Raw genomic sequence first — 56,146 nt, 5'->3', positions numbered from 1 at the left:
GACCGGATCGCATCGCCGCCGGGCACCTCGCCCAGCCCCTCGCGGCCCTCGCTGTCGGTGACGATCACGAGGTTGCGCGTGAAGTACGGCGCGTGCGCGCCGCTGAGGTTGAGCAGCATCGAGTCGTGGCCCGCGACGGGGACGACCTCGACCTGCGCGATCGTGACGCTCATTCGGGGCCCCCGCAGAGTTGTTCGGGGGAGCGCAGCGGAGGAGAAGAACTCTGTGGGGTGAATCTCATGGCAGCCGGAGGTCGCCGTCGACCAGGCGCACCAGGCCCCACGGGTTGTCGTCGCGGACGGCCTCGGGCAGCACCGAGTCCGGGACGTCCTGGTAGGCCACCGGGCGCTGGAACCGCTCGATCGCCAGGCTGCCGACCGAGGTGGTGCGGGAGTCGGACGTCGCGGGGAACGGGCCGCCGTGGACCATGGCGTGGCCCACCTCGACGCCGGTCGGCCAGCCGTTGAAGAGGATCCGGCCGACCTTGAGCTCGAGCACCGGCAGCAGCGCACGGGCGGCCTCGGCGTCGGTGTCGGTCGCGTGCACGGTGGCCGTGAGCTGGCCCTCGAGCCGCTCCAGGTGGGGCAGCAGGTCGGCGGCGTCGTCGAAGCGGACGACCACGCCGGAGTAGCCGAACACCTCGTCGATGACCGGCCCGGCGAGCGTCGTGGCCTCCACGAGCTGGGGCGCCGGCGCGTCGGTGCCGGCGTCGTCACCCTGGGCGACGACGCGCACGCCGCCGGCGCTGCGCAGCGCGTCGGTGCCGGAGCGGTAGGCCTCGGCGATGCCGGGGGTGAGCATGACCGTGCCGCTGGCCTGGGCGACCGCCTCGCCGGCGGCCGTCAGGAACGCGTCGCCGTCGGGGCCGGCCGGCAGGAAGAGCAGGCCGGGGTTGGTGCAGAACTGGCCGGCACCCAGCGTGAGCGATCCGACGTACGCCGCCGCGAGCTCGGTGACGTCGCCGCCCAGCGCGCCGGGGAGGACCACCACGGGGTTGATCGAGGACATCTCGGCGTAGACCGGGATCGGCTCGGGACGGGCGGCCGCAGCGGCGACCAGCGCGAGCCCCCCGCCGCGCGAGCCCGTGAAGCCCACGGCCTTGATGCGCGGGTCGGTGACCAGCGCCTCGCCCAGCTCGTAGCCGGGGCCTAGCAGGAAGGAGAACGTGCCCGCAGGCAGACCGCAGGACGCGACCGCGCGGCCGACGGCCTGCGCGACGAGGTAGCCGGCGCGCGGGTGGGCCGGGTGGCCCTTCACCACGACGGGGCAGCCGGCGGCGAGTGCGGAGGCGGTGTCGCCACCGGCGGTGGAGAAGGCGAGCGGGAAGTTGCTGGCACCGAAGACCGCCACCGGGCCCAGCGGGACCTGGCGCTGACGGATGTCGGCGCGCGGCAGGGGAGCGCGCTCGGGCAGGGCGGGGTCGATGCGCACGCCGAGGTGGTCGCCGCGACGGGCCACACCCGCGAAGAGGCGGAGCTGGCCGGTGGTGCGCCCGACCTCGCCCGTGATGCGTCCCACCGGGAGGTGGCTCTCGGCGACGGCCGCCTCGATGATCGCGTCCTTGTCGGCCTCGATCTCGGCCGCGACCGTCTCGAGGAAGGCGGCGCGCTGCTCGGGGGTGGTGGCGCGGTAGCCGGCGAACGCCTCGGCGGCGGCCGTGGTGGCGGCGGCGACGTCGGGCTGGTCGGCGTCGACGCCGGCGATGATCGAGCGGGGCTCAGTCATGTCGTCCTCTCGGGAGGTCGTGCGGTGGGCGATCAGGAGATGCGGGCGATCAGCTCGCCGAGCTCGGCGACCTCGTCCTCGCGCAGGTCCACGAGCGGCGGGCGGACCGGGCCGGCCGGGCGGCCGATGGCCGTGAGCCCGCCCTTGACGATCGAGACGGCGTAGCCGGCGGTGCGGTCGCGGATGTCGAGGTAGGGCAGCACGAAGTCGTTGAGACGACGGTAGACCTCGTCGCGGTCCTGGGCGCGCACGGCGTCGTAGAACTCGATGGCCCAGGCGGGCGCGAAGTTGAAGAGCGCTGAGGAGTAGGTGCTCACGCCGAGCTGCAGCAGCGGCAGCGCGAAGGTCTCCGCGGTGGGCAGGCCGCCGACGTAGATCAGCCGGTCGCCGACGCGGGCGTAGGTGCGGGTCATCTGCTCGATGCTGCCCACGCCGTCCTTGAAGCCGATCAGGGTCGGGTTGCGGTCGGCGATCGCCGCGACGGACACGTCGTTGAGGACCGCGTTGGCCCGGCTGTAGACGACGACGCCGAGACCGGTGGCCGCGCAGACCCGGCTGACGTGCTCGACCAGGCCGGCCTGGCTGGCCTCGGTGAGGTACGGCGGCATCAGCAGCAGGCCGTCGGCGCCCGCGGCCTCCGCGGCCTTCGCCTGGGCGATCGCGTTGAGCGTGCTGCCCGTGGCGGGCGCGAGCACCGGCACGGAGCCGTTGACCTCGGCCACGGCCGCGCGGACCACGCGGTCGGTCTCCTCGAACGTCAGCGAGAAGCCCTCGCCGGTCCCGCCCGCGGCGAACAGGCCCGCGACCGGGTGCTCGGAGAGCCAGGCCACGTGCTTGCGGTAGCCGCCCTCGTCGAGCTCGAGGTCGTCGGTGAAGTGCGTGACCGGGAAGGAGAGGAGGCCGCTCTTGAGCTGGGCGGCCAGGTCGGTGGGGCTGTAGTCGGTCACAGAGGTTCCTTCGTCGCGGGGGGAGTGACGACCACCACGCTAGGAAGTCCGACGATGCCTGTCCAAGCCCGTTTTTGCATTCAGCGATGCCCGGAGGGCATCCACGTCGGGCGGCTCACGGCGCCGCCGGGTCGATGGCGTCCAGCACCCGTCGTACGACGGGGGAGACGCCGCGCCGCGACCAGATCGCGTGCAGCTCGACGGGGCGCTCGGGGTCGGCGTCGAGACGGGTGTCGCCGCCGCCGCTCGCGAGCTCGCGGAACACCACGCCCTCGACGTGCAGCGAGGCGGCCGAGGCCGGTGCGAACGCCAGACCTCGCTCGGCGGCGGCGAGCAGGATCGCGGTCAGGACCTGGTGGACACGCTGCTCGATGCGCGGGTGGGCGTTGGCGAGGAAGCGCACGGCCAGCTCGGCGAAGTAGCGCGACTGCTCGGGGTGGTAGCCGATGACCGCCTCACCGTCGAAGTCCTGCGGGGTGAGCGGCCGGTCGAGACCGGCCAGGGGATGGGCCTCGGGCAGGACGGCCATCAGGGGCTCGCGCACCACGACGCGCGACGAGAGCAGGGTGGTGTCGAACGGCGGCCGGGCCAGTCCGATGTCGAGCTCGCCCCGGCGGATGCCGTCGACCTGCGCCAGGGTGACCCGCTCGGAGAGGCGCACCTCGACGTCGGGCAGCTCGGCGGTCAGCCGGCGCAGGAGCGGTCCGAGCACGGCGATCGCGGAGACCGCGGTGAAGCCGAGCCGCACGACGCCGGCGGCGCCCGCGTCGACGCGGCGGGCCAGGTCGCCCGAGCTCTCGACGAGGTTCAGCATCCGGTAGGCCTCGATGAGGAACGCCGCGCCGGCGCCGGTCAGCGCGACGCGGCGGTTGTCGCGCTCGAGCAGCTTGGCGCCCACCGCCTTCTCGAGTCGCTGGATCTGGCGCGACAGGGGAGGCTGGGTCATCTGCAGCCGTTCGGCGGCCCGTCCGAAGTGCAGCTCCTCCGCGACGGCCACGAACACGCGGACCTGGTCGAGGGTCATCACGATACCGAGACTAGATCACTCCATGCCCAAACGGGCTTGGACGGGCATCGTTGATCGTCCTTAGTGTCAGTCGTCACAAGGACCACGACCAGAGCTCGACTCCCCAAGGAGCCACATCATGCGCAAGTCCACCACCACCTGCCTGGCGGCCCTCGCCGGCGTCGCGAGCCTGGCACTGACCGCGTGCGGCGGTGTCTCGAACACGGCCGGCGGCGGCAGCGACTCCGGTGACTACCCGCAGGGTGCGGTCGAGATGCCGGTCGGCGCGTCCGCCGGCGGGTCCTCCGACCTGATCAGCCGCCAGATCTCCGAGGGTCTCTCCGACGAGCTCGGCGGCTCCTTCCCCGTGATCAACCGCGAGGGCGCCAACGGCGCGCTCGCCGCCGCCGAGGTCGCCAAGGCCAAGGCCGACGGCTCCACGATCTCGGTGCAGAACGCCTCGCTCTTCGCGATCACGCCCCTCGCCGTCAGCGAGGACGAGGTCACCAGCATCGACGACTTCGAGGTCGTCCAGGGCGTGTCCCGCGACGACTACGTCCTCGTCGCCAGCAAGGGCAGCGGCTTCAAGGCGATCGACGACTTCGCGAACGCCGACGGCAAGATCACCTACGGCACGACCGGTGTCGGCACCGGCGCCCAACTCGCCTGCGCGCTGACGTTCAAGGTCGACGACACCCCCGCCGAGGCGATCCCGTTCGACGGCGGTGCCCCCGCGCTGACCGCCCTGCTCGGCGACCAGGTGGACACCGCCTGCCTGCAGGTCGGTGAGGCCATCGAGAACATCGAGGCCGGCAAGATCGTGCCGCTGTCGGTCTTCGGCCCCGAGCGCGTGGAGTTCCTGCCCGACGTGCCCACCGCCCAGGAGCAGGGCCTCGACGTCGAGGTGGCCCAGTACCGCTTCATGACGGTGCCGAAGGGCACCCCGCAGGACGTGCAGGACGCGATCGCCGAGGCGATGCAGGCGACGTTCGAGAAGGAGGAGTACCAGGCCTTCAACAAGCAGAACAACCTGACGCCCCTGGAGATCTCCGGCGACGAGGTCCTCGCCATGCTGGAGGAGGACAAGCAGCGCTACGCCGACCTGGTCGAGGAGTACGACATCGACCTGGGCGACGCCAGCTGACGTCCCGCCCCACCCTGCCCGAGCAAGCCCAGAGCGAGTCCAGAGACGAGGGACCATGAGCGAGCGCGACACCCGCACCGGCGAGCCGGACATCCTGGCCGAGCTCCAGGCCGAGGTCGCCCAGGACCTGGCCGACGAGCGGCCCCCGGTCGGCGGCCCGGCCTACCAGGTGGTGGCGGCCCTCGTGGTCCTCGCGTTCGGCGTCGGCGCGGCCGTGCTCGCCCACGGCTACGGGCTCGGGTCGCTCCGGCGGCCCGGCCCCGGGCTGTGGCCGTTCGTGGTCTCGATCCTGGTCGCCGTGCTCGGTGTGGTCCTGCTCGTCATCGGGCGTCGCCTCGACGACGCCGAGAAGTTCACCAGGGCCAGCTTCCTGGTGCTGGCCGGCGGGGCGACGTTCGTCGGGCTCGGCATCCTGATGCCCACCATCGGCTTCGAGATCCCGGCCGTGCTGCTCGGCATCGTCTGGCTCCGCTTCCTCGGCGGTGAGACGTGGCGCAGCACGATCGTCGTGTCCATCGCCACGACCGCCGCGTTCTACCTGCTCTTCCTGTACGCCCTGAAGATCCCGCTTCCCCACCTGTTCTGACCCGAGAGGAGACCCCGATGGACTGGAACGCCTTCCTCGACGGCTTCGCGGTCGTGACCGAACCGACCAACCTGCTCTACTGCCTGATCGGCGTCCTGATCGGCATGCTCATCGGCGTGCTGCCGGGCCTGGGCCCGGCCGCCACGATGGCGATCCTGCTGCCCATCGCCTACAACGCCGGCGACCCGGTCTCGGCGATCATCATGCTCGCCGGCATCTACTACGGCGCCCAGTACGGCGGCACCATCACCTCGGTCCTGCTCCGCATCCCCGGTGAGGCCAGCTCGGTGGTGACCGTCTTCGACGGCTTCGCGCTCGCCAAGCAGGGCAAGGCCGGCACCGCGCTCGGCATCGCCGCCATCGGCTCCTTCGTCGGTGCCACGATCTCGATCATCGGCCTGACCTTCCTCGGCCCGGTCATCGCCGGCTACGCCCTCGACTTCGGTGACCCCGAGTACGCCGCCCTCGCGCTGCTCGGCGTCCTGCTGGTCGCCACGGTCGGCAACGGCCACATGGTCAAGGCCCTCGTCGCCGCGGCGGTCGGGCTGCTGCTCGCCACCGTCGGCGCCGACAGCTTCACCAGCGCCAACCGCTTCACGTTCGACACCCTGCAGCTCCAGGGCGGGATCGACTTCGTCGTCGTCGCCATGGGCCTCTTCGGCGTCGGCGAGATCCTCTACAACCTCGAGGAGCGGCACGGCAAGATCCACGTGCCCGCCGCGATCGCCAACATCTGGCCCTCGCGCAAGGACCTCAAGGAGGCCGGACCCGCCATCGGCCGCGGCTCGGTCATCGGGTTCTTCCTCGGCGTGCTGCCCGGCGGCGGCGCGGTCATGGCCTCCCTGGCGGCGTACGCCGCCGAGAAGCGCGTCGCCAAGGACCCCTCGCGCTTCGGGCGCGGCGCCATCGAGGGCGTCGCCGGCCCCGAGTCGGCCAACAACGCCGCGGCCACCTCGTCCTTCATCCCGCTGCTCACGATCGGCATCCCGGCCAACGCCTCGATGGCGATGCTGTTCGCCGCGCTGCTCGTCGTCGGCGTCACGCCCGGGCCCCAGCTGATCGACGAGAACCCCGAGCTGTTCTGGGGCGTCATCAACTCGATGTACATCGGCAACCTGATCCTGCTGGTGCTGAGCATCCCGCTCGTCGGCATCTTCGTGAAGATCCTGCGGGTGCGGCCCGCGATCCTGGCCCCCATCACCGCGCTCATCACGATCCTGGGCGTCTACACGATCAACAACTCGGTCTTCGACATCTTCCTCATGATCGGCTTCGGCATCCTGGGCTACCTGATGAAGAAGACCGGCTTCGAGCCCGGGCCGCTGGTGCTGGCCTTCGTCCTCGGGTCGCTGATGGAGTCGAGCTTCCGCCGCTCCATGCTGATCTTCGACGGCGACCCGACGGGCTTCGTCACCCGACCGATCTCCGGGACGATCCTGGCCTTCCTCCTGCTCGTGCTGCTGCTGCCCCTGCTCAGGAGGGTCCTGCGGCGCCGCGTCACCGAGACCATCGAACCCGACCACCACGACGAGAAAGCTGAGCTGCGATGACCGTCCTCATCGGCTACGTGCCCACCCCCGTCGGGGAGGCGGCCCTCGAGGCCGGCCTCGCCGAGGCCGCCGTCCACGGCGACGACGTGGTGATCCTCAACAGCCCGCGCCGCGGCTCCACCGTCGACGCCGACCTGGTCGACCACGAGACCGACGAGGCGCTCGTCGCCCGCGCTGCGGCCGCCGGCGTGACCGCGCGGGTCGACCACGCCGAGCACGGCTCGGACGTGGTCGCGACCTTCGAGTCCGTCGTCGCCGAGACTGGCGCCCGCCTGATCGTGATCGGCATGCGCCGCCGCAGCCCTGTGGGCAAGCTGGTGCTCGGCAGCGACGCCCAGCGGATCCTGCTCGAGGCCAGCGTCCCGGTGCTGTCGGTCAAGCCCTCCGCATGAGCGCTTCGCGCATCAGCCGGGTCGTCGTGACCCCGGTCGCCTTCGGCGACCCGCCGTTGCTCAACGTCGTCGGCGTGCACCAGCCGTGGGCGCTGCGCGCCATCGTCGAGGTCCACACGGACTCCGGCCTGCTCGGGCTGGGGGAGACCTACGCCGACGAGACGCACCTGGCCCGGCTCGAGGCGGTCGCCGGCGTGCTGCCCGGCCACGACCCCTACGACCTGCACGGCCTGCGCCGGCTGGTCGCCGAGGTGCTCGGCCGCGAGACCGGCGGGGCCGGGGCGTCCTTCGGCGGGATGCTGGACGTCTCCTCGGCGCTCGCCACCGTCTACTCGCCTTTCGAGGTCGCCTGCCTGGACCTGCAGGGTCGCGAGGTCGGCCGCCCGGTGAGCGACCTGCTCGGCGGCGCGGTCCGCGAGCGGGTGCCGTTCAGCGGCTACCTCTTCTACAAGTGGGCCGGCCACCCCGGCCTCCCCGAAGACGCCTGGGGGGAGGCGCTGGACCCCGACGGCATCGTCGCGCAGGCCGCACGCATGGTCGAGGGCTGGGGCTTCGGCTCGCTCAAGCTCAAGGGCGGGGTGTTCCACCCCGACGAGGAGTGCGCGGCCGTCGAGGCCCTGCGGGCGGCGTACCCCGACCTGCCGCTGCGCCTGGACCCCAACGGCGCCTGGACCCCCGAGACGTCCGTCCGGGTCGCCGAGCGGCTGGGCGGCGTCGTGGAGTACCTCGAGGACCCCACCCCCGGCATCGACGGCATGTCGTACGTCGCGGCGCGCACCGACGTGCCGCTCGCGACCAACATGTGCGTGATCGCCTTCGAGCACCTGCCGCCCGCCGTGGAGGCCGACGCCGTGCAGATCGTGCTGTCCGACCACCACCTGTGGGGCGGGTTGCGCGCCTCCACCCTGCTCGCCGGCATGACCGACACGTTCGGCATGGGCCTCTCCATGCACAGCAACTCCCACCTCGGCGTCTCGCTGGCGGCGATGGTGCACCTGGCCGCGGCCACGCCCAACCTCACCTACGCCTGCGACACCCACTACCCGTGGAAGACCCAGGACCTGGTGACGCCCGGGGTGCTGGACTTCGAGGGCGGGTCGGTGGCGGTGCCGACGGGTCCCGGCCTCGGCGTCGAGCTGGACCGCGACCTGCTCGGCGTGCTGCACGAGCAGTACCTCACGTGCGGGGTGCGCCGCCGCGAGGACACCGTCTACATGCGCTCGATCGACCCGTCGTTCACCCCCAACACCGCGCGCTGGTGACCTCAGGCTGAGCGGCTGCCGCCCGACATCAGTCGCCGGCGGGTGTTGCCGAGGTGGACGCGCATGGCCGCCCGCGCGGTGTCGGCGTCCCCGGCCAGGACGGCGGCGCCGACGTTGTCGTGCTCGCGCCGGACCCGCTCCACGTGGGCGGCGTCGGTGTGCGAGAACTCGTCGGGCAGGCGCGTGCGCGGCAGCATGATCATCATCGGGCCGAGCGAGTCGAGCAGGTCGAGGTAGAAGCGGTTGCCCGTGGCCGCGGCGACCGCGCGGTGGAAGGCGAAGTCGGCCTCGACCGCCTCGCCCGGCTCCGCGGCGGAGAAGGCCTCGAGGGCCGCCCGGACCTGCTCGGCGCCCTCGGGGGTGAGGTGGGTGGCGGCGAGGTAGGCCGCCTCGCACTCGATGCCGAGGCGGAAGTCGAGCATGGCGAGCACGTCGTGCTGGGTGCGGATGGCCGAGGCCTCGACGCGGAACGTCGTCGGCTCCGGCACCGCGAGCACGAACGAGCCTCGCCCCTGGAAGGTCTCGACGAGCCCCTCGGCGCGCAGCCGGGTCACCGCCTCGCGGACCACGGTCCGCGAGACGGCGTACTCGTCGATGAGGTCGGCCTCGGAGGGCAGCTTCTCCCCGGGGGCGAGCGTGCCGTCGAGGATCCGGGACTTCAGACCCACGACGACCCGCTGGGCGAGCGTGGTGGTCACGCGCCGAACGTAACCGTGTCCTCGGTGTGGGAGCGCATCGACTCGCTCAGCGTGAAGCCGAGACCCGGACGGTCCGGGACGAACATCTGCCCGTCGCGGATGTCGATGCGCTCGTCGAAGAGCGGGTTGAGCCACTCGAAGTGCTCGACCCAGGGCTCGGTCGGGTAGGCGGCGGCGAGGTGGAGGTGGATCTCCATCGCGTAGTGCGGCGCGAGCGCCAGGCCCGCGTGGGAGGCGAGCGTGGCGAAGCGCAGGAACGGCGTGATGCCGCCGATGCGCGGGGCGTCGGGCTGGACGATGCCGCGGTAGCCGGCGTCGATCAGGGCCATGTGCTCCGGAACCGACGTCAGCATCTCGCCGGTGGCGATGGGGGTGTCGAAGGTGCGCGACAGGTCGGCGTGACCGACGGCGTCCCAGGCGTCGAGGGGCTCCTCGATCCAGACCAGGTCGAACTGCTCGAGCTCGCGGCACATCCGGCGGGCGCGGGCGCGGTCCCACTGCTGGTTGGCGTCGACCATCAGCGGCGTGTCGCCGAGGTGCTCGCGGATCGCGGCGACGCGGCGCAGGTCCTCCTTCCAGTCGGGCTGGCCGACCTTGATCTTGATCCCGCCGATGCCGGCCTCCAGCGAGGCGGTCGACTTCTGCTTGATCTCCTCGACGGAGGCCTGCAGGAAGCCGCCGGAGGTGTTGTAGACGCGGCAGGAGTCGCGGTGCGCGCCCAGCAGCTTGGCCAGCGGGAGGTCGGCGCGGCGGGCCTTGAGGTCCCACAGCGCGACGTCGAGCGCGGCCACGGCCTGGGTCGCCACGCCGCTGCGGCCCACCGAGGCGCCGGCCCACATCAGCGACTCGTAGACCTTGGCGATGTCGGAGGGGTCCTGGCCGATCGCGACCTCGGCGACCTCGGCGAGGTGGCGGTACTGCGCCGGTCCGCCGGCGCGCTTGGAGTAGCTGAAGCCCATGCCCTCGTGGCCCTGCTCGGTCTGGACCTCGACGAAGAGCAGGACGGTCTCGGTCAGCGGCTTCTGGCGCCCGGTGAGCACCTTGGCGTCGCTCACGGGGGAGGGGAGCGGCAGGACGACGTGGGAGAGCTTGAGGGAGCGGATGCGGTCGGCGGGCATGGGGTGGTCTCCTCGGAGGACGTACTTGTATGATGAGTTATGAAGTTATCGTACGAGTAGCGAGGAGTCCAGGTGCGCACCACCTCCGTTCCGTCCCGCCGTCGCGTGCCGCGATGGGGAGACGTCGAGCCCTTCCTCCGGACCCGACCGGTGCGGCTGGGCGCGGCGGGGCGGATCGCCCGGTCGCTGAGCGTTGACGACCTCGAGCGCCTCGCGCGGCGGCGGGTGCCCGGGGCCGTGTGGGACTACGTGCACGGCGGCTCCGACGGCGAGCTGGCGATGACCCGCAACCGGCAGGCCTTCGAGCGCGTCGAGCTGCGGCCCACCGTGTTCGGCCAGGTCGCCGAGCCCGATGTCAGCACCACGATCCTCGGGCGGCCCGCCGCGGCCCCGATCGTGCTGGCCCCCACCGGCTACACCCGGCTCAGCCACCACACCGGCGAGCGGGCGGTCGCGGCCGCAGCGGCGGAGGCGGGCCTGCCCTACACGTTGTCGACGTACGCCACCACCTCGATCACCGACACCGCACGGGCCGCTCCCGGAGGCCGCAACTGGTTCCAGCTCTACCTGATGAAGGACCGGGCCGTCAGCCTCGCGCACCTCGCCGAGGCGCGGGAGCAGGGCTACGAGGCGCTGATGCTGACGGTGGACACGGCCGTGACCGGGATGAAGCGCCAGGACAAGCGCAACGGCTTCGCGATCCCGCCGCAGCTGACCGCGCGCACGCTGGCCGGCCTGGCGCGACACCCCGGCTGGGTGGCCCACATCCTCAGCACGGAGCCGCTGCGCTTCGCGACCTTCCCCGAGGGCTCGACCTACGGGCGCTGGGGGATGTCCAACCAGCTCCGCGAGCAGGCCATCCGGCCCCACGACATCACCGTGCTCAAGGAGCAGTGGGGCGGGCCGGTCGTGGTCAAGGGCGTGCTCTCGGTCGACGACGCGCGGCAGGCGGTGGCCGCCGGCGCGGACGCCGTCGTGCTGTCCAACCACGGCGGGCGCCAGCTCGACCGCGCGCCCGTGCCGCTGGAGCTGCTGCCGTATGTCGTCGACGCGGTCGGCGACCTCGCCGAGGTCTACCTCGACTCGGGGGTCCGCTCCGGCGGCGACGTCGTGGCGGCCCTCGGGCTGGGCGCGCGCGGCGTGCTGGTCGGGCGGGCCTACCTCTACGGGCTGATGCTCGGCGGCCAGGCCGGCGTCACGGCCACCCTGGACCTCCTCGTGGACGAGCTGCAGCGGGCGATGTGCCTGCTCGGCACGCCGGACGTCGCGAGCATCGGGCCCCAGCACGTGCGGCTGCGACCGTCGTGACGGGCCCGACATGGGCCTGCTGACCGGCTTCAGCACGATCCTCGTGGTCATCCTGTGCGGGGTGGGGCTGGCGCACGCGCGCGTGCTGGACGCGCGCTCCCAGCGCACGCTCGGCGAGATCGCGTTCTTCGTGGCGAGCCCCGCGCTGATGGTGACGACGATCAGCGAGGTGGAGTTCGCCGGCGCCGCGGTCAACCTCACCGCCTCCGCCGCGTCGCTGGCGGCCGCGTTCGGCGTCTACGTCCTGCTGGCGCGCCGGTGGCGGCAGGGGGTGGGCGCGACCGTGGTCGGTGCGCTCGCGTCGTCGTACGTCAACGCCGGCAACCTCGGCATCGCCATCGCGGCGTACGTCGTCGGCGACATCACGGTCGTCGTCCCGACCCTGCTGGTGCAGATGCTCGTCGTGCAGCCGCTGGCGCTCGCGGTGCTGGACCGTCGCGCGGGCCGGGGGACCGGCGTCCTCGCGATCGTGCGGCGGCTGGTCACCAACCCCCTGACCATCGCCGCGTCGGTCGGTGTCGTGCTGGCGGCGACCGGGTGGCGGCTGCCGCTCGTGGTCGACCAGCCGGTGCGCCTGGTGGCCGGCGCGGCCATCCCGCTCATGCTCATCTCCTACGGCGCGGCGCTGCGGCTCAGCCCCCTGCCGGGGCGCACCGGCCACACCCGCGAGGTCGTGGCCGTGTCGCTGCTCAAGCTCGCCTTCATGCCGGTGGTGGCCTGGGCCGTCGGCACCGGCCTCGGGCTCGACGGCACCGCCCTGCTGGGCGTCGTGCTCACCGCCGCGCTGCCCACGGCCCAGAACATCTTCCTGCACGCGACGCGCTACGACGTCGGCACCGACCTTGCTCGCGAGAGCATCCTGGTGACGACCGTGTGCAGCCTCCCGGTGGCGCTGCTCGTCGCCGTCCTGCTCGGCTGACCGTCCCCAAGGACCTCCCATGACGACTGCCCCCTCCTCCGACCTGCTCGACCGCCTGCGCGGGCTCCTCGGGCTGCGCGGCGTGCTGACCGAGCCGGGCGACGTCGCGCCGTACGTCTCGGACTGGACCGGCGTCTTCGTCGGTACCGCCGCCGCCGTGCTGCGCCCGGCGGACACCGCGCAGGTGGCGGCGGCCGTCGGGGCGTGCGCCGCCGCCGGCGTCGCCGTCGTGCCGCAGGGCGGCAACACCGGCCTGGCCGGCGGCTCGGTCCCCGACGGCTCCGGCGACCAGGTGGTGCTGGTGCTGGACCGGATGCGCCGCGTCCGCGAGGTGGACCCGGTGGCCGACACGATCACCGTCGAGGCCGGGGTGGTGCTGCACACGGTGCAGCAGGAGGCGGCCGCCGTGGGGCGGCTGTTCCCGCTGTCGCTCGGCTCCGAGGGCTCCTGCACGGTCGGCGGCACCGTCTCCACCAACGCCGGCGGCACCGCGGTGCTGCGCTACGGGATGATGCGCGACCTGGTCCTCGGGCTCGAGGTCGTGCTCCCCGACGGGCGGGTCTGGGACGGGCTGCGGCCGCTGCGCAAGGACAACACCGGCTACGACCTCAAGCAGCTCTTCATCGGCGCCGAGGGCACGCTGGGCATCGTGACCGCGGCCGTGCTGAGGATGCTGCCCGACACCCCGCGCCGCGCGACCGCGCTGCTGGCGCTGCCGTCGGTCGACGCAGCGGTGGCGCTGCTGCCGCTGCTGCGCGAGCACGGCGGTGGCGAGCTGACCGCCTGGGAGCTGCTGAGCCGCCAGGCGCTCGAGCTCGTGACGACGCACCTGCCGGGTGCGCGCGACCCGTTCGAGGGGCCGCACCCGTGGTACGGCCTGGTCGAGCTCGCCGGGACCTCCAACAGCGTGGAGCAGCGGCTGGAGGAGGCGCTCGCCGCGGCGGTCGAGCTGGACCTGGTCGTCGACGCGGTGGTCGCCGGCAGCCCGGCGCAGCGCGCCGCCCTGTGGGCGCTGCGCGAGGGCGTCTCGGAGGTGCAGAAGGCCGAGGGGGCCTCGCTCAAGCACGACGTCACCCTCCCGATCGCCGCCCTGCCGGGCTTCGTGGACCGGGTCGGGCCCGAGCTCGTGGCGCTCCTGCCGGGCGTGCGGCTGGTGACCTACGGCCACGTCGGCGACGGCAACCTGCACTACAACCTCAGCGGTCCCGTCGGGGACGACCTCGCCCTGCGCGCCGCCGCGCCCGCGCTCACCCGCGCCGTCTACGACGCCGTCGCCGCGCTCGGGGGGAGCATCAGCGCGGAGCACGGGCTGGGCGCGCTCAAGCGCGACGCCGCCGCCGGCTACAAGTCGGAGGTGGAGGTCGACCTGATGCACGCGCTCAAGGACGCCCTCGACCCGCGAGGGCTGCTGAACCCGGGCAAGGTGCTGCCCGAGCGTCCCGGCGGCGGGTGAGCCACGCCGGCGCCCACCAGTTCGCGCGGCCCATCAGCGTCATGACGGCCGGCATGAGCAGCATCCGCACGACCGTCGCGTCGACCGCCACCGCCAGCGCCAGGCCGAAGCCCACCTGCTTGACGGGGGAGAAGCCGCCGGCCACGAAGGCGCCGAAGACGACGACCATCAGCAGCGCGGCGGCGGTGACGATGCGGCCGGTCGCCTGCAGCCCCACGGCCACGGCGCGCCCGTTGTCGCCGGTGGCGCGCCACTCCTCGGCGATGCGGCCCAGCAGGAACACCTCGTAGTCCATCGACAGCCCGAACGCGATCGCGAACACCAGCACCGGCGTGGTGATCGACAGGCTGCCCAGGGCTCCGGTGCCGACCAGGCCACCGAGGTGGCCGTCCTGGAAGACCCACACCAGCGCTCCGAACGTCGCCCCGAGGCTCAGCGTGTTCATCGCCAGCGCCTTGAGGGGCACCACGACCGACCCGGTGAACGCGAACAGCAGCACGAACGTCGCGAGCACCAGCACCAGCAACGCCCACGGCAGCCGCGACACGATCGCCTCGCGGTAGTCGGCCAGCTCGGCGGCGTCCCCGGTGACGAGCACGGGCGTGGGTGCCTCGAGCGAGCGCACGTCCTGGACGATCCGCCCGGCCCGGGCCGCCTCGTCGCCGCCGCCCTCCGGCACGAGCCGTACGGCGGTCAGGTCCGGGCCGGCCGTGGGCTGGACGTCCGCCACCCCGGGCAGGGCCTCCAGGCGGCGTACGTAGCCGGCGAGCTCGGACTCGGACCACTCGGCCTCCGCGACCACGGTCACCTGCTCCGCGAGCGAGTCGGGGAACTGCCCGGCGGCCAGCTCGGCGACCGCCCTGCTCTCCGAGGAGGCCGGCAGCGAGCGCTCGTCGGGCTCGCTGAAGCGCGCGCCGGCGAACGGCACGGCCGCGACCGCGAGCAGCGCCGCGCTGACGAGGGCGATGGCCAGCGGACGCCGGGACACCACGCGCGAGATCCGCACGAACGCCCCCCGGTCGTGGCGGGTGGCGCGCGCCGGGCGGATCCTCCGCCCGGCGACGCCCAGCAGCGCGGGCAGCAGGGTGAGGGCCGCGACGACGTCGAGGACGACCACGGCCAGGCAGGCCAGGCCCATCGAGCGCAGGAAGTCGTCGGGGAAGACCAGCAGCGCCGCCAGCGCCGCTGAGACCGTTGCGGCGGAGAAGGCGACGGTGCGACCGGCGCTCGCCATGGTCGCGACGACGGCGGCCTCCAGCTCGAGGCCTCCGGCCCGCTCCTCGCGGAAGCGCGAGACGACGAGCAGGGCGTAGTCGACCGCGAGGCCGAGCCCGAGCATCGTGACGATGTTGACGGCGTAGACCGAGACGTCGGTGACCAGGCTGACCAGCGTGAGGGTGCCGAGGGTCCCGGCGATGCCGGTGACCGCGACGACCAGCGGCAGGCCCGCGGCGACGACGCCGCCGAAGAGGACGAGCAGCAGGGCCAGCAGCACCGGCAGCGAGAGCAGCTCGGCGCGAGCCAGGTCCGAGGCCGCCTGGTCGTCCATCTCGGCGTCCATCAGGGTCTCGCCCCCGAGCAGCACGCGGGGCGCGTCCGCGCCGCGCAGCGCCGTCTCGACCTCGTCGAGCGCCGCCCAGCCGACCTCGGTCGGCTCGACCCGGACCGAGACCGCGACGGCTCGTCCGTCCACGCCCACGGCCTCGGTGTGCGGCGCGGCTCCGGGCGGCAGGCCGGTCCAGGGGGTCGCGACCTCTGCGACGCCTTCGATGGCCGCGACCTGCGACCCCAGCCGCTCGACCGCCGCGCGGGTGGCCGGTGACGTGGCCGGCACGTCGTCGAGGACGGCGACGACCTCGGGGCCCCGGGGGTCGGCCGCGCGCAGGAGCTGCGAGGCCCGGTCGGACTCGGTGCCGTCGACCGAGCCGGCCTCGGAGGTGAGCCGGTCGAAGAGCCCGGGGGAGACGGCGAGGCCGAGCACGACGACGACGACCCAGGCGGCGAGGACGCGGCGGCGGTGGCGCAGGCAGGTGCGGGCGAGTCGCGAGGTCATGCGGCGACGCTAGGACCGGACGGGCCGCTCGCGGATCGCCCGCGGGAGTGGACCCGCCTCCCCCGTGAGAGGGAGTCAGTCGCGCCCGCCGGGCACGACGAGGCCGTGCTCGTAGGCGTAGATGACCGCGTGGATCCGGTCGCGCAGCGCCAGCTTGTGCAACACGTTGCCGACGTGGGTCTTGACCGTGTGCTCGCTGACGACGAGCCGCTCGGCGATCTGGGCGTTCGACAGCCCCTGGGCCAGCAGGCCGAGCGTGTCCTGCTCACGCGCGGTGAGGCGCGCGACCCCGGCGGTGTCCGCGGCGGCGGGCCGGCGGCGTACGAAGTCGGCGAGCAGGCGGCGCGTGACCGACGGCGCCAGGAGGGCGTCCCCGCCTGCGACGACGCGCACGGCGGCCACCAGCTCGTCGCGCCCCACGTCCTTGAGGAGGAAGCCGCTCGCCCCGGCGTGCAGTGCGTCGTAGACGTAGTCGTCGAGGTCGAAGGTCGTCAGCACCAGCACGCGCACCTCGGGCCGGGCAGCGGTCACGGCGGCGGTCGCGGCGATGCCGTCCAGCTCGGGCATCCGGATGTCCATGAGCACCACGTCGGGTCGCAGCCGCTCGGCCAGCAGGACCGCCTCCCGGCCGTCGGCGGCCTCGCCGACGACCTCCAGGTCGGGCTGGGCGTCGAGGATCATCGCGAAGCCCGCGCGCACGAGCGCCTGGTCGTCGGCCAGCAGCACCCGGACCGTCATCGCGTCACCGCCGCCGCCAGCGGGAGGGACGCCGAGACGGCCCAGCCGCCGCCCGGTCGCGGCCCCGCCTCCAGCGTGCCGCCGACGAGCTGGACCCGCTCGCGCATCGCGACCAGCCCGTGCCCGCCCTCACGCCGCTCGACGCTCCCGCCCACGCCGTCGTCGAGCACCCGCACGAGCAGCGTCCCCGCCTCGGTCCTCACCTCGACCGAGACGCGGGCGCCGCCGGAGTGGCGCAGCGCGTTGGTGAGGGACTCCTGGACGAGCCGGTACGCCGTCAGGTCGACCGCCGGCGGCAGCGGCTCGTCGGCCGGCCGCATGTCGAGACGCACGTCGAGCCCGGCCTCGCGCACCCCGTCGACCAGCCCGCTCAGCGCGGCGACGCCGGGCTGGGGGGCCAGCGGCGCCGCCTCGTCCTCGCGCAGGACGCCCAGGAGCCGGCGCATCTCGGCCAGGGCCTGCTTGCCGGCGGCGCTGATCGCGTCGAAGGTCGCCGCGGCGCGGTCCGGGTCGCCGTGCACGACCACCGGCCCGGCCTCGGCCTGGACGACCATCATCGAGACGTGGTGCGCGACGACGTCGTGCAGCTCGCGCGAGATCCGGTTGCGCTCCGCGGCGACGGCCGCCTCCGACTCGGCGGTGCGGGCACGTTCGAGCTGCGCGGCCCGCGCCTCGGCCTGCACCGCGCGGTCGCGCCGGCTGCGGGCGGCCTCGCCGAGCAGCCACGCCGTCGACATCAGCAGCACCGTGACGCTCAGGTCCTCCGCGTCCCACTGGGGCCAGTCCACGACGAACACCGCGGCCACACCCACGACCGCGAAGGCCCCGGCGCCGTTGGCCCAGGCGCGGGGGGCGTAGGCGGCGACGGTGTAGAGCGAGACCAGCGCGGCGTAGGGCACCGGCGGGTCGGGCAGGTCGGTGATGCCGTAGGCCATCGTGGCGAGCCCGGTGGCCAGGGGCGCCACGAACGGGAAGAGTCTGCGCACCGCGAGCGGCGCGCACTGCGCGGCCACGACGGCGTAGCCCCACCACGGCGCCGGAGGGCAGCCGCAGCCGTCGTCCATGCGCAGCAGCGGCAGCAGGGACAGCAGGCACACGGTCGCCGCGACGAACGGGTCCAGCAGCGGGTCCAACCGCCGGCGCCACGGGTCGAGGTCGATCGTCACCCGGGCAGTCTGGCAGTCCCGCGGCCCTCGCCGACTCCCTCGGGCGGGGGATCCTGGGACGCCGGTGCCAGGAACTGGCGCACGACGTGGGGCAGGGTCGCGTCGGCGAGGGCGACGGCCAGCGGCTCGGGGACGTCCAGGACCGTCACCGACTGGGGCCCGCCCGCGGTGGTCGCGACGAGCGAGGTGAGGCCGACGCGCCGCTGGAACCAGGTGGCGCGCAGGTTCCAGCCGATGACGTGGTCGACCTCGAGGTGGTCGCGACGGCGCGCGAGGGTGCCGGACCGGGCGACGACGTGGCCGTCGGAGAGGGCGTGGCCAAGCCCGCGGGCGCGGTCGGCGGCCAGGGGCAGCGCGGCGAGGGGCAGCACGAGGACCGGAGCCACCGCCCACCAGGGAGCCCCGAGGAGCAGTGGCACCGAGGCCACCGCGGCGGCGAGCACGACCGCCGTACCGACGGCGCGGGTGTAGCGCCGCCGGGTCGCGGCGGGGCCGTGACCGGTGAGCGCCACCGTGACCGGGGCGGTGCTGGCGAGGACGGCGCCGCCGACGCGCTGCACGACGGCCAGCGGCGCGGGCGGCACGAGGGTCGAGCTGCCCGAGGCGGACCCGAGCCCGGTCACGATCGCGGTGAGCCGCCCGCCGCCCGCCAGCCGCAGGCCGAGCGGCTCGCCGACCGTCACCCCCGCGACCCGCTCCTCGTCGAGGCTCGTCTCACGGGTGGTGACCAGACCGCGCCGCAGGTGCCAGGACCCGCGGCTGCGGGTCAGCGCGAAGCCCCAGTTGGTGACGAGGTAGCCGACCACCGAGACCGCGACGACGAGGACGGCGAGCACGACCAGGCCGAGCAGCACGGCGGTCCAGCCGGGGAGGCCGACGTGCCAGGAGGTCGGGTCCACCTCGTCCCAGAGGTCGACGTTGCCCAGGACCTGCCCGCCCAGGCCGAGGATGCCGGCGGTGACGACCAGCCCGCTGGTGGTCAGCGGCGCGTAGCGCAGCCAGGCCAGGTCGAGCTCCACCACGGGGCGCTCGGGAGCGGGTGGCGCGTCGGGATCGTCCGGTACGCCGTCCGGCCCGGCCACCACCTCGGCGCGGGCCGTGCGGAGCAGGTCGGCACGCAGCTCCTGGGCGCGAGCGACGGGGAGTCCGTCGAGGTCGAGGTCGTCGTCGTCACCGCTCGCGCCGGTGCCGGTGCCGATGCGCAGCGTGGTCAGCCCCAGGACCCGGTGGATCGGGGAGGCGGTGAGGTCGACCGTGCGCACGCGGTCCAGCGGCGTCGAGAGCACGTGGCGCGAGAGCAGGCCGCGCTTGAGCTCGACGCGACCGGCGGCGATCCGGAAGCTCGTGGTCAGGTAGCGGAAGAGCCCCAGCACCACCGGCACGACGATGCCGAGGAACTGCCACGGCTGCCCGCCGGAGGCGGCGCCCGCGAGGAACAGCCCGACCAGCGGCGGCAGGAAGCGGACCACCTCGCGGACGGGGTGGACCAGCAGCATGCGCGGGTCCAGCCGCTGCCACTCGCCGGGCGGGGCCGGGGGAGCGGGCGCGCTCACGTCGCGTCGCCCTCCACGGCGTCCGCCTTGAGCGTCAGGTCGTCGACCAGCCGCTGCGCGCGGGCCTGCTGCAGGCCCGCGATCTGCAGGGCGCCGGCGGCCGACGCGGTGGTCACGGTGACGGTGGCCAGGCCGAACAGGCGAGCCACCGGCGTCTCGGCGTAGTCGACGGTCTGGATGCGCGACATGGGCGCGATGCGGCGCTCGCGGGCCCACCACCCGGTCTGCGTGTAGACGGCCGTGTCGGTGACCTCCCAGCGGTGCACGAGGTAGCGCCACTGGGGCACGACGGCGGCGTACGCCACGACGACGAGCAGGGCCAGCGCGACCATCCACCAGGCGAGGTCGACGGCGTCCCACAGCGCGGCGACCACCGCCAGGACGGTCACGGTGACGACGCCCTCGAGGAGGTTGGAGAGCTGCCACATCAGGCGCGCCCGGGGGCTGACCCGCTCGCGGGGCTCACGCAGCGTCGGCAGGTCCACGCTGCCGAGGCTAGCGGTCAGTCCTTGAGCTCACAGATGACGGCGCCGTTGGTGACGGTGGCGCCGACCTCGGCCTGGAGCCCGGTCACGGTGCCGGCCTTGTGGGCCTTGAGCGGCTGCTCCATCTTCATGGCCTCCATGACCACGATGACGTCGCCCTCGGCGACCTCCTGGCCCTCCTCGACCGACACCTTGACGATCGTGCCCTGCATCGGGCTGGTCACGGAGTCGCCGCTGGCCGCGGCGCCGGCCTTCTTGCCGGCCGCGCGCTTGGGCTTCTTCGCGCCGCCACCGCCGGTGGAGATGCCGCCCAGGCCGGCCGGGAGGACGACCTCGAGCCGGCGGCCGTCGACCTCGACGACCACCTTCTGGGTCTCCACGGGCTCGGCGGCCTCGGCCGACTCGCCGCCGTAGGGCGTGATCCGGTTGTCGAAGTCGGTCTCGATCCACTGCGTGTAGACGGTGAACTCGCCCTCGCCGGACGGCGTCGAGGAGCCGACGTAGGCCGGGTCGGAGACGACCGCGCGGTGGAAGGGGATCACCGTGGGCATGCCGTCGACGACGAACTCGTCGAGCGCGCGGCGCGAGCGCTCCAGCGCCTGGGTGCGGTCGCGGCCGGAGACGATGAGCTTGGCGATGAGGGAGTCGAACGAGCCCGGGATGGTCTCGCCGTTCTCGTATCCGCCGTCCACGCGGATCCCGGGACCGCTCGGCGGGCTCCAGGCCGAGAGGGTGCCGGGGGCGGGCATGAAGTTGCGCCCGCCGTCCTCGGCGTTGATGCGGAACTCGATGGAGTGCCCGCGGATCTCCGGGTCGCCGTAGCCGAGCTCCTCGCCGGCCGCGATGCGGAACATCTCGCGGACCAGGTCGATGCCGGTGACCTCCTCGGAGACGCAGTGCTCGACCTGGAGGCGGGTGTTGACCTCGAGGAAGGAGATCGTGCCGTCCTGGGCGACGAGGAACTCGCACGTGCCGGCACCGTAGTAGCCGGCCTCGGTCAGGATGCGCTTGGAGGACTCGTAGAGCTGGGTGACCTGGTCGTCGGTCAGGAAGGGCGCGGGCGCCTCCTCCACGAGCTTCTGGTTGCGGCGCTGCAGCGAGCAGTCGCGGGTGGAGACGACCACGACGTTGCCGTGCTGGTCGGCCAGGCACTGGGTCTCGACGTGGCGCGGCTTGTCGAGGAACTTCTCGACCAGGCACTCGCCGCGGCCGAACGCCGTGACGGCCTCGCGGACGGCCGACTCGTAGGCGTCGGGGATCTCCTCCAGTGTGCGGGCCACCTTGAGGCCGCGCCCGCCGCCGCCGAAGACCGCCTTGATCGCGACCGGGAGTCCGTTGGCCTTGGCGAACTCCACGACCTCGTCGGCGTCCTTGACGGGGTCCTTGGTGCCGGGGGCGAGCGGCGCCTTCGCCTTGTCGGCGATGTGCTTGGCCTTGGCCTTGTCGCCGAGCGCCTCGATGGCGGCGGGCGGGGGACCGATCCAGGTGAGCCCGGCGTCGATCACGGCCTGGGCGAAGTCGGCGTTCTCGGCGAGGAAGCCGTAGCCGGGGTGGATCGAGTCGGCCCCGGACTTCTGCGCGACGGCGATGATCTTGCCGATGTCGAGGTAGGAGTCGGCCGGCGTCGCGCCCCCGAGGGAGTGGGCCTCGTCGGCCAGCCGCACGAACAGCGCGTCGCGGTCGGGGTCGGCGTAGACGGCCACGGAGCCGATGCCGGCGTCCTTGCAGGCGCGGATGACGCGGACGGCGATCTCGCCGCGGTTGGCGACGAGCACCTTCTGCAGCGGCTTGATGTGGGCCGGGTCGGGCACGTGGCGCTCCTGTGGTCGTGGGTCTCCGCCCGGCAGGGTATCGCCCGATCCGGCCCGCGGGGCGTGAGGTACATCTCGGTGGGACCGCGCGTCGTGCCGGCGTGGTGCCTAAGGTGGAGCAGTGGCGCAACGACAGGGCTTCTGGCGGGAACCGTCCGGCACCCCCACCTCGGAGGCGATCGCCCTCGAGGCCTGGGTGCGCGAGGCGTACGGCGTGCTGGTCGAGGTCGCGGGGGACTACCGCGCGACCATCACCACCACCGACCTCGGCGAACGCGTGCAGGAGGCCAGCGACATCCGCACCAGCCGGCCGGTGGCGCAGTGGCTGGCCAAGGTGCTGGTCCCGGTGGCCCACCTGTGCCGCCACGAGGGCACGCCGCCGCTGCCCGCGCTCGTCGTGGACCCGCACACGCGGTGGGTCGGCGAGGCCTACGACGACGTGCTGCGCGTCGACGACCGGCTGCCGATCCTCGACCCCCACAAGCGCGAGGCGCACGCGTCCGCCGCCCGCCTCGAGTGCTACCGCTGGGCCGGCTCCGCGCCCGCTGACGCCGTGCCCGCGCCGGTCCCCGAGCCGGTCGGCCGGCGGCGTACCCGCGCCGCGTCGACGTCCGGGTCGTCCGGTGCCGTCCGCACCCCGCGCGTCGCCAAGCCCCCCGCGCCCCCGGTCAAGCCGCGCATCGCCGCCTCCGACCGCCCCGTCACCGTCTGCGACCGCTGCTTCATGGCGCTGCCCGCTACCGGGGTGTGCGACAACTGCGACTGAGCAGGTTTTTCAGCGGCTGCTGAAAAACCTGACGTTCTGGGCCAGAACTCTGCCCCAGAAGCGCCAGGAAATGCCCAGAAGCTCCGCCCGTGGGCGGTTAACAATCATTAACCTGGGCGCTACAGTGAGCCCATGAGCTTCGACCTGAGCCAAGAGCACGAGGAGTTCCGCCGCAGCGTGCGCGAGTTCGCGGAGGCGGAGATCGCGCCGCACGCCGCGCAGTGGGACCGCGACCACCACTTCCCCGTCGACGTGGTGCAGAAGATGGGCAAGCTGGGGCTCTTCGGCCTCACCGCCCCCGAGGAGTACGGCGGCGCCGGCGAGGACGGCGACTTCACCAGCCTGTGCGTGGCGATCGAGGAGATCGGGCGCGTCGACCAGTCGATGGGGATCACCCTCCAGGCCGGCGTCGGCCTGGGCATCAACCCGGTCCTGACCTACGGCACCCCCGAGCAGAAGGAGCGTTGGCTGCCCGAGCTCGTCGCCGGCGAGAAGCTCGCCGGCTTCGGCCTCACCGAGCCCGGCGCCGGCTCCGACGCGGGCGCCACGCGCACCAAGGCCGAGCTCCACGACGGCGAGTGGGTGGTCAACGGCGCCAAGCAGTTCATCACCAACTCCGGCTCCGAGATCACCAGCCTGGTCAACGTCACCGCCCGCACCGGCACCCGCGCCGACGGCAAGCCGGAGATCTCGGTGATCATGCTGCCCTCGGGCACGCCCGGGTTCACCGTTGAGAAGGCCTACGACAAGCTCGGCTGGCACGCCTCGGACACGCACCCGCTGTCGTTCGAGGACGCCCGCGTCCCGGCCGACCACCTCCTCGGCGCCGAGGGCCGCGGCTACGCGCAGTTCCTCGCCACGCTCGACGACGGCCGCGTCGCGATCTCCGCGCTGTCGGTGGGCTGCATCCAGGCCTGCGTCGACATGGCCGTGCAGTACGCCGGCGAGCGCCAGACGTTCGGCGGCCCGATCGGGCGCAAGCAGGGGGTCGCCTTCCAGATCGCCGACCTCGAGACCATGCTCCACGCCAGCCGGCTGCTCACCTACCGGGCCGCCTGGCTCAAGGACTCCGGCGCCCCCATGAAGGACTTCAAGCAGGCGGCCTCGGTCGCCAAGCTCTACTCCACCGAGTCCGCGGTGACCGCGACCCGGATCGCCACGCAGGTGTTCGGCGGCTACGGCTTCATGGAGGAGTACCCGATCACCCGCTTCTACCGCGACGCCAAGGTGCTCGAGATCGGCGAGGGCACCTCCGAGGTGCAGCGGATGCTGATCGCGCGGGGCCTCGGCCTACCCGTGGAGTGACGCGCGACACGCCCCTGGAGTAGGTTCCCGTGGGTGCCTGACTCTCGGTGGCGACGTACGACGGTCGCAACGTCCCTGGCTGCGCTCGTCGCGGCCACCTCCGCCTGCGGGGTGACGCGCGGAGACGACAGCCGCGACATCCTGATGATCATCCCCAACGCCGCGGGCGGCGGGTACGACCAGACCGGCCGCGAGGCCGTGAAGATCATGGAGGACGGCGACGTCACCGGCGGCGACTTCACCGTCGACAACATCGAGGGCGCCGGCGGCACCAACGCGTTCACCGAGATGGTCGGCGACGCCGGCGACGAGCACACGATGATCACCGTGGGGCTGGGCGTCGTCGGCTCGCTCTACTCCTTCGGCAACGAGCGCCGGCTCACCGACGCCACCCCGCTCGCGCAGCTGATCAGCGAGCCCGAGGGCGTCCTGGTGCCCGGCGACTCGCCCTACAAGACGATCGACGACTTCGTCGAGGTCTGGAGCGCCAACCCCGGGGACCTGGCGGTCGGCGGCGGCTCGTCCCCGGGCGGGCCCGACCACCTGTTCCCCATGCAGCTCGCCGACACGGTCGGGATCGACCCCAACGACGTCAACTACGTCTCCTACGACGGTGGCGGTCCGCTGACCAGCGCCCTGCTCGGGTCCAAGATCGACGCCGGCTTCTCGGGCCTCGCGGAGTTCACCCAGCAGATCGAGGACGGCGAGCTGCGCGTCCTCGCGGTCTCGGGGGAGGAGCGCCAGCCGCAGCCGGCGCTGACCGACGTGCCCACGCTGACCGAGAGCGACATCGACCTGGTGTTCCTCAACTGGCGCGGCGTGCTGGCCCCGCCCGACATCAGCGACGATCGCCGCGACGAGCTGATCGCCTACCTGCAGGAGATGCACGACACCGACGCCTGGGCAGCCGCCCTCGAGCAGTACGGCTGGACCGACGACTTCAAGACGGGGGAGGACTTCGTGGAGTTCCTCGAGGAGCAGGACGAGCGCGTCTCCGGCACGCTCGAGGACCTGGGGCTGCTGTGAAGGACACGGCGAAGGACCCGGCCCGGAGCACCGTGGACGACGAGCCGGTGACCCAGGAGCGTCGGGTGGACAAGGCGCAGTACGGGCTCGCCGCGGTGCTGGCGGTCGTCGGCGCCTACACGCTGGTCGACGCGCGGGGGCTGAACGTCGGGTTCGCCGACCCCGTGGGCCCGCGGGTGTTCCCCTACGTCATCGGCACCGGGATGCTCGTGCTGGCCGTGCTGCTGGCGGTCGCCACCGCACGCGGCGACGTGGGGGAGGGCGAGGCCGGCGAGGACGTCGACCTCACCTCGCCGGCCGACTGGACCACCGTCGGCAAGCTGGTCGCCATCCTGGTGCTCAACCTGCTGCTCGTGAACGTCCTCGGCTGGGCGATCACCGGGGCGCTGCTCTTCGCGGGCTGCGCCTGGGCCCTGGGCAGCCGCACGTTGCTGCGCGACGTGCTCGTCGGCGCCGTGCTGTCGGTGGCCAGCTGGTACTTCTTCTACACCGCCCTCGGCGTCCCGCTCTCGCCCGGCATCCTGGACGGGATCCTGTGAACACCCCACGGAGTTCTTCGCCTCCCCCGCTCCGCTCCTCCGCCAAACAACTCCGCAGGGACCCCGTTTGATGGACACCCTCAACCTGCTCTTCGACGGCCTCGGCTCCGCCTTCACGCCCGAGAACCTCATGTACGCCGCCATCGGCGTCCTGATCGGCACCTTCGTCGGCGTGCTGCCCGGCATCGGCCCGGCCATGGCGCTGGCGCTGCTGCTGCCGATCACCTACGGCCTCGAGGTCACGCAGTCGCTGATCATGTTCGCCGGGATCTACTACGGCGGCATGTACGGCGGCTCGACCACCTCGATCCTGCTCAACACCCCCGGTGAGTCGGCCTCGGTGATGACGGCCATCGAGGGCAACAAGATGGCCAAGAAGGGCCGCGCCGCGCAGGCGCTCGCCACGGCCGCGATCGGGTCCTTCGTCGCCGGCACCATCGGCACCCTGCTGGTCGCGTTCTTCGCGCCGACGATCGCCAAGCAGGCCGTCAAGATCGGCGCCCCGTCGTTCTTCGCGATCATGCTGCTCTCGCTGGTGCTCGTCTCGGCCGTCCTCGGGTCCTCGCGCCTGCGCGGGTTCATCGGTCTGTTCGTCGGGCTCACGATCGGGCTGGTCGGCCTCGACCTGTCCACGGGCCAGGCGCGCCTCACCGGCGGCATCACCCAGCTCGTCGACGGCGTCGACATCGTCGTGGTCGCGGTCGGGCTGTTCGCGATCGGCGAGTCCCTGTGGATCGCCGCCCACCTGCGCCGCAACCCGGTCGAGGTCGTGCCCGTCGGGCGCCCGTTCATGGGCCGCGAGGACTGGGCCCGCTCCTGGAAGCCGTGGCTGCGCGGCACCGCGATCGGCTTCCCGTTCGGCGCGCTGCCCGCGGGTGGTGCGGAGACCCCGACCTTCCTGTCCTACATCGCCGAGAAGAAGCTCGCCAAGAACGGCGACGAGTTCGGGCACGGCGCCATCGAGGGCGTCGCCGGTCCCGAGGCCGCCAACAACGCCAGCGCCGCGGGCATGTTCGTGCCGCTGCTCGCCCTCGGCATCCCGGTCACGGCCACCGCCTCGATCCTGCTGGCCGCGATGACCACCTACGGCATCGTCCCGGGACCCACCCTGATGACCGACCAGCCCGACCTCGTCTGGACGCTGCTGGCGAGCCTGCTCATCGGCAACACCCTCCTGCTCGTGATCAACCTGCCGCTGGCGCCGCTGTGGGCCAAGCTGCTGCAGATCCCGCGGCCGCAGCTCTACGCCGGCATCCTGTTCTTCGCCTCACTCGGCGCCTACGCCGTCGACCAGAACCCCTTCGACATCGCGCTGCTGCTGGTCTTCGGCGCCGTCGGGTTCGCCGTACGCCGCTTCGGCATCCCGATCCTGCCGCTGATCCTCGGCGTCATCATCGGGCCGCTGATGGAGGTCAAGATGCGCGAGGCGCTCGACATCTCCAACGGCGACATCAGCGGCCTCTTCAACGAGGGCCTGGCCATCGGCATCTACGTCATCATCGTGCTGGCGGTCGTCGTGCCGATCGTGATCGACCGGGTGCGCGGCGACGCGCCGCTGGCGGCCGACGCGCAGGACGGGACCAACGACAAGGAAGAGGTGTCGCGATGACGGTCGTCGTGGGCTACATCCCCAACAAGTACGGCGAGGCCGCGCTGGACGCCGGCATCGCCGAGGTGCGCCGCCGCGGTGGCGACCTCGTGGTGGTCAACTCCAGCCGCGGCGACGCCCTGATCGACAGCAAGTACCTCGGTGAGGCCGGTGTGGCCGAGCTCGAGCGACGCCTGGTCGCCGAGGCGATCCCGGCGTCCGTGCGGCACGCACTGGGCCCGGACGTCTCCGACTCGATCGTGGAGGTGGCCACCGAGGTGGGCGCCGAGCTCATCGTCATCGGCATCCGCAAGCGCTCCCAGGTGGGCAAGATGCTGATGGGCAGCGTGGCCCAGAAGGTCCTGCTCGACGCCCCCTGCGACGTGCTGGCGGTCCGGCCCGAGTGAGGCCCGGACGGCCCGGCCTCCTTTCGGCGAACCCCGAGCGGCTGGTTTAGCATTCGCGCCGTGCCCAGGAACCCGGACGCGTCCGCCGTCGTGCGCCGCGTGTCCGTCGGCATCGTGTCGCTGCTGGCTGTCGCGCTGGTCGCGCTGAGCCCGCAGCTGGGGCGAGCCGAGCCCGAGGGCAGCTACCGGCCGGTGCTCGACCCCCCGGCGCTCGAGCTGCCCTGCTACCCGCTGCCCGAGGGTCTGACGCTGGACTTCGCCCACCAGGTCCGCACCGACGGGGACGTCCAGGTGGACGGCGACTCGCGTCGCGAGCTGCTCGTCCAGTACGACCTCGTCGACGCCGACGAGGTCCGCGAGAGCCTCACCGCCTCGTTCGTGGAGGCCGGCTTCACCCCCGAGGCCGGCCGCGGTGACGCGCTGGTCTTCACGCGCCCCGACACCGGCCCGGTCACCGCCGAGGTGCGCCAGCTGAGCGGCATCCCCGCCGACTCCACCGTGCGCGGCACGGTGCTCCTGGACCTGCCGTCGGTCCCGCTCGCTTCCGACGACCCGATCTGCGACGACCCCTACGCCACCAAGCGCTTCCCCGACTCGTGGGAGCTGGCGAAGTGATCGAGGAGCTGGAGCGGGCCTACCGCCGCCTGCCCCGGGGCGGGACCCTCCTCGCGGTGCTCGTCGCCGCGCACGTGCTGCTCAAGCTGGCGCTGCTGCCCAAGGTCGGTCACACGCCGTTCGTCGGCGACGAGGCCTACTACGTCGACGGCGGCAAGGCCCTGTCCAACCTGGTGCGCGACCTGGTCGGGCTGGGCCCCCTCGACTCCTCCGAGCTCGAGCGCCACGTCGTCGGCAGCGGCTGGTTCATGCCCGGCATGTCCGCGCTGCTGACCCCGCTGTTCCTCCTGGACCCCGACGCCTCCACCTTCGTCATCCGCTGCTACCTCGGTGTCGTCTCGACGGTCGTGCTGCTGCTCACGGTGCGCACCGTGCGCCGTACCTTCGGGGACCGCTACGCCGCGCTGCTGCTGGTCTTCCCCGGCCTGGTGCCGATGTACCTGCTCTTCATGTACGGCGCGTGGGGCGACCTCAACGCCGGCCTCCTGGTCGTCATGCTGATCTGCCACCTCGTCTCGATCTTCCGGCAGGTGCGCAAGGGGGTCGGGTTCTCGCTGCGGGAGGGCGCCTGGCTGGGGCTCGTGGGCATCGTGATCGTCTACCTGCGGTCCAGCACCGCGCTGCTGGTCGGCGGCCTCTTCCTCGTGCTGTTCGTCGCCCTGGTGGTGCTGCTGCGCCGCCGCGAGCGGCTCCGCGGGGTCGGAGCGATGGCCCTCGCGGGGGTCGTGTTCATCGGCCTGCTGCTGCCCTGGTCGGTGGCGGCGTCGCACACCCTGGGCGGGCGCGTGGTGACCACGACCTCGGTGCCGACCGTGCTGGCCAACACCTTCGGCGAGTACGACCGGATCTGCTTCGGTCCCTGCGACCCCGGCAGCACGATCTGGTTCTCGCCGCTGCGCTACGCCCGCGAGGTCGCGCGCGCCACGGACGGCGACCAGGTCGGGATCCAGTCGGAGATGTCGGCCTACGCCCGGCAGGACGTCACCCCGCACAGCTACTCGCGCGACGTGCTCGGCAACTTCTACGCCTACGCGCTCGAGCCGGCCGGCTACAACGACCAGCTCATGGACCCCGACACCGACGGGGACACCTTCACCTACTGGTTCGTCACGCTGCTCACGACCCTGATGTGGTACCTCTCGCTGGTCGTCCTGGTGTGGGTGCTGCTGCTCGCCACCCGCCGCTCCTTCGAGTCCCAGATCCTCAGCATCGTGCTCAAGCTGGGCCTGGGGGCGCTGCTCACCCAGCCGTTCATCCACCTCGCGTCCGCGCGCTACTGGCCGACCGCCGCGCCGCTGCTGGCGCTCGCGCTGGGGCTCTGGCTGCAGGTGCGCGCCGAGCGGCGCGTGGCCGTCGGGGTGGCGCACGACCTGCCGGCCGTGCCCCAGGCCGTCGGGGCGCCGACACCGGCCGCGGTCCACCGCGGGCTCTACTGGGTGCAGCTGGGCCTGGCCGTCGCCAGCGTCGCGGTCGCGCTCGGCATCCTGGTCCTCGCGATCTGAGACGGCCGTGCCGTGCGAGGTGCGTGGGGGCTGCAGGGCATGATGGACCCGTGATCTCGGAGCGTGCGTGGGTGCCTGTCGTGCTCGGCCTGCTGCTGCTCAGCGGCTGCGCCGGGGCGGACGGCAACGACCCCGACGACCCCCAGGACCCGCCCACGGCCACGCTGGCCCCCGTGGAGGGCAACCCCTTCACGAGCGGTGGGCTCTACGTCGACCCCGGCAACCGCGCCAAGACGGCCGCCGACCAGGCGCTGGCGGCCGGCGACGACGCCGCTGCCCGAGCCTTCACGAGGCTCGCCGAGACCCCGGCCGGCATCTGGCTCACCCCGGAGGCGCTCCCGGCAGGCCAGGTGGGTCCGGCCGTCGCGGCGATCGTCGCGGACGCCGCCGAGCGCCAGCAGGTCCCGACCTTCGTGGTCTACGGCATCCCGGACCGCGACTGCACCGGCGGCTTCTCGGGCGGCGGTCTGCCCGCAGCGGAGTACGGCCCGTGGGTGCAGGAGATCGCCGACGCCGCCACCGGCTCCGCGGTCGTGGTCGAGCCGGACGCGCTGGCTTCCGCGCTGCAGTGCGACAACCTCGAGGAGCGCGTCGGGCTGATCAGCGACGCGGTCAGCCGGCTCGCGGCGGCCGGCACGGCGACGTACCTCGACGGCGGGCACTCCGACTGGGTCACTCCGCAGTCGCTGGCCCCGGTCCTGCAGCGCGCCGGCATCGGCGAGGCGCGGGGCTTCGCCACCAACGTGTCCAACTACCAGGAGGACGACGCCGAGCGCAGCTACGCCGACGAGCTCAGCGGGCTGCTCGGCGGGACGCACTACGTGATCGACAGCGGGCGCAACGGGCGCGGCTCGACCCAGGAGTGGTGCAACCCGCCGGGGCGCGCCTACGGGCGGGACCCCGAGGCCGTGGACGACGGGACCGGCCTCGACGCCTACCTCTGGGTCAAGCCCCCAGGTGAGAGCGACGGCGAGTGCCAGGGCGGTCCGGCGGCCGGAGAGTTCTGGCCTCAACACGCGCTGGAGATGGCGACCGCGTCCGGCTGGTGACACCACGTATAGGCTGCGGTGCATGTCGGGCAACACGTGGACCGCGGTCATCATCGAGGACGATCCGGACGTGCGCGACCTGATCGACATCGTGCTCACCCAGTCGGGCTTCAGCACGGTCGTGGTCGGTGATGGGACAGCCGGTGTGGAGGCGGTCCGCACCCACAACCCGCTGATCACCACTCTCGACGTCAACATGCCCGGCATGGACGGTTTCGCGGCCGCCAAGCGGCTGCGCGAGTTCAGCGACACCTACCTGATCTTCATCACCTCGCTGGGCGACGAGATCGACGTGGTGCAGGGTTTCGAGGCCGGCGGCGACGACTACCTCGTCAAGCCGTTCCGCCCTCGCGAGCTGCGCGCGCGCGCCGACTCCATGCTGCGCCGCCCCCGCGCCCGTCAGGACCACCCCAGCGGCCCCGCAGAGACCCCGGCGCCGGCCGCGGCGCCCGTGGCCCCCCAGGAGGAGTCCTGGGCCGCCAAGGCGGCGCGCGAGCTCACCGCCGGCGTGCCCCTGCCTCCCGCAGGCGAGCGCCAGGGCGCCGCTCCTGCCTCGGCGCCGGCACCGGGGCCTGCGCCGGCCCCTGCCCCCACGCCGGCTCCCGTGGTGGCACCGCCGGCGCCCGCCCCGGCTCCGGCGCCCGCGCCTGCTCCGGCCCCCGCTCCGGCAGCACCGGTCGCCGCTCCCGCGCCGGCCCCCGCTCCTGCTCCCGCCCCCGTCGCGCAGCCCCCGGCCCCGGCCCCCGTGGCCCCGACACCCGCCCCCGCTCCGGAGCCGGCGCCGGCGCCGGTGGTCTACGCCGCGGCGCCGCCGGTCTCCGGCTCGGCTCCCACGATCGCGGGCTCGACGATCCGCTTCAACGGCCTCACGCTCAACCAGGAGACCCGCGTCGTCGCCGTCCGCGGCAGCGCCGTCGACCTCACCCGGGTCGAGTTCGACCTGCTCGCCTCGCTGCTCGGCACCGGCCGCCGCGTGCGCAGCAAGGCCGACCTGGTCCTGACGATGCGCGGCCAGCAGTACGTCACGTCGTACTTCGTCAACGAGGCCGACAAGCGCTCGGTCGAGGCCAACATGACCAACCTGCGCCGCAAGCTCGGCGACGACGGGGCCAGCCCGAAGTTCATCGAGACCGTGCGCGGTGTCGGCTACCGCCTCGCCGAGGTCTGAGCGACCGACCGACGCGACGAGGCTCGGCCCCGCAGGTCGCGGGGCCGGGGCTCGCGACCTAGTTGCTGTTGATCGGGATCGGCGTCGCGACGGTGGGCTTGTCGGACTCGAAGATCGCGATCGGCACCGACTGGCGCACCTGACGGCGGTAGAACTTGCTGCTGCCGGCCGACTCCTGGATCCACACGGTCGCGTTGAACGCCAGGGTCACGCCCCGGGTCTCGACGGCCATCTCGCCGATCTTCTGGTTGCGCAGCTCGAAGGAGCCCTTGGGCGAGGTGATCAGCATGCCCTTGTCGGTCGCGACCGGCTCGGGGTCGAAGGTGACCTTGCGGGCCGAGACGTTGAGCCGGTAGGGGCTCTCGCTCCCGGGGCCGGCCGCCGTCATGGTGGTGGAGCGGACCTGGACCCGGTCGAGGTAGACCTTGCGCTTGGTCGAGAACTTGTCGCGCAGCCCGCGGTCGAGGTCGTAGGCCTGGAAGGTGAAGGTGAAGAACTTCTGGCCCTTGGGGTACCACTCGTTGGTGCGCGGCGTCGACTTGGTGGGGTACATCGTGTAGACGAAGTCCACGCCGTCGACGTCGATGTGCGACTGGAAGGTGCCGTCGCGGGTGAACTGCGAGTCGACGGCGTTCTGGACGGCCGTCTCGCTGGGGCTGGTCGTGGTCTCCGACTCGGGCTCGTCCTTGCCCTCGAGGAGCGAGCAGCCGGACAGCGCGAGCGCCAGGGTGAGGGCGGCGACGGTGGCGCGGGCTCCTCGCCCGACGTTGCCGCTCATGCCTTGAACCCGCGGTAGCGCTTGCTTCCCTTGATGAGCATCCACGCAGTCTGCAGCACGGTGATGACGCCGAGGATGGGCCACCCCGTGGCGAGCGCGTCGGACTGGGTCGCGAGCGGGACCTGGCTCCAGATGGCGCCGGCCACCACGAACACCACCAGCACGGCGACGAAGGGCATCAGCCAGGCGGTGCCCTGCCCGCGCTCGGCCTTGGCCTGGGCGGCCCAGTTGTCGGTCTGCTGCTTGCTGAAGAACTTCAGCCAGGCGCGGACGAAGTGGCCCATGCGGATCCACATGTAGACCTCGGCGGGCGCGAGCAGCATCGCGAACAGGTAGTCACGCCGGTTGGCGAACTCCATGGAGCGCGCCACGCGCCAGTTGAGCAGCACCGCGGAGAACGGCGGGATCAGCCACAGCGGGCTGAACACGAAGGCGCTGATCCACACCGACCCGATCAGCAGCATGCCGAACATGAACCGGGTCGTGATGTTGACGACCATCGACATGTGCTCGAACCAGCGCAGCCGCAGGTTGGGGTGCAGCGGCTGGCCCTTGGTGTCGCCGCGCTGGCCGGGCCACATCAGGTCGATGGCGCCGAAGTTCCACTTGACCTGCTGGGCGTCCAGGGAGCGCAGCGTGGTCATGCCGCCCACGTGGGCTCGGCCGCGGGCGCTGATCTTGGTGAGGTAGCCGGCGCTCTTGATCTGCAGCGAGAGCAGGGAGTCCTCGACCTCGGAGTCCTTGACCCACGGGGTGCGCTGGTGGCTCTCGCGCATGACGTCGCGCAGGGCCTGGGTCTGGAAGATCGAGAACTGACCGCCCAGCACCGCCATGTTGCGGCCCTTGAGGAGGTTCTGCATGTTGAACGCGGAGAACTGGGCGCGCTGGCCGGCGATGAGGAACTTCGCCATGGGGCCGTCGAGCGCGCTGTCGTCGATCGAGTAGATCGCGGAGATGCCGCCGATGCGGTCGTCGCTGGAGATCTCGGCCACGAGCTGCTCGACGCAGTCGGGCTCGGGCGTCGTGTCGCCGTCGACACCGAGGAGGAAGTCCATGTGCTCGACGAGGGAGTAGCCGTAGTTGAGCGCGCCGACCTTCTTGTCCGGGTTCTTGCCGATGTCGTGGACGTAGACGACCGTGCTCTGCTCGCCGCTGGCGGTCATCCGCGTGTGGGGGCCGGCGTAGTGGCTCGCCACCTCCACGGAGTCGTCGCTGGAGTTGTTGATGATGACGTGGATCGCGTCGGGCAGCCGGGTCTGCTGGAGCAGCGAGTCCAGGACGCCGGAGATCGTCTCGCCCTCGTTGTAGGCGGGGATGATGCAGCCGACTGTGGGGCGGTAGGTCGGGAGCTCCTCGACCGCGTCCAGGAACTCGTGGGCGTAGGCCTCCAGGTAGGGGTCCGGGGTGCGCACGTAGTCGTCTGCGACGGGCATGCCGTCGGCCGTGGTGGTGGGCTGGGTGTCCTGCCCGCTGCTGTCGGCGTTCACGTGGGGTGGTCCTCCGGTTCTGGTGCGTTCGGCCTCCAGTGTGCGCAAGCACGCTCAAGACCGTCCCCGCGGCAACCTCTGGCGATCCTCAAGATCCCCTCAAGATGTCCGCCGGCCCGATGTCCGCATCCGGTGGCAGGAGCCTACGCCTCAAGGGCCCCGGAGGAGGGTTCTTCGGTCGATGACCAGAGGTCGGTCCACGAGGCGCCGAGCTCGGCCAGCAGCTCGCGCAGCAGCGGCAGGCTCACGCCGACCACGTTGTGGTGGTCGCCCTCGATGCCGGTCACGAAGGCCCCGCCCAGCCCGTCGACGGTGAAGGCACCGGCGACGTGCAGGGGCTCGCCGGTCGCGACGTAGGCGTCGATCTCCTCGTCGCTCACGTCGGCGAAGTGCACGGTCGTGGACGCGGCCGCCGCCGCGACCCGGCCCGAGCCGGCCTCGCGCAGGCAGTGGCCGGTGTGGAGCACCCCGGCGCGGCCGCGCATGGCGCGCCAGCGGCGTACGGCCTCGGGGGCGTCGGCCGGCTTGCCGTGCGCCTCACCGTCCAGCTCCAGCACCGAGTCGCAGCCGAGCACGAGCGCTTCGGCGGGCAGGTCGTCGCGCGCCGCCACCGCCGCGCACTTGAGCTCGGCCAGCTGCAGCGCCAGCTCCGCGGGCGGCAGCCCCTCGAGCTGCGACTCGTCGACACCGGACACGATCACCACGGGCTCGACGCCGGCGCTGCGCAGCGTGGCGAGCCGCGCCGGCGAGGCCGACGCGAGGACGAAGGAGGGCACGGGCCGACCCTACGGCCCCGCCGGCGGGTGGCGGCGGGCGGCGTTTCCCCAAGGTATGCACCCGAGCCGTCACTTCCCTCGGTGTGCATCGCACGGGAAGTGACGCTCCGGCGAGGGATGTGCGGCCGGGCCGCCGTCGCCCCACGCCGCTCTCCGTGCACAGGGGTCTGTCCGACGGGCACCGTCCCCAGGCGTACGGCGGACGCCGGCGAGGATCGACGTACGGCGCCAGGCTCGTGCCATGGACCTGGACCCCCTGCGCGCGATGGAGGAGTGGCACGGCTTCTTCACGACCGCGCAGGCGCACGACGTGGGCTACAGCGACCGCGCGATCGGCCGGGAGGTGCGCTACGGCAGGTGGCACCGGTTCCGGAGGGGCTACTTCGTCTTCCGCGACACCTGGGCGGACCTGGACGACGTCGGGCGGCACCGCGTCCTGAGCCTGGCCGTCCTGCACTCCCACGGCTCGGTGGTCGCGCTCAGCCACGTGTCGGGCGCCGTCGCGCACGACGTCGCGGTCTGGGGGCACGACCTGTCACGCGTGCACGTCACCCGCCTCGACGGCGGCGCCGGGCGGATCGAGGGCGACGTCGTGCACCACGAGGGCGTCTGCGTCGACGGCGACGTCCGGGAGGTCGGCGGGAGCCTGGTCCTGCGGCCCGAGCGGTGCGTGCTCGAGGCCGGTTCGCGCGCCGACGGCGCCGCCCGGCTGGTGCCGCTCGACTCGCTGCTCGCCCGCGGGCTGGCGACCCACGACGCCCTGCTGAGCCAGTTCGCGGCCATGGAGCGCTGGCCCTTCATGCAGTCCATGCAGGTGCCCGTCCGCCTGGCCGACGGCGGCGCGCAGTCACCGGGGGAGACCCTGGGGCGCTACCTGTTCTGGGCCGCTCACCTGCCGCGCCCGGAGACGCAGTTCGAGGTGCACGACGCGGAGGGCACGCTGCTCGGCACCTGCGACTGGGCCTGGCCCGAGCACGGGCTGCTGGGCGAGTTCGACGGGAGGATCAAGTACGGCCGCCTGGTCAAGCCCGGGCTCGAGCCGGGCGACGTCGTCTTCGCGGAGAAGCAGCGTGAGGACCTGCTGCGCGAGACCACCGGCTTCGGCATGGTCCGGCTGGTCTGGGACGACCTCGACCGGCCTCGGCTCACTGCGGCGCGGGTACGCCGCGGGCTGCGGATGGCCAGCTGAGCGGCGTACCCATCGCCCACTTCCCTCGGTGGACCGTCACTTCCCGGGGGTTGTACGTCGTGGGAAGTGACGTCTCCCCTGCATACCTTGGGGAAACGTCGCCGCGCGTCAGCGCGGAAGACCGCTGCTGCGCCAGGCGCCGGGGCCGTGCGGGAAGGTACGGCGCAGGCTGCGGTGGGGCGCCGACCACTCGGACGTACGCCGGGGGGCGGGTGGGGCGTCCCCGCCGAGGGCGGAGAGCACGGCGACCAGCGCGGCGATCTCCTCGGGCGTGGCGTCGCTGCCGACGACCCGCAGGAGGGGGCGCGCCGGGGCGGCGTCGGGCCCGGTGGGCCCGGTCGCCTCGGTGGGCTCGCTGGTGTCGGCCATCAGAGCGGGATGTTCCCGTGCTTCTTGGCCGGCAGCGTGGCGCGCTTGGAGCGCAGGAGGCGCAGCGCGCGGATGATCTCGATGCGCGTCTCGTGGGGGCTGATGACGGCGTCGACGTAGCCGCGCTCGGCGGCGATGTAGGGGTTGGCCAGCGTGGTCTCGTACTCGTCGATCAGCTCGGCGCGGCGCGCCTCGACCTGCTCGGGGGAGCCGCCGTCGTCGGCGATCTTGGCGAGCTCCTTGCGGTGCACGATGTTGGCGGCGCCCTGGGCGCCCATGACGGCGATCTGGGCGGTGGGCCAGGCGACGTTGATGTCGGCGCCGAGGTGCTTGGAGCCCATGACGTCGTAGGCGCCGCCGTAGGCCTTGCGGGTGATCACGGTGACCAGCGGGACGGTGGCCTCGGCGTAGGCGTAGATGAGCTTGGCGCCGCGGCGGATGATGCCGTTCCACTCCTGGTCGGTGCCGGGCAGGAAGCCCGGCACGTCGACGAAGGTCAGGACCGGGATGTTGAAGGCGTCGCAGGTGCGCACGAAGCGTGCGGCCTTCTCGGAGGCGTCGATGTCGAGGGTGCCGGCGAACTGCATCGGCTGGTTGGCCACGACGCCGACCGAGCGGCCCTCGACCCGGCCGTAGCCGATGATGATGTTGGGGGCGAAGAGCGGCATCACCTCGAGGAACTCGCCGGGCTCGTCGCCGTCGGGGTCCAGGACCGCGGTGATCACGTCGTGCATGTCGTAGGGCTGGTTGGGGGAGTCGGGGATCAGCACGTCCAGCGAGCGGTCCAGGTCGGTCACCGACATGTCCGGGTCCTCGTCGTAGACCGGCGCGTCGTCGAGGTTGTTCTGCGGCAGGTAGGACAGCAGCGCCTTGGTGTACTCCAGGGCGTCCTGCTCGTCGGCACCCATGTAGTGGGCGTTGCCGGACTTGGTGTTGTGGGCGCGCGCGCCGCCGAGGTCCTCCATCGAGACGTCCTCGCCGGTGACGGTCTTGATGACGTCGGGACCGGTGATGAACATCGCGGAGGTCTTGTCGACCATGATCGTGAAGTCGGTGACCGCGGGGGAGTAGACGTGCCCGCCGGCGCAGTTGCCCATGATCAGGCTGATCTGCGGGATCACGCCGGAGGCGTGCACGTTGCGGCGGAAGATCTCGCCGTAGAGGCCGAGGGAGACCACGCCCTCCTGGATGCGGGCGCCGGCGCCCTCGTTGATGCCGATGATCGGGCAGCCGGTGCGCATCGCCAGGTCCATGACCTTGGTGATCTTCTCGCCGTAGACCTCGCCCAGCGAGCCGCCGAAGACGGTGAAGTCCTGGGAGAACACGCACACCTGGCGCCCGTCGATGGTGCCGTAGCCGGTGATGACGCCGTCGCCGTAGGGCCGCGTCCTCTCCAGCCCGAACGCCGTCGACCGGTGCCGCGCGAGCTCGTCCAGCTCGACGAACGAGCCCTCGTCGAAGAGCTGCTCGATGCGCTCGCGCGCGGTCTGGCGGCCCTTGGCGTGCTGCTTCTCGACCGCCTTGGCGGAGCCTGCGTGCACGGCCTCGTCGAGGCGACGGTCCAGGTCCGCGAGCTTGCCGGCGGTGGTGTGGATGTCGATGCCGGTCTCCTCAGCGGGGATCTCGGTGCCTTCTCCTGGCTGTGTGCTCACGCGCATCTCTCCTGTTTCGACGGTTCGGCTGGCCTCGCCGCGTCTGCTGCGACAGGGTAGTGCCCGTGACTTCGGACCAGGGCGTGCGCCCACCCCTCGACAGCAGCCGCCTGACCGGTCTCACGCCCGACGTGATCGCGGACGTCTCGATCGAGGTCCTCGACGCGGTTCCGTCCACCAACGCGGTGGCCGTCGAGCGTGCGCAGGCCGGCGCGGCCGACGGCTACGTCGTGGTCGCGGACCACCAGACCGGCGGTCGCGGCCGCCTCGACCGCACCTGGGAGACCCCGCGCGGCAGCGCGCTGACCTTCTCCCTGGTGCTTCGCCCCAGCGCCCCCACCCGATCCTGGCCGTGGCTGCCGCTGCTCACCGGCTACGCGGTGGACAAGGCGCTCAAGGCGCAGGGCTACGACGCCGGCGTGAAGTGGCCCAACGACGTGCTGATCGGCGAGAAGAAGGTCGCGGGCATCCTCATCGAGCGCATCGAGACCCCGCAGGGGCCTGCGGCCGTCGTCGGCGTCGGCCTCAACGTCGGCATGACAGAGGCTGAGCTGCCGGTGCCGACCGCCACCTCGCTGGCCATCGAGTCCGGCACGGAGCCGGACCGCACCGACGTCCTGCTCTCGGTGCTCACCACCCTGCGCGAGGCCTACGACGCCTGGCAGGCCGGCGGCGACCACACCGGGCTGCGCCTGGCCGAGTCCTACGCCGCGGCCTGCGTGACGGTCGGTCAGGACGTCCGCGTCGACCTGCCCGACGGCTCGGCCCTCCTCGGTCGGGCCACCGGCGTCGACCCCGGCGGCCGGCTGGTGGTCGAGAGCCTCGACGGCACGCAGTACGTCGCCGCCGGCGACGTCGTCCACGTGCGACCCGTCGATCAGTGACATGATCCGTCCGTGGTCATCTCCCAGAAGCTGCTGAACCCCGGCGAGCGGATCGTCGTCAGCACGCGCACGCACCCCAAGGCGCTGCTCGTCCCGCTGCTGGCCCTCGTGGTCCTGCTGGCGGCGGGCGTCGCCTTCCAGGTGCTGGTCGACAACTCGACCGCGCGCCTCGTCGTGTGGGCGATCGCCGTGATCGGGATCCTGTGGTTCGTCGTGTGGCCGACCCTCGACTGGATGATGGCCTCCTACACGATCACCAACCGCCGCCTCATCACCCGCCACGGGATCATCACCCGCAAGGGCCACGACATCCCGCTCTCGCGCATCAGCGACGTGGCCTACGAGCTGGGCCTGATCGACCGGATGCTGGGCTGCGGCACGCTGGTCATCAGCGACGCGAGCACCCACGGCCAGGTGCTGCTGCCCGACATCCCCCGCGTCGAGGACACCCAGCGCCGCCTCAACGAGCTGCTGCACGAGCTCCACGGCGGCGCCGCGAACCTCGAAGAGGGCCACTGACCGGCGAGCAGGCCCCGACTGATGGCTGAGGCGGACGAGGACTCCCTCGAGCGGGCGATCCTGCGCGAGGAGCCGCACCTCAACGCCGCCGATGTCGCGGCCGAGGCCGGCGTGTCCCTCGACCAGGTCCGGCGGCTGTGGCGCGCCCTGGGCTTCCCCGAGCACGGCGCCGAGCGCGCGTTCAACGGCGCCGACGTCGAGGCCGTCTCCACGCTGGTCCACGCCATCGAGTCCGGGCTCTTCGACTTCGACCTCGCCGTCAACCTCACGCGCGCCATGGGTCAGACGATGGCCCGGCTGGCCGACTGGGAGGTCGGCGCGCTCGTGCACCGCGTCGAGGAGCTGGAGGCCGGCGACGACGCGACCGGCACCCGCGTCGGCTCCGCGCTGCGCCTCATCGAGGACCTCACCGACCCGTTCGAGTCGCTGCTCATCTACTCCTGGCGCCGCCACCTGGCCGCCGCCGTGGTCCGCATGCAGGCCCTCAGCGCCAACGAGGAGGACCTGCACACCACCGAGGTGTCGGTGGGCTTCGCCGACATCGTCGGCTTCACCGCGCTCTCCAACCAGATCTCGCGCGACAAGGTGGGAGACCTCGTCGAGCTCTTCGAGTCCCGCTGCGCCGACGTCATCGCCACGCAGCGCGGTCGTGTCATCAAGAGCCTGGGCGACTCGGTGCTGTTCGTGAACACCGATCCCGTCGCGGCCTACGACACCGCCGAGGGGATCATCAACGTCATCGGGCGTGACGCCCGGATGCCCGACGTCCGGGTCGGCCTCGCGAGCGGGTCGGTGGTGATGCGGCTCGGCGACGTGTTCGGGCCTCCGGTCAACATGGCGGCCCGGCTGACCGCGGTCGCCCGGCGCAACCGGATCATCATCGACGCGGCCACCGCCGCGCTCCTGCCGACCGACCAGTTCGACACCCGGCGGCTCCCGGCGCGACCCGTGCGGGGCTTCGGGCTGGTCGAGCCGGTCGCCGTACGCCGTCACTGAGACGGTCCGCCGGCGGGAGCCGGACTAGTCCGGTCGGACAAGTTTGCGCCGATCCGACCACGCCCCCGGGTCGCGACTCCCTACCGTGGGCAGGTGTTCGACGTGCAGGGGGTGCGGCTGGACCCCGAGAGCCGGCGCGCCTGGTGCGGCGCCCAGGAGGTCGTGCTGTCGCGCAAGGAGTTCGACCTGCTCCACGCGCTGATCGCGCGGGCCGGCGAGGTCGTCACCCGCGACGAGCTGATGCGCGACGTCTGGGGGACGACCTTCTGGACCTCCTCGAAGACCATCGACGTCCACCTGGGATGGGTGCGCCGCAAGCTCGGCGACGACCCGCGGGCCCCGCACCTGGTCACCACCGTCCGCGGCCGCGGCCTGCGCTTCGAGACCGGCGAGCGCCCGGCCGACTAGGACTGGCTAGGGTTGTCGCGTGGCACTCGCTCCGACCCTCGCGGTCATCGGTGGCGGCCAGCTCGCCCGGATGATGGCTCAGCCCGCGATCGCCCTGGGGCTGCCCCTCCGCCTGCTGGCCGAGGCCGACGGCGTCTCCGCCGCCCAGGTGATCCCCGACCAGCTCGTGGGCGACTACCGCGACATCGACACCCTGCTGCAGGTCACCGAGGGCTGTGCGGCGGTCACCTTCGACCACGAGCACGTCCCCACCGAGCACCTCCATGCCCTCCAGGACGCCGGGATCGCCGTGCGCCCCGGCCCGGACGCCCTCGTGCACGCCCAGGACAAGGGCGTCATGCGCGCCCGCCTGGCCGAGCTGGGCGTGCCGTGCCCGCGCAACGCGCTGGTCGCCTCGGTGGAGGAGGTCGTCGCGTTCGGCCTTCCGTGCGTGCTGAAGACGACCCGCGGCGGCTACGACGGCAAGGGCGTCTGGTTCGTCGAGACGGCCGACGACTGCGCCGAGCCGTTCCGCGTCGCCGCCGAGACCGGCGTCGCGCTGCTGGCCGAGGAGCGCGTCGACTTCCACCGCGAGCTCTCCGCGCTCGTCGCGCGCTCGCCGAGCGGCCAGGCGGCGGCGTACGCCGTGGTCGCCTCGACCCAGAAGGACGGCATCTGCCACGAGGTGGTCGCGCCCGCCCCGGACCTCTCGCCCGAGCTCGCCGGGCAGGCCCAGCAGGTCGCGCTCACGGTGGCCGGCGCCCTCGACGTCGTCGGCGTGCTGGCGGTCGAGCTGTTCGAGACCCGCGACGGCCGGATCCTGGTCAACGAGCTGGCGATGCGGCCGCACAACACCGGCCACTGGACCCAGGACGGCGCGGTGACCTCGCAGTTCGAGAACCACCTGCGCGCCGTGATGGACCTGCCGCTCGGCTCGCCCGAGCCGCGGGCGCGCTGGACGGTGATGGTCAACATCCTCGGCGGCCCCGACGACCAGGTCGGGCGGCTCTACGACGGCTTCCCGCACGCGCTGGCCCGCGACCCGCGCCTGCGCGTGCACCTGTACGGCAAGGAGCTGCGCCCCGGCCGCAAGGTCGGCCACGTCAACGCCTACGGCGACGATCTCGAGGACTGCCTGGAGCGCGCGCGGCACGCCGCCGCGTGGTTCCGCGGCGACCTCGGCAACGAGAGTGAATGAGATGGCTGAGCAGCAGGCACGCGTCGGGATCGTCATGGGCTCGGACTCCGACTGGCCGGTGATGAAGCAGGCGGCCGACGCGCTGGCGGAGTTCGACGTGGCCTACGAGGCCGACGTCGTGTCCGCGCACCGGATGCCCGAGGAGATGCTGGCCTACGGCAAGGACGCCGCCGGACGCGGGCTCTCGGTGGTCATCGCCGGCGCCGGTGGCGCCGCCCACCTGCCCGGCATGCTCGCCGCCGTGACGCCGCTGCCGGTGATCGGGGTGCCGGTGCCGCTGAAGTACCTCGACGGCATGGACTCGCTGCTCTCCATCGTGCAGATGCCCGCAGGGGTCCCGGTGGCCGCGGTCGCGATCGGCAACGCGCGCAACGCCGGCCTGCTGGCCGTGCGCATCCTGGCCGCCGGCGACCCGGCGCTCCAGCAGCGGATGGTCGACTTCCAGGCGGAGCTCCGGAGCACCGCGCAGGCCAAGGGCGAGGCGGTCCGCAGCGGAGGCCCTCGCAAGGTCGGCTTCTGAGCCCTACCCGTCTGGTCGGCCTCGACGTCGCGCGGTGCGTGGCGCTGCTCGGCATGGTCGCGACACACGTCGCGGACGACCACGGTCCCGACGGCCGCCTGGCGATCGGCCAGTGGCTGCCCGGCGGGCGGGCCTCGGCCCTCTTCGCGGTCCTCGCCGGGGTGAGCCTCGCGCTGATGACCGGAGGCCGGAGGCCGGTGGCCGGCCGGGAGCGGGCCGCGCGCTCCGCGGGCCTGGCGGTCCGGGCGCTGCTGGTGGCGGCGCTCGGGCTGCTGCTGGGCCTGGCCGACTCGGGGCTCGCGGTGATCCTGACCTACTACGGCCTGCTGTTCCTGTGCGGGCTGGCGTTCGTGGGGCTCCGCGCTCCGGCGGCACTCGCGCTGGGAGCCGGGTGGCTGGTGCTGGCGCCGGTCGTCTCGCAGGTGGTGCGGCCCGAGCTCGCGCCGCGCGGCTTCGACAGCCCGACGTTCGCGCAGCTCGCCGACCCGGGCCGGCTGCTCGGCGAGCTGGCGCTGACCGGCTACTACCCGGTGCTGCCCTGGCTGGCCTACCTGCTCGTCGGCCTCGGCATCGGCCGCCTGGACCTGTCGCGGCGAGCCGTGCAGCTGGGGCTGGCCGGTGCCGGCGCCGTGCTCGCCGCCCTGGCCGTCGTCGGGTCCCGCCTGCTCCTCGCCCGTCCCGGCGTCGCGGGGGGACTGCTCGAGGAGCTGGGGCGGACCGGGGGAGCCGAGGAGCTGAGGCGCGCCACCGAGCCCAGCATGTACGGCGGGACTCCGGTCGGCGGGAGCTGGGACTGGCTCCTGGTCGTGGCGCCGCACAGCTCGACGCCGTTCGACCTGGCACACACGACCGGGACGGCGCTGCTGGTGGTCGGGTCGTGCCTGCTGGTGGTCGGGCTGCTGGGCGACGTCGCGGAGCGGGTGGTGGCGATCGTGTTCGGCGCGGGCACCATGACGCTGACCCTCTACAGCCTGCACGTCCTGCTCCGCACCGAGGCGCTGTGGCCTCCCGACGACGACGCGTTCGTGCCGCACGCGCTGGTGCTCCTGGCGATCGGGGCCGGGTTCGTCGCCCTCGGCCGCCGAGGACCCGTCGAGCGGCTGGTCGGCGCGGCCTCCGACCGGGTGGGTGACCTCGTCAGGCGGTGAGGCCGTGCTCGTGGGCGAAGACCACGATCTGCACCCGGTCGCGCAGGCCCAGCTTGCGCAGGATGGCTCCCACGTGGGTCTTGACCGTCGACTCGCCGGCGAAGACCAGCGCCGCGATCTCGGTGTTGGACAGCCCGCGCGCGACGGCGGCGAACACCTCGCGCTCCTTCTCGGTGAGTCCGAGGTAGGCCGTCGGCACCGGCCGCTGCGCGCGGAACTGTCCCTCGAGCAGCGTCGAGAGGTCCTGCGGCGCCAGGACGGCGTTGCCGGCGTGGACCGTGCGGATCGCCTCGCGCAGCAGGACCGGCGTGGTGTCCTTGAGCAGGAAGCCGCTGGCGCCGTAGCGGATGGCGGTCGCGGCCCGGTCGTCGAGGTTGAACGTCGTCAGCACCACCACCCGCACCGGCCGCTCGCGGGTCGCGACGCGCTCGGGCAGGAAGATCTGGCGGGTCGCCTCGACGCCGTCCATCTCGGGCATCCGGATGTCCATGAGCACGACGTCCGGCGCGAGCTCGCCGACCAGGCGCACGGCCTCGAGCCCGTCGCCGGCCTGGCCGACCACCTCCATGCCCTCCTGGGCGTCGACGATCACCGACACCCCCTCGCGGAAGAGGTCCTGGTCGTCGACGAGCAGCACCCGGATCGGCGCCCCGCCGGTCACGAGCTGCCCGCCCGCACCGGCACCCACGCGGTGACCGTGAACGTCTCGCCCTCGGTGGCCGCCCGGCGGCGTACGTCGAGGCGGCCCCCGACCGACTCCAGCCGGCGTCGCATGCCGTCGAGCCCCTGGCCCGGGGGCGTCTCCTCGCCGTCGGTGTCGACGACGTTGCGCACCTCGATGCGCAGCTCGCCGACCCAGCTGCCGTCGGGCCAGTGCCGCTCCACGAACACCGGCTCGTCGCGGCGGCCGTGGCGGATCGCGTTGGTGAGCATCTCCTGCAGCACCCGGAAGGCCACCACCTCCAGCTCCGGCGGCAGCGGCTGCACCGTGCCGACCTCGCTCGAGACGACCTCGTGCCCGCTGGCCCGCACGCCCGCGATGAGCTCGTCGAGCTCGGCGCTGCGCAGGGGCTCGGCGCGGTCGGCGGGCGTCAGGACCTGGCGCACGTCCTGGAGGGAGGAGCGCGCGGAGGTGGCGATGTTCTCCATGGTGACCTTGAGCTTCTGGGTGTCGACGTCGCTGAGGTACTGCGCCGACTCGGCCTGGGCGAGGATCACCGCCAGGGAGTGGCCGACGACGTCGTGGACGTCGCGGGCCAGGCGGGTCTGCTCCTCACGCAGCCGGGCGATCTCACGGGCCTGCTCGGACTCCTGCACGGCCTGTGCGGCCTCCTCCTCGGCGTACTCCTGGGAGGCGCGCGAGGCCTGCGCGCGGGCGACGAACCGGAGCGTCAGCCCCGCCAGCCAGGGCACCCCCAGCAGGGCCATGCCGACGACGGCGGCGGCCACCTGCCAGGTGTCGCCGTAGGCGTAGCGGTCCTCGATGACCTGCTCGAAGCCCGCACCCTCGACGATCCCGTCGAGCCCGTTGATGCCGACGTAGACGACGGCGATGACGGCGGCGGCCGGGATCGACAGGACGCTGACCCACACGGTCAGCGTCGAGCCCCACCGGGCGCAGCCGAAGGCGACGACCCCGATGGTCAGCTCGACCAGCATCAGCTCGATGCCGTTGACGACCTGCAGCACGCCGATGAGCCAGACCAGGCCGAGGGACGCGGCCGGCGCGTGGCGGCTCAGGGTCACGGCCCCGGCCATGCCCACCGCGACGACCGTGAGCCCGTTGGTCGTGGACATGAAGTCGTCCCGGTTGGCCACCTCAAGCAGACCGAGGAGCAGGACGACCAGGCCGGCGCCGAGGTCCGGCAGCCAGCGACGTCCGTCGGTCACGTCGCCACCGGGACGGCAGCCGGGCGGCGTTGGGTGGGCCGCTCGACGGCGTACCAGCTCACCGCCGCGAGGACGAGCGTGAGCGCCGCCGCGACCGGGCCGGCGAGGTCGAGGTGCGGGCGCAGCCAGAGGGTGAGCGGGTAGTTCCACAGGTAGGCGCCGTAGGACACGGTGCCGAGCCACACCAGGGCGGTGAGCGCCGGCGCGTCGACCCGCGTCCAGGTGCGCCAGGAGACGAGCAGCACGGCGGTCAGGGCAGCGATGGCCGGGCCTCCCGCCAGGTAGGTGAGCGCATGACCACGCAATGGAACCACGCTCAGGGCCGCCAGTCCCGCCAGCGCCGCGGGCGCCGCCCAGGTCGGCAGCGTGAGCCGGTCGGCGTGGAGCCGGGCGGCGGCGCCGATGACGAAGCACACCGCCCACGAGGTCGGCAGGCTGTAGGCGAGGTCGGGGTCGTCGCCCAGCCACACCAGGCTCGCCACGCAGGCCAGCAGGCAGGCGGCGGCGGTGAGGACCAGCGCCGCGCCCACCCGGCGCCGGGCGGACGCGAGGGCCAGCAGGGCCGGCCAGACGAGGTAGAACTGCTCCTCGGTCGCCAGGGTCCACAGGTGGAACGTCGCGTCGCTGGCGTGGCCGAAGGGCAGGTTGCCGGTCCAGGTGAGCGCCACGAGCACGGTCTTGAGCAGCTCGTCGCGGTCGCCCAGGGGGTCGAGCAGCAGCGTGACGACCACGACGCCGGCCACGAGGAACAGCAGCGCGGGGACGAGCCGACGCGCCCGGCGGCGGTAGAAGCGGCCGAGGTCGACGCGGCCGTCGCGCTCCAGCTCGCCGGCGAGCACGCCGGTGATGAGGTAGCCCGACAGCGCGAAGAACATCACGACCCCGACGACGCCGGCTCCCTCGAAGGGCTCGGGGAAGGCGTGGCGCAGCATGACCAGCCCGACGGCGATGCCGCGCAGGAGGTCGATCCCAGCTATGCGCACGGCGTCGCGAGCTCGAGCGCGTCGCGGACCAGCAGGTCGAGCAGCGCGGGGTAGTCGAGCCCGGCGGCGGCGTACATCCGCGGGACCTGGGAGTGCTCGGTGAAGCCCGGCATGGTGTTGACCTCGTTGAGCACGACGCCCGCGTCGGTCAGGAAGAAGTCCACGCGAGCGACCCCGCGACAGCCCAGCGCGTCGAACACCGCCAGCGCGGCGTCGGCCACGGCCTTGCCCTCGGCCTCGGTGAGGTTGGCGGGGATCCGGAAGTCGGCGGTGCCGCCGTACTTGGCGTCGTGGTCGAACAGCCCGTCCACGACGATCTCCAGCGGCGGCGAGAGCAGCCGCGAGCCGTCGGGACGTGCGACCACCGCGATGTCGACCTCGCGGCCGACGAGCAGGTCCTCCACCAGCACCCGGTCGTCGACGGCCAGGGCGGCGGTCAGCGCGGCGTCGAGCTGCTCGGGCCGCTCGACGAGGCTGACGCCGTGGCTGGAGCCTGCGGCGACCGGCTTGACGACGACCGGGTGCGTCCAGAGGTACGTCGGTGCCGTCGCGGCGGTCAGCAGCACGCCAGGTGCCGTCATGACCCCCACTGCGTCGGCGACGAGCTTGGTCACCCACTTGTGCATCGCCAGGGCGCCCGCGCTGACGCCGGAGCCGACGTAGGGCAGGCCGGCCAGCTCGCACAGCGCCGCGAGGGTGCCGTCCTCGCCGTGCGGTCCGTGGACGACCGGCAGCACGACGTCGCAGCCGCGCAGCACGTGGGCCGCACCGGCCAGGCCGATCGGCCGACCGCCGGCGTCGAGCCAGGTGCCGTGCGGGTCGATGGTCAGGGCGACCACGTCGTAGTCGCTCGGGTCGAGCGCAGCCGCGGCGGAGGCTGCGGAGGCCAGGGACACCTCGTGCTCGCAGCTGCGGCCGCCGCCGATGACGGCGACCCTGGTCCGGGCGGTCATGACCGGACCACCCGGCGGCCGATGCCGGTGACGATCTCGTGCTCGATCGTGTCGGCCCACGCGGCCCACTCCGCGACGGTGGGCTCGCCACCGCGCCCGGGCCCGAAGACGACCGCGGTCTCGCCGACGGCGACCACGTCGCTGCCCACGTCGACCACGACCTGGTCCATCGAGACCCGGCCCACGACCGGGCAGCGCCGTCCGCGCAGCAGCACCTGGGCGCGCCCGCCGGTGGCGCGCGGCAGCCCGTCGGCGTACCCCAGGGGCAGCAGGACCAGGTTGGTGGCGCGGGCCGCGGTCCAGTCGTGCCCGTAGCCGACCGGGGTGCCGGCCCGGACCCGGCGCACGCCGACGACGGGTGCCGTGAGCGTCATCGCGGCGGAGAGCCGGGTCGAGCCGGACGGGTCGATGCCGACCAGGCCGGCGCCGACGCGGCTCATCGTGTGGTGGCTGAGCGGGTCGGTCAGGGTGGCCGCGGTCGCGGCGAGGTGGCGCAGCGGCGGGCGCAGCCCGCTGGAGCGGGCGACCTCGAGGCCCCAGGCGAAGCGGGTGCGGCCGGCGGCGTTGGCCGGGTCGTCCGGGACGTCGGCGCAGCCGAGGTGGCCCATGACGCCCACGACGCTGACCTGCCCCAGCCGCTCGGCGTGGCGGGCCGCGCGGCACAGCGCGGGCCAGGCCGACGGCGAGGCGCCGTCGCGGGCCATGCCGGTGTCGAGCTGGAGGTGGATCCGGGCGCCGACGCCGGCGCGGGTGACCGCGTCGAGGTGCTCGCGGCTCGGCACGGCCACGTCGATGCGCGAGGCGATGGCCGTGCCGAAGTCGGCGTCGACGGGGTTGAGCCAGCTCAGCACCGGTGCCCGCAGGCCGGCGGAGCGCAGCGGGAGGGCCTCGTCGATGCTGGTGACGCCCAGCCACGAGGCGCCGTTGGCCAGCGCGGTGCGCGCCACGTCGACGGCGCCGTGGCCGAAGCCGTCGGCCTTGACGACCGCCATGAGCGCACCCTCGGTGCGCGCGGCGAAGAGGCGGGTGTTGGCGGCGACCGCGGCGAGGTCGACCGACAGGGACGGGCCGTGACCGTGGGCCGGGGCGGCCAGCGGCATCGCCAGGGCGCTCATGCCGGGGTCCCCGCGGGAAGCGAGCGGAGCGAGTCTTCTCGTGGGGTGTTCATGCTGCGACCGGGACGTCGACGGGGCCGTAGAGGGCGTGGGCGGCGCCGGTGGTCAGCGCCCAGTAGCGGTCGCCGAAGCTCCAGTGCCACCACTCCGTGGGGTAGTTGACCAGGCCGACGTCGCCGAGCACGCGGGCCAGCAGGGCGCGGTGGGCGCGGGCGTCGGCGCCGATGCCGTCGGCGGCGAAGTAGCAGCGGCCGTCGCTCTGCTCGGGGGTCGCGTCGATCGCGGTGCCGAGGTCGAGCTGGTCGCCGCACGCGTCGACCAGGGTCAGGTCCACCGCCGCGCCGGCCACGTGCGGGGCGACGGCCACGGGCGAGACGAAGCGGCTGGTGAGGCGGTGGGCCTCGGCCTCCGAGACGCCGGGGTGGGCGGCGCGCACCTGCGCGCCGTACCTCGCGACGATCTCGCGCTGGACGGCGACCGGCCGGTGGCCCTCGACGACCAGGAGGCCGATGCCGGCGGGCAGCAGGTCGTGGGCGACCTCGAGCCGGTCCGCGAGCGAGCGCCGGACGAGCTGGCGGGTGGGGGAGAGGGTCTGGTCGAGCGGCACCAGCGGCTCCCCGAGGTCGAGCACCGGCACCGCCGCGACCCGCGGGTCACTGAGGAGGATCGTCATGCTGACGACGCTAGGGAGTGGGGAGGTGCCCCCACGTCCCCCTCAGGTGCCGATCACCGGTCCTCGAGGAGGAGACCTCTCAGCACGGCGTACCCGACGACCGCGACGCCCAGGTGACAGCTCCACAGCGCGAACCGCTCGACCAGGCCGCCGGGGGCGTCCAGCGCGAGCGTGATCGCGAACGCCGTCGAGCCGGCCGCCGCCACCAGCCCGGCGACGAGCAGCTCGCGGCCGAGCATGGAGCCGCGCCGCGGCGCGCCCAGGAGCAGGAGCGCGAGCGGCTGCGCCACGAAGACCGGCAGCGCCACGGCCGAGTGCCAGCCGGGGGCCGTGTCGACCGGCGCCAGGCCCACGGCGAGCGAGCCCACGCCCGAGACGAGCAGCAGCCCGGCCGGCGTCCGGCCGAGCTCCGGCGCGGCCAGGACCGCGCCCGCGGCCAGCGCGCCGCCGACGACCACGAAGGCGACGTTCATCAGCACGTGGGCGGGGGAGGCCTGGCTGCCCAGGTCGCTGACGGTGTCGCGGACGTGGTCGAAGCCCGGCCAGCGGGACGCGACCAGCAGCTGCATCGCGATGACGACGGGCTGGAGCAGCAGCAGCCCGGCGCCGACGGGGCGCCTCAGCGGGCGTCTCAGCGCTTGCGCCACTCGATGGCGGGGCAGGTGTCCATCACCATCGGGACACCGGCCGCGGTCGTGCGCTCGAACGCCGCCTCGTCGACGACCCCGAGCTGGAACCACACCGCCTTGGCGCCCACGGCCACGGCCTGGTCGGCGAACTCGCCCGCCGACTCCGAGCGGCGGAACACGTCGACCACGTCGATCGGGAACGGCACGTCCGCCAGCGACGCGTAGCCCTGCTCGCCCAGCACCGTGAGCCCGTCGGGCCCGGCGGCGGACGGGTGGATCGGGACGATCCGCTTGCCGCGCTGCTGGAGCAGCTCGGCGATGGAGTACGCCGTGCGGCTCGGGTCGCCGGAGAGGCCCACCACCGCCCAGGTCTCGAGGTCGTCGAGCATGAGTCGGACGGACTCGGGGTCCTGCCAGGAGGTCATGAGGTGAGAACCGGGCCGGTCGCCGGCCCATTCCCCTCGGACCCCTCGGCCTGGGCGAGGGCGCGGCGCAGGGCCGGCAGCACCGCGTCGGCGTCGACCGGGCTGCGGAGCACGACGACCGTCGTCCCGCGGGCGCCGGCGCCGGCGCCGGCGTCGTCACCGGCGATCTCGGTCGGGGCTGACGGTGCGTGCGTGCGCAGCACCTGCGCCATGGCGGCGTCGAACTCCCGCTCGGGGTCCTCGGTGAGACCGCGCAGCCAGCGTCGCAGCACGTGGTTGTGGGCCACGACGACCGAGGAGGCCATCAGCTCGGCACGCAGGTCGGCGCCGGGCTCCTCGCCGGTCCAGCGCCGGATGTGGTCGCGGAACTCCTGCTGGTACTGCTGCAGGTGGGCGATCTCGCGCGAGCGCAGCGCGGGGATGGTGCGCGTCAGCCGGTAGCGGGCCCGCGCCAGGTCGCCCTCGTCGAGGTAGCGCCGCAGGACCAGGCGCGCCGCCTCGGTGACCGCGGCGGGGGTCTCGGCCGCCGAGGACGCGGCGAGGCGCTGACGGACCCGGGCCAGCACGTCGGTGTGGTCGGGGAAGATCACGTCCTCCTTCGACCCGAACGCCCGGAAGAAGGTGGTGCGCCCGACGCCGGCGCGCTCGGCGATCGACTCGACCGTCGTGGCGTCGTACCCCTGCTGCTCGAAGAGCTCGAACGCCGCGGCGCGCAGCCGCTGCTCCGTGGGTGAGCCGGTCACTGGCGTGGACCCTCCTTCGCTCGCTCGATGGTACTGAGTACCATATCTGTGGAACCCCGTACCAGAGGAGATGGCATGAGCGTGAGTCGTGTGGGCGTGGTGGGCTTCGGGCTCATGGGCAGCGGCATCGTCGAGGTCTCGGCCCGAGCGGGGCTCGACGTCGTCGTCGTCGAGGCCAACGAGGGTGCCGCCACGGCCGGTCGCGAGCGCCTCGAGCGCTCCCTGCACCGCGCCGCCGAGCGCGGCAAGATCGACTCCGCCGAGGACGTGCTGGCACGGGTCCGCGTCGAGACCGACCTCTCCGCCCTGGCCGACCGCGACCTCGTGGTCGAGGCCATCGTCGAGGACGAGGCCGCCAAGGTGGCGCTGTTCCGCGAGCTCGACCGGATCGTCGAGTCGCCCGACGCGATCCTCGCCTCCAACACCTCCTCCATCCCGATCATGAAGCTGGGCGTGGTGACCAGCCGCCCGCAGCAGGTGATGGGCATCCACTTCTTCAACCCCGTGCCGGTGCTGGCGCTGGTCGAGCTGGTGCCGAGCCTGCTCACCGCCCCCGAGACCACCGAGCGGGCACGCTCGTTCGTGGAGGGCTCGCTGGGCAAGCAGGCGATCGACTGCCAGGACCGCGCGGGCTTCGTCGTCAACTCGCTGCTGATCCCGTTCATCCTCTCGGCGATCCGGATGCTCGAGTCGGGCTTCGCCACGGCCGCCGACATCGACCGCGGCCTCGTGCTCGGCGCCGCGCACCCGCAGGGCCCGCTCGCCCTGGCCGACCTGATCGGCCTCGACACCACCAAGGCGGTGGCCGAGTCGCTCTACGAGGAGTTCAAGGAGCCGCTCTACGCCCCGCCGCCGCTGCTGGCGCGCATGGTCGACGCGGGCCTGCTCGGCCGCAAGTCCGGCCGCGGCTTCTACGACTACTGATCCACCGCCGGGGGGAGACCTGAGATGACCGACATGTACACGCTGTCCGAGGAGCACCGCGCCATCCGCGAGGCCGTCCGCGCCGTCGCGGAGGCCAAGGTGGCGCCGTACGCCGCCGCGGTGGACGAGGACGCCCGCTACCCCGAGGAGGCCGCGGCCGCCCTGCTCGCATCCGACTTCCACGCACCCCACGTGCCGGAGGCCTACGGCGGCGCCGGTGCCGACGCGCTCGCGACCGTGCTGGTGATCGAGGAGGTCGCCCGCGTGTGCGTGTCCTCCTCGCTGATCCCGGCCGTCAACAAGCTCGGCTCGCTGCCGGTGCAGCTGGCCGGCTCCGAGGAGCTCAAGCAGAAGTACCTCGGCCAGCTCGCCCGCGGCGAGGGGGGCTTCTCCTACTGCCTCTCCGAGCCCGACGCCGGCTCCGACGCGGTCTCGATGAAGACCCGCGCCGTGCGCGACGGCGACGACTGGGTCCTGGACGGCGTGAAGCGCTGGATCACCAACGCCGGCGTCAGCGAGTACTACACCGTCCTCGCCGTCACCGACCCCGAGTCACGCTCGCGCGGCATCTCGGCGTTCGTCGTGGAGAAGTCCGACGAGGGCGTGTCCTTCGGCGCCCCCGAGAAGAAGCTCGGCATCAAGGGATCGCCCACCCGTGAGGTCTACCTCGACCGCGTGCGGATCCCCGGCGACCGCATCATCGGCGCCGAGGGCACCGGCTTCGAGACCGCCATGCGCACCCTCGACCACACGCGCGTCACCATCGCAGCCCAGGCGGTCGGGGTGGCCCAGGGTGCGCTCGACTTCGCCCTCGGCTACGCCAAGGAGCGCCAGCAGTTCGGCAAGCCGATCTCGGACTTCCAGGGCCTGCAGTTCCTGCTCGCCGACATGGGCATGAAGGTCGAGGCCGCCCGCCAGATGACGTACGCCGCCGCCGGCCGCTCCGAGCGCAACGACCCCGACCTCACCTTCTTCGGCGCCGCCGCCAAGTGCTTCGCCTCCGACGTCGCCATGGAGGTCACCACCAACGCCGTCCAGGTCCTCGGCGGCTACGGCTACACCCGCGACTACCCCGTCGAGCGCATGATGCGCGACGCCAAGATCACCCAGATCTACGAGGGCACCAACCAGGTCCAGCGCATCGTCATGGCCCGCCAGCTCCTCGCCGGAGTCCAGTCCCAGCTGTAGTCCTCCGCGGTGGTCGAGCAGCGAGGAGCGCCAGCGACGAGCGCGCGTCGAGACCCCGCAGGACGAGGCAGGCGGTCGGGTGCGGGGGTCTCGACGTGCGCTCGCTGGCGCTCGCTGCTCGACCGCCGGGGTCGACCTGGTGGTTGATGAGGGGCGAAGTCCCATCTCGACACCACGCCGTCCGAGGGACGAACGGTGAACGACTCGCTGCCCCGTCAGCGGAGCAGCGTGACGGCGGCGAAGGACGCGCCGAAGGTGGCGGCCAGCACCGCAAGCACGAGGAGGACGACGAGCAGCGGGGACATCCCGCTGCGTTCCGGCGTGGCCGCTGGTGTGGCGGACCGGCCTGAGACCACAGCCTGCGCGGGACGCAGCGCCGTGGTGGTCGGCGGGCTCGCCGAGGAGGCCGCGGGGTCGTCGACGGCCGACCGCAGCGCGGCCGCGAACGACAGGACGTCGGGCCAGCGCTCCTCGGGCTGCCGGTGGACGGCGCGCAGGAGCACCTCGTCGACGGCCCGCGGGAGGGGCGCCAGGGCGGACGGCAGCGCGGGCGGCGGTCCGCCGTCGCGGGAGTCGAAGCCGTGGTCCCGCGGCAGCCGTCCCGTCAGCGCCTGGTAGGCGACGGCCCCCAGCGAGTAGACGTCCGCACGCACGTCGAGGCCCTCGCCGAGCGCCTGCTCGGGCGCCATGTAGGCCGGGGTGCCGACGACCTGCGTCAGCCCGCTGGCGTTGACCAGCGCCTTGGCGACCCCGAGGTCGGCCACCAGCACCCGGCTGTCCAGGAGGTCGGCACGGGTCGGCGGAGGTGCGTCCGGGTCGGGAGCGCCCGGTCCGCGCAGGAGGAGGTTCTGCGGCTTGACGTCGCGGTGGACGACGCCGCGGTCGTGCAGCACGGCCAGCCCGGCGGCGGCCTGGTCGACGAGCATCAGCACCGTGCCCGGGGGCAGGGGGACGCCCTCCTCCAGCACCTCGTCGAGCGACCCGCGGTCGGCGTAGGTCATGACGAAGTACGGCGTGCCGTCGTGGTCGCCGATGTCGTGGACGCGCACCACGTGGTCGGAGTCTGCGGCGCGCAGGATGCGCGCCTCCTCCAGGAAGCGGGCGTGGACGTCGTGCCGCTGCGCCCAGTTGTCGGCGAGCGCCTTGACGGCGACGTACGAGCGCAGCTCTTCGTCCCGGTAGAGCCAGACCGTGGCGAAGCCGCCGGCCCCCAGGCGGCGCACGCGGCTCAGCCGGCCGAGACGCTCGGGGAGGGACACGGCCGACATCGTGCCAGAGGCGGCCACGGCCAGGCCGGTCACCTGACCTCGCCGAGGACGGCTGACTCGGCGGCGTCGGAGCTGCGGCCCGCCTCCTTGCAGGCGCCGTCTAGCTCGCAGAGGTAGACGACGGTGCCGTCGCCGGTGAGGTTCCCGGCGGCCAGCACCACGGCCCGCCGGTCGTCCACGAGCCGGGCCTCGAGGGAGGCGTCGGGGCTCGTGATCTCGCCTACCGGCACGCCGGTCTCGACGCTGATGGCCCGGAAGATCCCGGGGCCGAAGCCCTCCACCGGCGCGGCCGCGGCGAGCACGAGGTCGCCGCTCGGGCTGAAGGAGGGGGTGCCGACGAAGGCGTGCCCGCAGTCGGTCAGCCTGCGGTCCGGGGCGTCCGTGGGCGCCACGTCGAGGCACTGGCTGTTGCCGGTCTCCGCGTCGCGGGCGTCGGCGGCGGTGCCCGCGAGGTAGCTGCCGTCGGGGGAGGCGGTCCAGGCGCCGACGAGGCCGTCGCCGGCGACGGACGACTCACCGCTGGAGACCCGCACCGAGAGGATGAGGTCGCCGCCGTCGCGCGAGCCCCACCGCGTCAGCACCGTCGCGCCGTCGTCCTCGAAGGCGGCGCCGCCGCTGGGGAAAGAGCCCGGCGCCGGCCGCTCGTCGAGGAGGGCGACCTCCTCGCCAGTGGTGACGTCCCAGACGCCGTAGCCCTTGGCGTCCTGACGCATGGCGACGTACCTGGTGCCGTCGGCGTTGACGTCGCCGTTGAGGAACGTGTCGGCCAGGTGCGTGACCGACCCGTCCGCCCGGACGGTGAACGCCTCGAAGGCCGGCTCCTGGGGGCTCGACCTGGTCGTCACGAGCCAGCCGTCCTGGATGCGGTGGAGCTCCGCGGGGGCGTCGACGAGGTTGATCCGCACCTCCCGGTCGCCGTCGTGGAGCACCCGCTGCGTGGCCCAGAGGACGTCGTCCGGCGACGCCGCGGGTGACTCGGAGGCCTGCGGCGTCGCCGACGGGGGCGTGGAGCTCTTCGACGGGGAGGCCGGCGACGAGCCGGACGACGTGGGGGACCCGGCGGCCCCGGACGGGTTGTCGTCGTCGCCGGCCACCTGCACGGCCGTGACGCCTCCGACGGTGGTGCCGATGATGGCGGCGACGGCGAGGGCGGTGACGAGGGTGCGGTTCACGGGACGTTCCCTTCCGAGTGCGTTGCTGGGACGACTGTCTGACGCCCGACCGCGCCGCTTTGTTGTCCCCGACTCCTTCCCGGTCCGCGCCCGGGTAACCGCGCACCGGTGGTCGAGCAGTGAGGAGCGCCAGCGACGAGCGAACGTCGAGACCCCCGCACCTCTGGTCGCCTCCTCGCGTCAATCGGTGGTCGCGTGCGGCGCCGCGGGGGTCGCGGTCTCTGGCATTGACGGGGACGAGGTGGGCGGTGGGGGCGCGCCGTCGCCGGCTTCTTGGTCGCTGGGGTTTCGAGACGGTTGCTGCGCAACCTCCTCAACCCACGACGCCGACCTCGGTGGTTGAGGTGCGAGCGCAGCGAGCCTCGAAACCACCCCACCCAGAGGGCTGAAAGTAAAATCGG

At 73.1% G+C, this 56,146-nt stretch carries 56 protein-coding genes (1 of these 56 cut by a window edge); 28 read left to right on the top strand and 28 right to left on the bottom strand.

Annotated features, from left to right (window positions below; all coding sequences use genetic code 11):
* From E4622_RS14075 to E4622_RS14060, 4 genes are all read right to left on the bottom strand, one after another.
* Positions 1 to 173: the 5' end (the start) of an enolase C-terminal domain-like protein gene (locus E4622_RS14075; protein ID WP_134740878.1), read on the bottom strand. Its footprint begins 1,153 nt before the window's first position; the window shows 173 of its 1,326 coding nt (coding positions 1–173); its start codon is at positions 171 to 173; its stop codon lies beyond the left edge, outside the window.
* Between the two features lie 64 nt (positions 174 to 237).
* Entirely contained in the window at positions 238 to 1,725 is a 1,488-nt protein-coding gene (locus tag E4622_RS14070) for an aldehyde dehydrogenase (NADP(+)) (RefSeq protein ID WP_134740877.1), read from the bottom strand.
* Positions 1,726 to 1,757: 32 nt separating this feature from the next.
* On the bottom strand, positions 1,758 to 2,672 hold the full coding sequence (kdgD, locus tag E4622_RS14065; RefSeq protein ID WP_134740876.1) for a 5-dehydro-4-deoxyglucarate dehydratase: 915 nt from the start codon (positions 2,670 to 2,672) through the stop codon (positions 1,758 to 1,760).
* A gap of 115 nt (positions 2,673 to 2,787) precedes the next feature.
* On the bottom strand, positions 2,788 to 3,696 hold the full coding sequence (locus E4622_RS14060; RefSeq protein WP_245156082.1) for a LysR family transcriptional regulator: 909 nt from the start codon (positions 3,694 to 3,696) through the stop codon (positions 2,788 to 2,790).
* Between the two features lie 121 nt (positions 3,697 to 3,817).
* Between E4622_RS14060 and E4622_RS14055 the strand changes: the two genes are divergently transcribed.
* From E4622_RS14055 to E4622_RS14035, 5 genes are read left to right on the top strand one after another with little or no spacing between them, the layout of a single operon-like run.
* Positions 3,818 to 4,822, top strand: a complete 1,005-nt coding sequence (locus tag E4622_RS14055) for a tripartite tricarboxylate transporter substrate binding protein (protein ID WP_134740874.1) — start codon at positions 3,818 to 3,820, stop codon at positions 4,820 to 4,822.
* A 55-nt stretch (positions 4,823 to 4,877) separates the two neighbouring features.
* Positions 4,878 to 5,408, top strand: coding sequence for a tripartite tricarboxylate transporter TctB family protein (locus E4622_RS14050; RefSeq protein WP_134740873.1), 531 nt, complete (start codon positions 4,878 to 4,880; stop codon positions 5,406 to 5,408).
* Between the two features lie 17 nt (positions 5,409 to 5,425).
* Positions 5,426 to 6,958, top strand: a complete 1,533-nt coding sequence (locus tag E4622_RS14045) for a tripartite tricarboxylate transporter permease (protein WP_134740872.1) — start codon at positions 5,426 to 5,428, stop codon at positions 6,956 to 6,958.
* Positions 6,955 to 7,350, top strand: coding sequence for a universal stress protein (locus E4622_RS14040; protein ID WP_134740871.1), 396 nt, complete (start codon positions 6,955 to 6,957; stop codon positions 7,348 to 7,350). Before E4622_RS14045 ends, E4622_RS14040 begins: the two co-directional genes overlap by 4 nt.
* A complete protein-coding gene (locus E4622_RS14035) occupies positions 7,347 to 8,612 on the top strand; it encodes a glucarate dehydratase family protein (RefSeq protein WP_134740870.1) in 1,266 nt (421 codons plus the stop codon). The genes E4622_RS14040 and E4622_RS14035 overlap by 4 nt, the downstream gene beginning before the upstream one ends.
* A 2-nt stretch (positions 8,613 to 8,614) precedes the next feature.
* On the opposite strand, the gene E4622_RS14030 is transcribed toward E4622_RS14035, so the two are convergent.
* Positions 8,615 to 9,310 (bottom strand): FadR/GntR family transcriptional regulator, encoded by a 696-nt coding sequence (locus E4622_RS14030; RefSeq protein ID WP_134740869.1) that lies wholly within the window; start codon positions 9,308 to 9,310, stop codon positions 8,615 to 8,617.
* On the bottom strand, positions 9,307 to 10,428 hold the full coding sequence (locus E4622_RS14025; RefSeq protein ID WP_134740868.1) for a mandelate racemase/muconate lactonizing enzyme family protein: 1,122 nt from the start codon (positions 10,426 to 10,428) through the stop codon (positions 9,307 to 9,309). Before E4622_RS14025 ends, E4622_RS14030 begins: the two co-directional genes overlap by 4 nt.
* Before the next feature lie 72 nt (positions 10,429 to 10,500).
* Between E4622_RS14025 and E4622_RS14020 the strand changes: the two genes are divergently transcribed.
* Genes E4622_RS14020 through E4622_RS14010 form a run of 3 tightly spaced genes read left to right on the top strand, consistent with a single transcriptional unit; the run spans position 10,501 to position 14,108 of the window.
* Positions 10,501 to 11,736 (top strand): alpha-hydroxy acid oxidase, encoded by a 1,236-nt coding sequence (locus E4622_RS14020; RefSeq protein ID WP_134740867.1) that lies wholly within the window; start codon positions 10,501 to 10,503, stop codon positions 11,734 to 11,736.
* Positions 11,737 to 11,746: 10 nt separating this feature from the next.
* Positions 11,747 to 12,655, top strand: coding sequence for an AEC family transporter (locus tag E4622_RS14015; RefSeq protein ID WP_134740866.1), 909 nt, complete (start codon positions 11,747 to 11,749; stop codon positions 12,653 to 12,655).
* A gap of 19 nt (positions 12,656 to 12,674) precedes the next feature.
* Entirely contained in the window at positions 12,675 to 14,108 is a 1,434-nt protein-coding gene (locus E4622_RS14010) for an FAD-binding oxidoreductase (protein WP_134740865.1), read from the top strand.
* Here E4622_RS14010 and E4622_RS14005 read toward each other — a convergent pair.
* The 6 genes from E4622_RS14005 to E4622_RS13980 all read right to left on the bottom strand — a co-directional run bounded on the left by E4622_RS14005 (position 14,035) and on the right by E4622_RS13980 (position 21,914).
* Positions 14,035 to 16,161 carry an MMPL family transporter gene (locus E4622_RS14005; protein ID WP_134740864.1) on the bottom strand — a complete coding sequence of 709 codons (2,127 nt, stop codon included), beginning with the start codon at positions 16,159 to 16,161 and terminating at the stop codon, positions 14,035 to 14,037. The two genes, E4622_RS14010 and E4622_RS14005, sit on opposite strands and share 74 nt — an antisense overlap.
* A 75-nt stretch (positions 16,162 to 16,236) precedes the next feature.
* A complete protein-coding gene (locus E4622_RS14000; protein ID WP_134740863.1) occupies positions 16,237 to 16,899 on the bottom strand; it encodes a response regulator transcription factor in 663 nt (220 codons plus the stop codon).
* Complete coding sequence (locus E4622_RS13995) at positions 16,896 to 18,065, bottom strand: sensor histidine kinase (protein ID WP_134740862.1); 1,170 nt, start codon at positions 18,063 to 18,065, stop codon at positions 16,896 to 16,898. Before E4622_RS13995 ends, E4622_RS14000 begins: the two co-directional genes overlap by 4 nt.
* Positions 18,062 to 19,618 (bottom strand): PH domain-containing protein, encoded by a 1,557-nt coding sequence (locus tag E4622_RS13990; protein WP_134740861.1) that lies wholly within the window; start codon positions 19,616 to 19,618, stop codon positions 18,062 to 18,064. The genes E4622_RS13995 and E4622_RS13990 overlap by 4 nt, the downstream gene beginning before the upstream one ends.
* Entirely contained in the window at positions 19,615 to 20,103 is a 489-nt protein-coding gene (locus E4622_RS13985) for a PH domain-containing protein (RefSeq protein WP_245156032.1), read from the bottom strand. The genes E4622_RS13990 and E4622_RS13985 overlap by 4 nt, the downstream gene beginning before the upstream one ends.
* A gap of 17 nt (positions 20,104 to 20,120) precedes the next feature.
* On the bottom strand, positions 20,121 to 21,914 hold the full coding sequence (locus E4622_RS13980; RefSeq protein ID WP_245156031.1) for a biotin carboxylase N-terminal domain-containing protein: 1,794 nt from the start codon (positions 21,912 to 21,914) through the stop codon (positions 20,121 to 20,123).
* Positions 21,915 to 22,035: 121 nt separating this feature from the next.
* Between E4622_RS13980 and E4622_RS13975 the strand changes: the two genes are divergently transcribed.
* The 10 genes from E4622_RS13975 to E4622_RS13935 all read left to right on the top strand — a co-directional run bounded on the left by E4622_RS13975 (position 22,036) and on the right by E4622_RS13935 (position 31,879).
* Complete coding sequence (locus E4622_RS13975; protein ID WP_134740860.1) at positions 22,036 to 22,680, top strand: hypothetical protein; 645 nt, start codon at positions 22,036 to 22,038, stop codon at positions 22,678 to 22,680.
* Positions 22,681 to 22,812: 132 nt separating this feature from the next.
* Complete coding sequence (locus E4622_RS13970; RefSeq protein ID WP_134740859.1) at positions 22,813 to 23,985, top strand: acyl-CoA dehydrogenase family protein; 1,173 nt, start codon at positions 22,813 to 22,815, stop codon at positions 23,983 to 23,985.
* 33 nt (positions 23,986 to 24,018) lie between these two features.
* The gene (locus tag E4622_RS13965; RefSeq protein WP_245156030.1) at positions 24,019 to 25,011 is read left to right on the top strand and encodes a tripartite tricarboxylate transporter substrate-binding protein; all 993 of its coding nucleotides are present in this window, start codon (positions 24,019 to 24,021) and stop codon (positions 25,009 to 25,011) included.
* Positions 25,008 to 25,550: a tripartite tricarboxylate transporter TctB family protein gene (locus E4622_RS13960; protein WP_245156029.1), complete on the top strand. Its 543-nt coding sequence runs from the start codon at positions 25,008 to 25,010 to the stop codon at positions 25,548 to 25,550. Before E4622_RS13965 ends, E4622_RS13960 begins: the two co-directional genes overlap by 4 nt.
* 70 nt (positions 25,551 to 25,620) lie before the next feature.
* Entirely contained in the window at positions 25,621 to 27,159 is a 1,539-nt protein-coding gene (locus E4622_RS13955; RefSeq protein ID WP_134740858.1) for a tripartite tricarboxylate transporter permease, read from the top strand.
* Positions 27,156 to 27,545: a universal stress protein gene (locus tag E4622_RS13950; RefSeq protein ID WP_134740857.1), complete on the top strand. Its 390-nt coding sequence runs from the start codon at positions 27,156 to 27,158 to the stop codon at positions 27,543 to 27,545. Before E4622_RS13955 ends, E4622_RS13950 begins: the two co-directional genes overlap by 4 nt.
* A gap of 60 nt (positions 27,546 to 27,605) precedes the next feature.
* Positions 27,606 to 28,160: a hypothetical protein gene (locus E4622_RS13945; RefSeq protein WP_134740856.1), complete on the top strand. Its 555-nt coding sequence runs from the start codon at positions 27,606 to 27,608 to the stop codon at positions 28,158 to 28,160.
* Entirely contained in the window at positions 28,157 to 29,662 is a 1,506-nt protein-coding gene (locus E4622_RS22830; RefSeq protein WP_167736091.1) for a hypothetical protein, read from the top strand. Before E4622_RS13945 ends, E4622_RS22830 begins: the two co-directional genes overlap by 4 nt.
* A 50-nt stretch (positions 29,663 to 29,712) precedes the next feature.
* Entirely contained in the window at positions 29,713 to 30,711 is a 999-nt protein-coding gene (locus E4622_RS22825) for a glycoside hydrolase family 6 protein (protein WP_167736090.1), read from the top strand.
* A gap of 22 nt (positions 30,712 to 30,733) precedes the next feature.
* Positions 30,734 to 31,879 (top strand): response regulator transcription factor, encoded by a 1,146-nt coding sequence (locus E4622_RS13935; RefSeq protein ID WP_134740855.1) that lies wholly within the window; start codon positions 30,734 to 30,736, stop codon positions 31,877 to 31,879.
* 58 nt (positions 31,880 to 31,937) lie between these two features.
* Here the strand turns inward: E4622_RS13935 and E4622_RS13930 are convergent, their stop codons facing one another.
* The 3 genes from E4622_RS13930 to E4622_RS13920 form a co-directional block, all read right to left on the bottom strand.
* The gene (locus E4622_RS13930; RefSeq protein WP_134740854.1) at positions 31,938 to 32,657 is read right to left on the bottom strand and encodes a hypothetical protein; all 720 of its coding nucleotides are present in this window, start codon (positions 32,655 to 32,657) and stop codon (positions 31,938 to 31,940) included.
* Complete coding sequence (locus E4622_RS13925; protein ID WP_134740853.1) at positions 32,654 to 34,144, bottom strand: glycosyltransferase family 2 protein; 1,491 nt, start codon at positions 34,142 to 34,144, stop codon at positions 32,654 to 32,656. Before E4622_RS13925 ends, E4622_RS13930 begins: the two co-directional genes overlap by 4 nt.
* A gap of 143 nt (positions 34,145 to 34,287) precedes the next feature.
* Positions 34,288 to 34,920, bottom strand: a complete 633-nt coding sequence (locus E4622_RS13920) for a Maf family protein (protein WP_134740852.1) — start codon at positions 34,918 to 34,920, stop codon at positions 34,288 to 34,290.
* 241 nt (positions 34,921 to 35,161) lie between these two features.
* Between E4622_RS13920 and E4622_RS13915 the strand changes: the two genes are divergently transcribed.
* The gene (locus E4622_RS13915; RefSeq protein WP_134740851.1) at positions 35,162 to 36,109 is read left to right on the top strand and encodes a type IV toxin-antitoxin system AbiEi family antitoxin domain-containing protein; all 948 of its coding nucleotides are present in this window, start codon (positions 35,162 to 35,164) and stop codon (positions 36,107 to 36,109) included.
* 108 nt (positions 36,110 to 36,217) lie between these two features.
* On the opposite strand, the gene E4622_RS13910 is transcribed toward E4622_RS13915, so the two are convergent.
* Positions 36,218 to 36,478: an acyl-CoA carboxylase subunit epsilon gene (locus E4622_RS13910; RefSeq protein ID WP_134740850.1), complete on the bottom strand. Its 261-nt coding sequence runs from the start codon at positions 36,476 to 36,478 to the stop codon at positions 36,218 to 36,220.
* On the bottom strand, positions 36,478 to 38,136 hold the full coding sequence (locus E4622_RS13905; protein ID WP_134740849.1) for an acyl-CoA carboxylase subunit beta: 1,659 nt from the start codon (positions 38,134 to 38,136) through the stop codon (positions 36,478 to 36,480). The genes E4622_RS13910 and E4622_RS13905 overlap by 1 nt, the downstream gene beginning before the upstream one ends.
* A gap of 59 nt (positions 38,137 to 38,195) precedes the next feature.
* Between E4622_RS13905 and E4622_RS13900 the strand changes: the two genes are divergently transcribed.
* The 7 genes from E4622_RS13900 to E4622_RS13870 all read left to right on the top strand — a co-directional run bounded on the left by E4622_RS13900 (position 38,196) and on the right by E4622_RS13870 (position 43,782).
* Positions 38,196 to 39,014 (top strand): biotin--[acetyl-CoA-carboxylase] ligase, encoded by an 819-nt coding sequence (locus E4622_RS13900; protein WP_245156028.1) that lies wholly within the window; start codon positions 38,196 to 38,198, stop codon positions 39,012 to 39,014.
* Positions 39,015 to 39,026: 12 nt separating this feature from the next.
* A complete protein-coding gene (locus E4622_RS13895) occupies positions 39,027 to 39,533 on the top strand; it encodes a PH domain-containing protein (RefSeq protein WP_134740847.1) in 507 nt (168 codons plus the stop codon).
* A gap of 21 nt (positions 39,534 to 39,554) precedes the next feature.
* Positions 39,555 to 40,529 (top strand): adenylate/guanylate cyclase domain-containing protein, encoded by a 975-nt coding sequence (locus E4622_RS13890; protein WP_134740846.1) that lies wholly within the window; start codon positions 39,555 to 39,557, stop codon positions 40,527 to 40,529.
* A gap of 93 nt (positions 40,530 to 40,622) precedes the next feature.
* Entirely contained in the window at positions 40,623 to 40,937 is a 315-nt protein-coding gene (locus E4622_RS13885; RefSeq protein ID WP_134740845.1) for a winged helix-turn-helix domain-containing protein, read from the top strand.
* Positions 40,938 to 40,956: 19 nt separating this feature from the next.
* On the top strand, positions 40,957 to 42,114 hold the full coding sequence (locus E4622_RS13880; protein WP_134740844.1) for a 5-(carboxyamino)imidazole ribonucleotide synthase: 1,158 nt from the start codon (positions 40,957 to 40,959) through the stop codon (positions 42,112 to 42,114).
* A 1-nt stretch (position 42,115) separates the two neighbouring features.
* Positions 42,116 to 42,634 (top strand): 5-(carboxyamino)imidazole ribonucleotide mutase, encoded by a 519-nt coding sequence (gene purE / locus E4622_RS13875; protein ID WP_134740843.1) that lies wholly within the window; start codon positions 42,116 to 42,118, stop codon positions 42,632 to 42,634.
* Positions 42,631 to 43,782 (top strand): heparan-alpha-glucosaminide N-acetyltransferase domain-containing protein, encoded by a 1,152-nt coding sequence (locus E4622_RS13870; protein ID WP_348537009.1) that lies wholly within the window; start codon positions 42,631 to 42,633, stop codon positions 43,780 to 43,782. Before purE ends, E4622_RS13870 begins: the two co-directional genes overlap by 4 nt.
* Here the strand turns inward: E4622_RS13870 and E4622_RS13865 are convergent.
* From E4622_RS13865 to E4622_RS13825, 9 genes are read right to left on the bottom strand one after another with little or no spacing between them, the layout of a single operon-like run.
* Complete coding sequence (locus E4622_RS13865; protein ID WP_245156027.1) at positions 43,772 to 44,470, bottom strand: response regulator transcription factor; 699 nt, start codon at positions 44,468 to 44,470, stop codon at positions 43,772 to 43,774. The two genes, E4622_RS13870 and E4622_RS13865, sit on opposite strands and share 11 nt — an antisense overlap.
* Positions 44,440 to 45,672, bottom strand: a complete 1,233-nt coding sequence (locus E4622_RS13860; RefSeq protein WP_134740841.1) for a histidine kinase — start codon at positions 45,670 to 45,672, stop codon at positions 44,440 to 44,442. Before E4622_RS13860 ends, E4622_RS13865 begins: the two co-directional genes overlap by 31 nt.
* A complete protein-coding gene (locus E4622_RS13855) occupies positions 45,669 to 46,655 on the bottom strand; it encodes an acyltransferase (RefSeq protein ID WP_209021948.1) in 987 nt (328 codons plus the stop codon). Before E4622_RS13855 ends, E4622_RS13860 begins: the two co-directional genes overlap by 4 nt.
* Positions 46,646 to 47,608, bottom strand: a complete 963-nt coding sequence (locus tag E4622_RS13850) for a D-alanine--D-alanine ligase (RefSeq protein ID WP_134740840.1) — start codon at positions 47,606 to 47,608, stop codon at positions 46,646 to 46,648. Before E4622_RS13850 ends, E4622_RS13855 begins: the two co-directional genes overlap by 10 nt.
* Positions 47,605 to 48,723: an alanine racemase gene (gene alr / locus E4622_RS13845; RefSeq protein WP_245156026.1), complete on the bottom strand. Its 1,119-nt coding sequence runs from the start codon at positions 48,721 to 48,723 to the stop codon at positions 47,605 to 47,607. The genes E4622_RS13850 and alr overlap by 4 nt, the downstream gene beginning before the upstream one ends.
* Before the next feature lie 49 nt (positions 48,724 to 48,772).
* Entirely contained in the window at positions 48,773 to 49,396 is a 624-nt protein-coding gene (locus E4622_RS13840; RefSeq protein WP_134740839.1) for a M15 family metallopeptidase, read from the bottom strand.
* A 53-nt stretch (positions 49,397 to 49,449) separates the two neighbouring features.
* Entirely contained in the window at positions 49,450 to 50,043 is a 594-nt protein-coding gene (locus tag E4622_RS13835) for a DUF998 domain-containing protein (protein ID WP_134740838.1), read from the bottom strand.
* Positions 50,028 to 50,450, bottom strand: a complete 423-nt coding sequence (locus E4622_RS13830; protein ID WP_134740837.1) for a CoA-binding protein — start codon at positions 50,448 to 50,450, stop codon at positions 50,028 to 50,030. Before E4622_RS13830 ends, E4622_RS13835 begins: the two co-directional genes overlap by 16 nt.
* Positions 50,447 to 51,193, bottom strand: coding sequence for a TetR/AcrR family transcriptional regulator (locus E4622_RS13825; RefSeq protein WP_134740836.1), 747 nt, complete (start codon positions 51,191 to 51,193; stop codon positions 50,447 to 50,449). The genes E4622_RS13830 and E4622_RS13825 overlap by 4 nt, the downstream gene beginning before the upstream one ends.
* Before the next feature lie 75 nt (positions 51,194 to 51,268).
* Here E4622_RS13825 and E4622_RS13820 point away from each other — a divergent pair, with 75 nt between their 5' ends.
* The gene (locus E4622_RS13820) at positions 51,269 to 52,117 is read left to right on the top strand and encodes a 3-hydroxybutyryl-CoA dehydrogenase (protein WP_134740835.1); all 849 of its coding nucleotides are present in this window, start codon (positions 51,269 to 51,271) and stop codon (positions 52,115 to 52,117) included.
* Between the two features lie 24 nt (positions 52,118 to 52,141).
* Positions 52,142 to 53,305, top strand: a complete 1,164-nt coding sequence (locus E4622_RS13815) for an acyl-CoA dehydrogenase family protein (protein ID WP_134740834.1) — start codon at positions 52,142 to 52,144, stop codon at positions 53,303 to 53,305.
* Positions 53,306 to 53,520: 215 nt separating this feature from the next.
* Here the strand turns inward: E4622_RS13815 and E4622_RS13810 are convergent, their stop codons facing one another.
* Positions 53,521 to 54,564 carry a serine/threonine-protein kinase gene (locus E4622_RS13810; RefSeq protein ID WP_167736088.1) on the bottom strand — a complete coding sequence of 348 codons (1,044 nt, stop codon included), beginning with the start codon at positions 54,562 to 54,564 and terminating at the stop codon, positions 53,521 to 53,523.
* 38 nt (positions 54,565 to 54,602) lie between these two features.
* On the bottom strand, positions 54,603 to 55,745 hold the full coding sequence (locus tag E4622_RS13805) for a hypothetical protein (RefSeq protein WP_134740832.1): 1,143 nt from the start codon (positions 55,743 to 55,745) through the stop codon (positions 54,603 to 54,605).
* Positions 55,746 to 56,146: the final 401 nt, after the last annotated feature.

Origin of the sequence: Nocardioides sp. 503 (genome assembly GCF_004522095.1) — a bacterium.
In the GTDB taxonomy this organism is placed as follows: Bacteria; Actinomycetota; Actinomycetes; order Propionibacteriales; family Nocardioidaceae; genus Nocardioides.
This window is presented reverse-complemented; position numbering and strand designations above follow the sequence as displayed.

What these genes read in the sequence shown, in the direction of transcription:
- E4622_RS13915 (WP_134740851.1), top strand. Translation starts at nt 35,162, where the DNA reads ATGGACCTGGACCCCCTGCGCGCGATGGAGGAGTGGCACGGCTTCTTC.
- E4622_RS14005 (WP_134740864.1), bottom strand. Translation starts at nt 16,161, where the DNA reads ATGACCTCGCGACTCGCCCGCACCTGCCTGCGCCACCGCCGCCGCGTC.
- E4622_RS13905 (WP_134740849.1), bottom strand. Translation starts at nt 38,136, where the DNA reads ATGCGCGTGAGCACACAGCCAGGAGAAGGCACCGAGATCCCCGCTGAG.
- E4622_RS14070 (WP_134740877.1), bottom strand. Translation starts at nt 1,725, where the DNA reads ATGACTGAGCCCCGCTCGATCATCGCCGGCGTCGACGCCGACCAGCCC.
- E4622_RS13970 (WP_134740859.1), top strand. Translation starts at nt 22,813, where the DNA reads ATGAGCTTCGACCTGAGCCAAGAGCACGAGGAGTTCCGCCGCAGCGTG.
- purE (WP_134740843.1), top strand. Translation starts at nt 42,116, where the DNA reads ATGGCTGAGCAGCAGGCACGCGTCGGGATCGTCATGGGCTCGGACTCC.
- E4622_RS14050 (WP_134740873.1), top strand. Translation starts at nt 4,878, where the DNA reads ATGAGCGAGCGCGACACCCGCACCGGCGAGCCGGACATCCTGGCCGAG.
- E4622_RS14060 (WP_245156082.1), bottom strand. Translation starts at nt 3,696, where the DNA reads ATGACCCTCGACCAGGTCCGCGTGTTCGTGGCCGTCGCGGAGGAGCTG.
- E4622_RS13820 (WP_134740835.1), top strand. Translation starts at nt 51,269, where the DNA reads ATGAGCGTGAGTCGTGTGGGCGTGGTGGGCTTCGGGCTCATGGGCAGC.
- E4622_RS13890 (WP_134740846.1), top strand. Translation starts at nt 39,555, where the DNA reads ATGGCTGAGGCGGACGAGGACTCCCTCGAGCGGGCGATCCTGCGCGAG.
- E4622_RS13930 (WP_134740854.1), bottom strand. Translation starts at nt 32,657, where the DNA reads ATGAGCGGCAACGTCGGGCGAGGAGCCCGCGCCACCGTCGCCGCCCTC.
- E4622_RS14025 (WP_134740868.1), bottom strand. Translation starts at nt 10,428, where the DNA reads ATGCCCGCCGACCGCATCCGCTCCCTCAAGCTCTCCCACGTCGTCCTG.
- E4622_RS14000 (WP_134740863.1), bottom strand. Translation starts at nt 16,899, where the DNA reads ATGACGGTCCGGGTGCTGCTGGCCGACGACCAGGCGCTCGTGCGCGCG.
- E4622_RS14035 (WP_134740870.1), top strand. Translation starts at nt 7,347, where the DNA reads ATGAGCGCTTCGCGCATCAGCCGGGTCGTCGTGACCCCGGTCGCCTTC.
- E4622_RS13840 (WP_134740839.1), bottom strand. Translation starts at nt 49,396, where the DNA reads ATGACGATCCTCCTCAGTGACCCGCGGGTCGCGGCGGTGCCGGTGCTC.
- E4622_RS14055 (WP_134740874.1), top strand. Translation starts at nt 3,818, where the DNA reads ATGCGCAAGTCCACCACCACCTGCCTGGCGGCCCTCGCCGGCGTCGCG.
- E4622_RS13910 (WP_134740850.1), bottom strand. Translation starts at nt 36,478, where the DNA reads ATGGCCGACACCAGCGAGCCCACCGAGGCGACCGGGCCCACCGGGCCC.
- E4622_RS13830 (WP_134740837.1), bottom strand. Translation starts at nt 50,450, where the DNA reads ATGACCTCCTGGCAGGACCCCGAGTCCGTCCGACTCATGCTCGACGAC.
- E4622_RS13935 (WP_134740855.1), top strand. Translation starts at nt 30,734, where the DNA reads ATGTCGGGCAACACGTGGACCGCGGTCATCATCGAGGACGATCCGGAC.
- E4622_RS13850 (WP_134740840.1), bottom strand. Translation starts at nt 47,608, where the DNA reads ATGACCGCCCGGACCAGGGTCGCCGTCATCGGCGGCGGCCGCAGCTGC.
- E4622_RS13950 (WP_134740857.1), top strand. Translation starts at nt 27,156, where the DNA reads ATGACGGTCGTCGTGGGCTACATCCCCAACAAGTACGGCGAGGCCGCG.
- alr (WP_245156026.1), bottom strand. Translation starts at nt 48,723, where the DNA reads ATGAGCGCCCTGGCGATGCCGCTGGCCGCCCCGGCCCACGGTCACGGC.
- E4622_RS14010 (WP_134740865.1), top strand. Translation starts at nt 12,675, where the DNA reads ATGACGACTGCCCCCTCCTCCGACCTGCTCGACCGCCTGCGCGGGCTC.
- E4622_RS13815 (WP_134740834.1), top strand. Translation starts at nt 52,142, where the DNA reads ATGACCGACATGTACACGCTGTCCGAGGAGCACCGCGCCATCCGCGAG.
- E4622_RS14045 (WP_134740872.1), top strand. Translation starts at nt 5,426, where the DNA reads ATGGACTGGAACGCCTTCCTCGACGGCTTCGCGGTCGTGACCGAACCG.
- E4622_RS14015 (WP_134740866.1), top strand. Translation starts at nt 11,747, where the DNA reads ATGGGCCTGCTGACCGGCTTCAGCACGATCCTCGTGGTCATCCTGTGC.
- E4622_RS14040 (WP_134740871.1), top strand. Translation starts at nt 6,955, where the DNA reads ATGACCGTCCTCATCGGCTACGTGCCCACCCCCGTCGGGGAGGCGGCC.
- E4622_RS13955 (WP_134740858.1), top strand. Translation starts at nt 25,621, where the DNA reads ATGGACACCCTCAACCTGCTCTTCGACGGCCTCGGCTCCGCCTTCACG.